We start from the raw sequence: 55,792 nt of genomic DNA on the forward strand, positions 1-55,792 counted from the left end.
TGACGTCGTCGTCATATTCGAAAAGGGCGAACACGTCCTTCTCGGCGAGCTTTGGTGCGGTGAACGGCACGCCGCTTATTGCTGCCTCAAGGCGCATGCGGTTCAGCGCTATGCGGGCGAGCAGGTCGGAGCGGGCCTGTTCCTCGGGCCGATAGCCGCCGCCCACATCGGAATGCACGCCCGGCAATACGATTTCTTCGTAGAATGCCTGCGTGCCGCGCACGGGCGTCACGGGAAAGCAGGCACGCAGCTCGTGGCCGGCGACGAAGTGCACGCACCGCTCCACCTGCTCGGGCACCAGCATGCGCATGTCGGAAAGGTTATGGGCCGGTAGCCCCACCGACTCCACCGTATCGAACACCCCGAGAAAGCGGAAATGCAGCGGTGCGGACTGGCCGTCCACCGCCGTCGGACACGGCCAGTGCGGCACGCCGTCTTTCAGCGTGCACTTCTTCAGCAGCCGGTTCACGAACGCCCGGGCGAGTGTGGCACCGCGCGAAAAACCGAACACCGCAATGTCGATGCGACTAACCTTGTGATTGTTCGCCAAGCTTTCAACAAGTTCTTTCTCGGCCTTCGCCAAACGCACGTCGCCACCCAATCCGATACCACCACCCAGCATTTCGCTGTCGCGGATCTTTTCCCACCAGCTCGGATCACTGGCATCGAGCGGCGTGCCGACACCAGGATAGTATAATCGGTTGATAAGTGGTGCTTCGCTTTCGTCAACATGCCCCGCGAACAAACGGGCAATGTTGGACAGTTTCTGCTTTGGTTCGTCGATCCGGCGATTGTTTTCCGTGCCGTCGAAGAAGAAGCTGAACCACGGCTGCTGCTCGCAGGTGGTGCAGATCATGAATTCTTCCGCATGCAGCTGCGTGGCGGTTTTCATCGACTGCAAAAAGTGCATCGGATTGTCAGTTATCCAGTCCTGCATCGTTATTCTCCTATGTGGCGCATCACGCGCTGCCCCGAAAACAGTTTATCGACGCGTGGACTCGGCAAGCCGCTTTCCCCGCGGTCCGGTATTAACTCAGCTTCTAGCTGATGGTCGTCAAAAAATCGAACCATCAAGATGTTGTAGGAGTCTTTTTTCTTTGGCATCGCGCCAATGACCACGACATCCTTGCTGTACGTCTTCCACTCTGACCTAGCTTCCTGACGCCCACCGATGCGCCACACCACCTTGATCGTCTGCCCGACTCCTGGGATCAGTGAGCAGCATTCACGTCCGCCTTTGCCCCCTCGCGAAAACTCCGAAACCTGAATACCTCCCATTCCAGTGTCTTTCCCTGAAGCCGTTTGAATCCAGAATTCGTGGATGTAGTCCTCGGTATAGTTCGCACTCCATGCCGATGCATCCACGTAGACACTTGGCTGAACGACGGCGCACCCGGTCAGCGTGCTCAACAACACTATGAAGAACCCACATATCACGCGTCTCATTGCTCACCCTTCGTTCGGTTCATCGTCTACCGCCACCACGCCGTCGTAACGCCTTCTCTATTGACTCGCGACAACTTCCAAGGACTACTTTCTCAGCGGCAAGTCAAGATCTCGATTATTTCTCGTGCCATCGAAGAAAAAACTGAACCACGGCTGCTGCTCGCACGTGGTGCAGGTCATGAATTCTTCCGCATGCAGCTGCGTGGCGTTATTCATCGACTGCGAAAAATGCATCGGATTGTCGATTATCCAGTCCTGCATCGTTATTCTCCCATCTGGCGCATCACGCGCCGCCCCGAAAACAGTTTGTCGACGCGAGGACTTGCCGAACCGCCCGGTTCCCCTCGGTCCGGTATTAACTCTGCTTCTACGTCATGGTCGTGAAAGAATCGGACCATCAAGATGTTGTAGGAATCTTTCTTCGTTGGCATCGCGCCAGTGACCACGACGTCCCTGCTATACGTCTCCCACTCTGACCTGGTTTCTTGCCGCCCTCCAATGCGCCACACCACCCTGATCGTTTCCCGACGCCTGGAATTCGCGAACAGCATTCGGAGGATCCCGTTCCCCCCTAGAGAATTCCTTGACCTGAATACCACTCAGCAGCGGATTCTTCCCGGACGTTGTTTCAAGGTGGAACTCAGGAATATAGTCCTCGGTGTAGTTCGCACTCCATGCTGATGCATCGACATATCCGCCTGACTGGCTAAGGGCGCACCCGCCCGCGCCAAATACCATCACCAGGAACGCGCCTACCATCCATCTCATTGTCTGCCTCGCTTTTTTTCGATTGCGGTTACCACGGTAGCAGTTCGCACGAGGTGCAGGTCATGGATTCTTCTGCATAGCAGTTGCGTGGCAGTCTTCATCGACGGCAAAAAGTTCATCGGTTTGGCGGTTATCCAGTCACGCATTTTCATTCTCCCATTTGTCGCATGACTCGACGCCCATAAAACAATTGATCCACTCGGGGACTTGGCTTGCCATCGGGCTCTGCTGATTCAGAAACGAATTCGGCCTCGATATTGTGGCCGGGAAAGAAACGTACAATCAAAAAATTCATCGCGTCAGGCGCGCTCGACGTCGCACCCGCGATTGCTACGTCTTTGCTGTACGTCTTCCACTCTGACCTGGTTTCTTGCCGCCCCCCAATGCGCCACACCACCCTGATCGTTTTCCCGACGCCTGGAATTGGCGAGCAGCATTCGGAAGAGCCCGTTCCCCCCCTAGAGAATTCCTTGACCTGAATACCATTCAGCAGCAGATTCTTTCCGGACGTTGTTTCAAGGTGGAACTCAGGAATATAGTCCTCGGTGTAGTTCGCACTCCATGCCGATGCATCGACATATCCGCCTGACTGGCCAAGGGCGCACCCGCCCGCGCCAAATATCATCACCAGGAACGCGCCTACCATCCATCTCATTGTCTGCCTCGCTTTTTTTTCGATTGCGGTTACCACGGTAGCAGTTCGCACGAGGTGCAGGTCATGGATTCTTCTGCATGCTGCTGCGTGGCAGTCTTCATCGACCGCAAAAAGTGCATCGGGTTATCGGTTATCCAGTCCTGCACTTTCATTCTCCCATTTGTCGCATGACTCGACGCCCATAAAACAATTGATCCACTCGGGGACTTGGCTTGCCATCGGGCTCTGCTGATTCAGAAACGAATTCGGCCTCGATATTGTGGCCAGGAAAGAAACGTACAATCAAAAAATTCATCGCGTCAGGCACGCTCGACGTCGCACCCGCGACTGCCACGTCTTTGCTGTACGTCTTCTACTCTGACCTGGTTTCTTGCCGCCCCCCAACGCGCCACACCACCCTGATCGTCTGACCGACTCCTGGGATCAGTGCGCAGCATTCACGTCCCCCTTTGCCGCCTCGCGAAAACTCCGAAACCTGAATACCCCCCATTCCAGTGTCTTTCCCTGAAGCCGTTTGAATCCAGAAGTCATGGATATAGTCTTCGGTATAGTTCGCTCCCCACGCCGACGCATCGACGTAGCCACTCGGCTGACCGACGGCGCACCCGGTCAGCATGATCAACAACGGTACGAAGAATCCACATATCACGCGTCTCATTGCTCACCTTTCGTTCGGTTCATCGACTACTGCCACCACGCTGTCGTAACGCCTTCTCTATTGACTCGCGACAACTTCCAAGGATTACTTTCTCAGCGGCAAGTCAAGATCTCGATTATTTCCCGCGCCATCGAAGAAAAAACTGAACCACGGCTGCTGCTCGCAGGTCGTGCAGGTCATGAACTCTTCTGCGTGCAGTTCCGTGGCGGTTTTCATTCCCTGAAGGAAATGCTGTGGATCGTCGGTTAGCCAGTCCTGCATAGTTACTCTCCCATCTGACGCATTACGCGCACGCCGTAATACAGCTTGTCGACGCGAGGACTTGCCGATTCACCAGCTTCCCCACGGTCCGATATCAGCTCCACTTCGACCTGGTGATTCGGAAAGAATCTGGTCATCAGAATGTTGAAGGCACCCTTCTTCATTGGCATGCTTCCCTTCACCACCACGTCGCGGCTATATGTCTTCCCCAGCCGCGCCTCTTCATCACGCCTTCCTGCTCGCCATACCACTTTGACCGTCTGTCCTACACCAGGAACTTGCGCACAACATTCACTTCCACCCGTCCCGCCTTGCGAGAATCCCGCGAACCTTGGCGCCCCCTGCTCCCGTATTTTTGCCGGTTGCCGTCTGGATCGAGTAATCGTAGATATAGTCCTCAGTGTAGTTCGCGCTCCACGCCGACACATCGACGTAGCCACTCGGCAGGGCCGCAGCACAAGCGGTTACCACACCAAACACCGCAGCCAAAAATACACGCGCTGCGTATCTTAGGAACCTCTTCACTCGTAGACGGCGAACACATCTAACACCACTCCAAAGAACAGGCGAGCTCATTTTCATTGTCTGGTTCTCCTTTTGTCCTGCATCTGTCGTACGTCCATGATCGGGGCGCGCTACTTCCAACACTCGTAGTCCGGGTTCGAAAGAAGTGCCATTTGGCAGGCGATTACGACACACCCGCTGAGCGGGAGCGTGAAGAGCACGACAAGGATGTATTGAGTGACGAGTTTCAACCTGCCTCTGTTCTTTCCCACTATCAAGATCGCACCTGCAGCTTCAGTTCATCAGCATGCATGCTCACGTAGATTCGCCAGTTGCGCGCAAACCTCACGACCGCCACTCCCTCACCATCGGCGCGGGGCAGGTCCCCAGTCACCACAACCTCATCCGATGACGCCCCCGTTGGCCCGATCCACTTCACAGTGACAGCGGTGCCCGGAACCGGCACCCGCGCGGATGCGATCCCGATCGCCGTAGCCTCAAAACCTCTAGCGTCAACGTCGCCCAGCATCGCGCTGCCCGGATAGCTTTCACCGGATGACAGCAGTTCGATCTTTCGCCTGGGGATATCGGTGTCGTTCAAGATTTGGACGCGCACGAACGTGTAACCGCGTTCCATCAGGCTTGCATGGTATTCCTGCGCAGCGGCTTCCGCGGCTCGCAGGCGGGCCGCCTCGCCCACCTCTCGCCAGACAGTGTCGCCCACCGCCATGTAGGCATCGATCAGCGTCTGCCTGCTTTTCTGCAAGCGCGTGAGGACAGCCTGCAGCGCAGGATGCTCATCGTACCGTCGTCCATACAGCAGGCCCGTTGCGGCATACACGCCCTGATCGACCTTGCCGGTCAGGCCATATCCGAATGCACGCCCGACGAATGGCGTGATCCGCTGCAATTGCTCATTGGCGTCAAGCGTGTTGTCGAGCACATCGGGACGCGCGCGTTGAAGCCATGCCAGCACCTGGGCGGGGGCGCCAACGCGGTAAATTTCTTCTTCCACATTTTCTGGGACGGGAAAAACATCCCACGCCGTGGGGATCGGCAGATTCTCGCCGGGCAGTTCGACCAGCGCGCCATGGAAATCCAGACACCACCATGCGACGCACGGGCCAAACATGTACCGATGGGAGTCTTCAGGCAGCGTCCGATACAGCACCGGCAGGTAAGCCGGCTGATGAAAGAAGAACCACGATTCCTGGCCGTCCGATTCAAGCCGTGCGTGCAGCAGTGTCTGCAAGTGGTCGACGAGTGGTTCAACCTCATGCGTGACCCACAACCACGACACAAGCCGGCTATCGCGCCTGGCCAGCCCCAGAAGCACGCGGATCAGGCGCAACGGTTCAACGCCTTCCGGCTCGGGGCATGGGACCAACACGGGGCCCGTCTCCGCCAGGTTGTCGAGACCGATGTTAGCGTACAGTGATACGCGCGGCATCGTCTCAATGATGTCGGACAAGGCATACTGCCTGTTATCCGGTATCGCGGCGATATCGATCAGCGCATAGAGTTGCAGACGCGGATGAATCGCTTTGTACGCGGCGTACTGGGTTCGAAAACGTTCCAGCACAGGTTCAATTTCTCTAAGTGGCATACCGGATCAAGTCGGTGGCAACAGAATTACATGCGAGCGAAAGGCATACCGGCGCGACTCGCGCGCTGCGCACATTCCGTCTCAGCGGGTACGGGCAACACAGGCAGGTCGGCAGGGAGGCTCGCTGGTCCCTGCCGGCTGAAGGCGGCCGATTTGATCTTCCGGTTACCCTGCGTGCCATCTTCAATGCCTGTGGGCGAAATCCGGACATAGGACCCGCCGCATTTGAGGAGAAGCTCGCTTTTCGCTTCAATTGTGACTCGACCATTGGCACTGGTCATCCACATGTCCTTGTCCGACGTCAGGTGCATCTCATCGCTCTGAGCCTGAACCTCGACCTTGCCGCGCGCGGCATAGAGTTTCAGCCCAAGCTTGCGCGCGAAAATTGACACGAGCTCACCGGCTGCGACCGTAAAGCGCTTCAATACGCCGATATCGGCGTTCCCACCAGCGGTCGCAATCAGATGGTTGTCTGCGGTCAGCTGGAGATCCGTCCCGGAAGCGAGTCCCATCCCGTCAGGTGCGCTCACAAGAACGCCCGCGCTCTTCAGGTCCTTGAGCGTTCCATCGAGCAGCTCGCGCTGACGTTCGTAGTCTGCTGCCACCGCTTGCGCCGCGATCGCAGCCTGACCGAGTGCCTGCATCTGCTGAAGGGCCTGCTCAAGTAATGCCTGAGCGGGTTGCATGTCCAGTTGCGTACCCTGCGCATCAGGTTGAGCGTGCGCCGAGATCAGGACGCCTTTAGCTCCTCGCACTGCGACGTGCTCGTCCGTACGCAACTCCGCACCTTTTCCCCGCTCCTTGTGATTGCCGTCGACCATATGCCCAAGGTTGAGCTCGCTGGTCTGAAACGGCGTCGTCAGGTGAATATGCTCGACGCCTTCCTTGTCCTCCATGCGCATTTCATTCTGGGCAGCCGTGCGGATGAGATTGCGCGTATTGTTCAAGTTGTTGACGAGATCGGGATGCAGGCTGTCATGCATCGCACCGATCATGATGGGGCGGTTTGGATCCGCGGCCGTAAATTCGAGCGCCACCTCGGCGGAATCGATCAACGGGAAGTGGTGACCGTAGTTGTCGCCGCTGTAGGGCTTGGCAAACCGCACCGGCCGGCTTGTGCCACCCGGGCTCCACTCGTCGAGATCGAACGGCAGCTTGATGACGTACCAGCCTTCTTCCGTCAGATAGGCATATTTGTAATTCCCGGGTGACGTAATCCGGGCCGGCAGGACGCCCCTGATTTCCGGTTTCGGGATCGTGTCCATGGATGTTCGCCAGACCCGATCCGAAGGAATCCCCTCGAACGTCACGCGGTACGACTTGTTGCGCCCACCGTGCGAGCGTACCGACGTGATGAAGATCCCGTGTTTCGCTTCGACCTGAACCGGGTCGACCAGCACGACCTCGCCGGCTTCCAGCCAGAACGGATTGCCCGTGCCGATGAACGTCACCTGGCCCGCGAGGTGAGCCTCGTGCCGCAGACGGGCAATACGCCGGCCTCCCTCCGGCGTCTCGTAGTGCTCCCCCCAGTGATAGTCGACAGCGTTAGTGGTCTTGTCCCCGCGTGCCGTGTTCTCCTCGACCAGCAGCGAGACGTCGGCCTGGCGATGGTTGTAGTCATGCAGGCGCACGGATTGCGGCACGCGCCGGGTGCGCCGCCGCAGCGACTTGATCGAGTCGGCACCCACGCTCTCGAGGCCCGAATCACGACGATACGGCACCGTACGCTGCTTGCGCGCGTACGCATCCAGATCGTCGCCGAACACCATCACCGCGTAATCCTTTTTCTGCTCCCAGCGAAACCAGATGCCTTCTTCCGCACAGATGCGCTGGATAAACGCGAACGTCGTCTCGTGATACTGGGTGATGTACTCGTGCCGCCTGTACTGGCCGCCGCGCAGGTTGAACCTGAAGTCGACACCCGCGCGATAACCATAGTGCCGCAGCGTGTCGGTAATGATCTCTTCGACCGACTGCTTCTGGAATAGCCGGCTCGTCCTGCCCCGGTTGAGGTCCGCCATCGCAGGCTCGAGCCTGACGCGGTAACGCGTCTCGTCGGCGGAGGTCTCGAGTTCGTCAAACTTCGTGATGATGCCGTGGACGGTCTGTGCGGGCGGCTTCTTGCTAAATTTTTCAGCGTTCTCGCCAAACATGCGCTGCAGGTGACCCATGTTCGGGTCGACCGGATCGATGATGAACCGGGCCGGACGCCCAAGCACCTGATCCATCGAAATGCCCGCTATCGGGCTTGTGAATTCAATCTCGTACTCGTAGAGCTGGCTGATCCGGTCAAGGCCAGCGAACCTCACGATCGAGAACGGCGCCGGATGCGGCGCCAGCTTCAATTCATAAGCCTGTAACGGCATGAGCCACGACATCGAAAACCTCCCGGATACGCAAAACGCAAAAGCACCGCCGGAGCACCCACGGGTACCCCGGCGGCTCGCACAGAAAACGTCAGATCAGCGCCGAGTTCACCCCTTGGCCTTCGGCATCTGCGACACGAGCGACAGGCCGATTTCCATGCCTTCCACCTGGAAGTGCGGGATGATGAAGAGGTTGATGCGGAAGAAGTGCTTCCGCGATGGTTCGTTTCACAGCATTCATGCGCTCTCTCTAGCTCTCATTGCGAGGAAGTCGTTGGGATGCAAGAGTTACACTGAACGGAGCCGGCCAGCAATGCTCAATCGCCCGATCCTTGCGCGGGCTCGCATGAACAGTCAGATAAATCGTCAAGGATTGCCAGGTACAAGGCGCTGTCATTCCGGTCGGAAAGACCACCGCTGCCGCAGGTCTATTGCCCGGACTGATCTACCCGGAAGCGCCACCTCACACGGCGACAGACGTGGACAGGCGCGCGTCAGGCGCCTCGCAACGGGCTCGTGCCGATCTTCACGAACTGACGCCCGGGCGCTTCGCGATCTTCTCGTGCGTCCGGCCGGCCGCTGCTCTCCGATGGTGCGGAGGGCGCCGTGGGCTTTGTCTCGTGGGCGTCGTTCGGCGCCTTCGTTTTTTTTGCTACGGCTCAGCGATTCGCCACCGCGCCTGCGCCGAAACGTCGCGCCGCTCGCGCCGCGCCGCACTTGGCGGGTTCTGTGCGAACCGTTCGCCGGTTCGCACGTCGTCCGCGCGAGCCGGACGGACGTCTGGTTGCCTGGGAACTTGCAAAGTGCAGGGAGCTTCTCGGCGTCATGACCGCGGCAAAGGAAGGAAGTGCCGCCCCCCACAGGGTCAACGCTGGGCGTACCGACGCGGAACAAGGAAAGGCCAAAAACCAAAAAGCAAAAAGCAAAAAGCAAAAAGCAAAAATCAAAAAGAAAAAGCAAAAAAGAAAAAAACCAAAACTAGCGCCCCACCGCAGGATTAACCAGCGTCCGATCCGACGCAACAGTATCATCCACCTTCACCACGACAGCGGTAATGTTATCCCGCCCCCCGGCCTGCAAGGCCATCTCGACGAGCACATCAGTGGCATGCTGACAATCCCCGGCCTCGAGCGCCCGCACCATCTCGGGCGCTTGCACTTCATTGCTCAGGCCGTCACTGCACAGCAAAAAGAAGTCTCCGTCGCGCACGACGATGCGGCCTTCGTCCAGATCAAGCCAGTCTGCCGCGCCGACGGCTCGTGTTATCAAATGCTGTGATGGATGGTGGCGCGCCGCTTCGGCGCTCAAATGCCCCTGCGCCTGTAGCTCCGCCACGTAACTATGGTCAGTCGTGAGAGCTTCGAGCTGCGCGTCGCGGTACAGATAGATGCGGCTGTCGCCCGCCCATAACCATGCAAACTCGCGCCCCTTCGCCATCAGCACGGCAACGGTGCTACCTATCATGCGAACCCCGCGTCGCGCCGCTTCTTCGCGCAACTGGTGGTTCACCGTCTGCAGCGTGCCGCGCGCCGTAGCCGAGAAACTGCTGAGCGCGTTGGGCACGACAAGCGCCCCGAGCGCGCGCACGATCATGCCGCTGGCCAGATCGCCCGCCGTGTGCCCGCCCATGCCGTCGGCCACTGCCCACAAGCCCCGCTGGGGCTGATCGAGACATGCGTCCTCATTGAGCGCCCGCACACGGCCTACGTCCGTGCGCGATGCCGAGCTCCATAGCAATCCGCCTGTCACGATCGAGCCTCCATAGGCTACGCGACGAGTCCGTTATTCCTGCCGTTCTGGCCCACATTTACCGCAACGTTCGAGTTCGACGCCGAATTGGTCACGTCGAGTGTCTGATTCTGATTGACGACCTGATTTGCGTAAAACGTGTTGTTGGTCTGGTAGAGGTTGATGATCGGTCCGAGCGGCGAAGGCTGCGCGGGCTCGTAAGGCTGTATCCAGCCGAATACCCACGGCGCGCCTGCGCCCCGGATAAACGACATGGCCTTGCGGTCGAGATCGCATTGCAGATGAAGGTCGGTGATGGCGAGCGAGGTCATGACAGGTCTCCGTCAAGATGGTTGGCTGCGGGCGCGCGGCGTTCCGACCATACCGTGCAAGCAGCATGCCATTCTTCGGCGAAACGCGGCGCTCGAGCGCCATCTCGCTGTTACGCATGCCCCATATGACATCGCACTCGCGGAGCGCGTTCCGGGAGGGCCCGCGTCTCGTGCCGCCGCCGCGCAATGGTCGTGCGCTCGCCAACACGTGGGTTGCACGTCGTCATCAGGACTCCGACACATACACCGTCGCGCTTCGTCAACCGTTGTTGTGGCGAACTGGTGGCTCGGCGGCGACACAATCGAAGCACCCGAGTTGGCGCCCTCCCGACACACGGGCGCCTCCAGCGCTTAAGTCCTCCCGCTACGGCTTATTGCACCGTGTCCGGACGCATGGCATAGCTGATGCAGGTAGTTGGCAACCGGCAAACCGTTGAGCAGCAGCGGAAGCCGGCAACCAGCCCGACGGATGCAGCCATGAGCCCCGACCTCCAACCGACGTTGCACGCAGACGAACCGCCGCTCGGCGCGCATCTCGTGTCGCGTCGCGCGGGCTACAGCCATCACGGTATCTACGTCGGCGGTGGGCGCGTCGTCCACTATGCCGGCTTGTGCGTGTCGTTGCATCGCGGTCCGATCGAAGAGGTCGCGCTCGAACGTTTTGCGGCCGGCTACGAAGTCGCCGTCGTCGCGCATCCGTGCGCGGCGTTCGTGGGCCGCGAAGCCGTGGCGCGTGCACGCTCGCGTCTCGGCGAAGACCGCTACCGCCTGCTGAGCAACAACTGCGAACACTTCTGCACCTGGTGCGTGGACGGCAAGGGCCGCAGCGACCAGGTGCGCACCTGCATTGCGCATCCGCTGGCCGGCTTGCGCGTGGTGCGCGCGCTGGTTCACGCGCGCCGCGCGCAGGCCAGCCGCGACGCGTACGCCGCGCACGCGGTGTGAACGCCGTATCGAGACCATTACGACGCGCCTCGCCACTTGCATCGGAGACCATCATGAATTCCGCCGAAACCTCGCTACGCACCCTCGTCGACAAGTGGCTCGCACCGAACGCGCGCGTGCCGGCCCGCGTGGTGCGTTTCAGCCGCACACAGGAGCAGCGGCTGCGCTATGTCTGCGTAGAAGCGGTGCATCCCGCGCGCACGATTGCAATCTTCTTCTTCCGTCACGACGACGGCACGTGGTGCGTATTTCCGCCTGCCAGCACGCGCCCGGCAATGACTGCGCGCGCTGCGTGAATTCAACGCAGCAGCGTCGGGCGGGGCCGCGCCGTAGGGATGGTTCCCGGCCCTCGCTGGGCGGGCGAGCCTTCGATCTCCACGCGTACGCCGATAAATGGCCGCGGCACGAGTAGCGTGCGCTGTGAGGCGACGCGGGCGCCGCCCACGATCGCTGCCATTGCCTCCCTGTCCAGTTCCACGCTTTCTGTAAGGTCCTTGATGACGATAATGCTCATGGTCTGCTCCACGAGAGCGGATTGGGCTTACGGGTTTCGTTTGAGTATAGGCGGTGGCGCGTGGCGCACGTAAGCAAGCAGGCGGCGCCTCGCGGCGCCGTCTGCATGGTCCCTTCGCGGCCGCGGCTAGAAAGTCACGCCGGTGTTCGCGTATTGAGTAGGATTGACCTTGAGATTCAGCGGCCCGAAGCCGGCGCCGATATAACCGATATTGTTGAGCGCAGCGACGTCGACCACCTGAACCTGAGAGATGTTCTGCACGATGTTCGGCGAAACGGTGATATTCGCAATCGGGCCGTAGCCACCGTAGGAGCTGCCGTTGCCGCCGCGTACGGCTGTCATGGTGCGGCGGTCGAGTGCCGTTCCGGGAGCCAGCTCGCGGATAACGAGGGAACTCATGATGAGCCTCCAGTTGCTGATGTATTGGGCGGATGGACCCGGGCGGGCGCGGCACGCGCATGAACGCAGCGTGCGGCCGCGCCGCCGGCGGGACGATCAGAAGTTGATCGTGTTGTGGGCCGTCTGCACCGGGTTGACCGTCGCGTGGATGTTCTGCGCGAAGGCGACGTCGTTGCCCACGTTGTTCTCGATGGTGTTCGTCTGGCCGATCAACTGCTGGGCGGTGAAGTTCGTCGTGTCGTACTTGAACGACGGCGCCGGGTAGTAGCCGGGCCAGAGGCTCAGGCCGCCGCCGCCGCGAACGGCGCTCATTGCTTTGCGGTCGAGTTCTTGCGCGACGCTCAGGTCGGCGATCATCAGCTTGCTCATGACAGTTCTCCAGGAGGGCAGTATGGGGTAGTTGGTGATTGAGCTGCAGTATCTTGCGGCTCGCTCCTCTTGATGCACAGGGTGTGCCAGCGGCATCCCGCGCACGCCACAAACCGCTCGACGCCCCTGCGACGGGGCTTTGCGGCAAGCCGACGGGTGGGTGCGGGACAGCCTGCAGTGCTCGCGCGCAAAAACGCTGATGGGGCGACCCCAACAGCGCGCGGCGCGGCCGTTGGATTCGTGGCAACACGTGCGTGTCATAGGCCAGGCTCAGGCACCGATTGCACTGGGCGTTGCCGCAGATTAATCTCTCATCAGACCTTGTTGTACGGTTGCAAGCGCGTGCGCCGGCTAAGATCCACGGTGCGCGCAGATGCGGCGGCCAGTCTGTATGCTTTAAAGATGACGGGACCGCGTTGCAGCGGACTCGACGGGATCGCGGCAGCAGCCACGCGCGGCGCGATCGTGCGCCGGGAACGTGTGACGCAAAGCGCCTCGGCCATCCTGAAGCTGAGTTGAAGGCATACGAATGATGAGCCTTGCGCAGCTGATCCAGACATTCCAGAGCGGGGCGCTCTCACGCGAGGCGTTCTTCGCCGAGATCGACCACGTGCTCGCGGTCGACGCGGCCAATTGCGCTCGCCTGCGCGAAGCGGTGGACGCGACGCAAACCGTCCATCCGCTGCCCGATGCCGTGTATGCCGAGGTCCTGCGCCGCATCGAATATCGCCAGGACAACGCGGCGACCGTCGACGACTCCACTCGCATCCACGAAGCCCTTGCCGCTGCCCGGAGCGCCGCCACGGGCGACGACGCGGAACACTTGAAGGGGATCGGCGACACGCTCAACGGACGCTTCGTGCTCGAAGAATGTCTGGGTGTGGGCGGGATGGGCACCGTCTACAAGGCGCTCGATTTGCGCAAGCTCGAAGCTTCGGACCGCAAACCTTATATCGCGATCAAGGTGCTTAACGTGCAGTTCCGCGGCCAACCGACTTCGCTGATCGCGCTGCAGCGCGAGGCCCGCAAGGCGCAGACGCTCGCGCACCGCAATATCGTCACGGTGTACGACTTCGACCGCGACGGGCCCCTCGTCTACCTCACGATGGAATATCTTTCGGGCAAGCCGCTCAGCAAGCTGCTGCGCGCGCCCGGTTTTGCGGGCATGTCATTCGAAAAGGCACGGCCCATCATTGCCGGGATGGGGCAGGCGTTGGCCTACGCGCACGAGCGCGGCTTCGTGCATTGCGACTTCAAGCCCGCCAATGTTTTCCTCACCGACGGCGGCGATGTGAAAGTGATTGACTTCGGCATAGCGCGCGTGTTCCAGCGGCCCGAAGAAGATCCCGACGTCACTGTGTTCGATCCCGCGACGCTCGGCGGCATCACGCCGGCCTATGCGAGTCCGGAGATGTTCGAGCATCGGGAGCCGGATCCGCGCGACGATGTCTACGCGCTCGCCTGCGTGACCTACGAACTGCTCACGGGCAAGCATCCGTTCAACCGCAAATCGGCAACGCAGGCACGCAGCGACAAGATGCGCGCCGAGCGGCCGCCTGGGCTCGATCGCGTTCAATGGCGCACCTTGAGCGCAGCGCTTTCGTTTGACCGCGCCTCGCGCACCGCGAGCGTCAATCAGTTTCTCGAGGGCATGGGCGTGCTCACGCATGCCTCTGCGTTCCCGGGCGCGCGGGTCGGCGCCATCGGCGTGGGCGCGGTCGTCGTCGCTGCGGGGTTATGGGTGGGGTATCGCGTGCTTTCCGGACACGGGCAAACTGGCGCCAGGCCCTCCATGGCCGCTATGGCGCCCGCTAGCGCGACGAAGGCCGCCTCGCAGGCGCCGGCCTCGCCGGTGCTTGCCACAGCGCCAGTGGCGGTCGTCGCGAGCGTACCTGCCGCGAGCACAGTTGCAGCGGCTCCGGCATCGAGTGCGCCGCTGGCCGACGCGGCGTCGATCGCCGCGCTGAATGCGACGCTCGCGCGCATTCCGTGCTCGGCGCTTGCGGCGTCGCTGCCCGAGCACGTGCTCCAGGTGCGCGGCTTCGCCAATACGGGCGAGAACATGGCGCACGTTCACGACGCGCTCGCGCAAACGCCCGGCGGGCAGGCCGCGAAGCTCGATGTGACTGCTGTAGAGAACCACAACTGCGAAGTGGTCAGCGCGTTCGCGCCGTATTGGCGCGCCAATCATCTGGCGGCCGGCGGCGCGACGATCCATACCCGGCCGCTCGACGCGCGGCTGACGCAGGGCATGCCGCTCGTCGTCGATATCACCACGCCGCATTTCGATTCATACGTCAACGTGGATTACTTCGCGCTCGACGGCAGTGTCGTGCATCTGGTTCCCAGCAATGTCGAGCGCGACAACCAGGCGCCGGCCGGCTTCTCGGCGACGGTCGGAGGATCGGGATACTGGCTGGTGGACAAGCCGTTCGGCACGGAGATGATCGTTTTGCTGATTACGCCCGCGCCGTTGTTCGATGGTCTGCGCCCGGCTTCGGAGTCTCGCTCCGCTTACCTCGCGGCGGTGGGGCAGCAGTTGAAGCAGATGCAAGCGCATTATGGCGCAGGGCATATCGTTGCCGATTTCGTGCAGATCACGACACATGCTCGCAGCGATACGCAGTAGTGCAATGCGAGGGTCGTCATTTCCCAGTGATCGATCTCATTGCAGCGCGTAGCACTCCGAAATAAGCCAGTACTCACGGCACTGAGGCGATGAACGCGGTGACGTGTGCCACATAATCGAGCACATGAAATCCAGTGGCCTCGGCGTACAACCAGGCCGCAGCAGCGCTGCGATCGAGGTGATGCCGCTCGCGATCGCCATCGACGCCCGCACCCGTCATGTCACCGTATGCAGTACCGAACGGGCGAGCCGCAGAAGATCGTCGAACTGAGTGACCAGCTCGAAACAGAGCAGAAAACCGACCGCCGCGACGGGTCCGGGGTAGCGCATGACATAGCGCATGAAGGGCTTGACAGTGCGCCTTCTCACGGCTCTACGCGTCATGATCCAGGTAATCACGATGCCGATTACGGCGCCGACGAGCAGATCCGTCGGGTAATGATAGCCGAGATAGGCCCGTGGAAAGCAGACGAATGCCGCGACAGAAACGAACGCGAGTATGCCGATCCCTCGCCAGACGAGGAAGATCCCCATCGCCACCGCCGTCCACAGCATGGCGTGATCGCTTGGAAAGGAACTCCAGTGCATGAGCCCGGCGAGCTGCACGGGCGACGAGGCGAAATGCAGATTCAGGCCCGGTGTGAATAGCGGCCGTTCCCGGTACGGCAAAACGCGCGCAAGGAGACGTCCCACCGCGAGTGCAATCAGGGCGCTCGCCAGCGTGGCGAGTACAATCTCGCGGCGCCAGCCGCGTCGCTCGTGGGGCTGGAACCAGATCCACCACAACAGCGGGATCAGCAAATAGCCCTTGAACGTGTAGAAGTCGGCAATTACCCCAATGGCGTAATTGACCTGGGGAGGAAGCTGCAGTTGAGTGAGGGCTCCCAGAATGACGGTATCGAAGCTGTTCATTATTGTGGCCATCCCGCTGATGAATTCGTGAGAAGGGCGGTCTCGAACACAATCCTCAACCGCCTCCGTGCCACATACGCAAGCGTTCTTATGTTTTTTCAGGCCAGCGCACACGGTGAAAGCAGTTCGCAGCGGTGAACTGCTGCGATGCAAGCTCGATCGTGCGCATATACCGTGCCTTCGATTACACTGCAGCGCGTCAAGGACTTATTGGCGGCTTTCGCATTCGAGGTACATCGTAGAGCGCACCTTCACGTCAACGCATTTCCGGACCCGAGGACGTCAACGGCCGGGGGGAGGCACGCGCTCGCCATTTCCGTTACGTCGTCTCGGGCCGGTTCCACGATTCCTCTGTTGTGCCTGATGTCTGCTTCGATCGCGCCTGGCTTGCGCAGGCAGTCACGCAAGAAAAGCTGGCAGCGTCCGGCGGAGATCCGGTGTGGAAGAATTTGTCTCGTAATTGCTTCGATATCCTTCCTATTTGCTGCGAAGGCTGCTAATAGCCCGGCGCGACCAGCACGCGCACGAAAATAGTCTTCAAGGGCCTCCGGAGATATCTCGCACATGACCGGGTTGCCGTCGACGACGGCGCGAAACCGGACGGTGCCGCTCGCATGGTAGAAGGCATCTTCGTCTGGAAATTGTATGAGCACGATGGCTTACCTCTGTAACTGCCGGACCTGCCTTAAAGCAACTGATGTTCCCCACTCGTCTAACGAAGCCCGGCAGAACGCCCATCGTGATCTCGTCGATTGAATCGAAATCAATTCTCAAATCGTTCTCAGCATAAAAACATCGGACAGTGCTAGTTGCCCTGATCGGACGACGCGCTGCTGTTGTGGGGCAACGATAGTGGCCCGTAGCGAAGGTGCTGCGCCACCGACATGGGTACTTTGGGCGAGAACATGCCGACGATCGTGAGCGCATAGACGACTGCCGCGACGCTGGCCACGACACGAACGGGACGCGCGATCATCGAATTGACGACGACGATGTTGAGGTAGAACCAGATGCCGAGCAAAGCGAGCAACAGCAGGCGCGGCATGGGCTTCCAGCCGTCGCACCTTACTTCGGAGATCGACCAGACGAGGGCGGCGACGAGCGTGAAAAAGATGCTCCACACGCCTGCCGAGCGGCTTCGCACCATGAGGGTACCCGAGCCGATCAGCGCCAGCCCGGTGACGACGTAGTAGGGCGTGGAACCCATAGCGACGAGCCAGCCGCCAAGCACAGCGAAGGCGGCGCCCACCAGTACCAGAACCTCCCCCGTCTCGGCAGGAGAGGCCTCGTGTCGGTTCGACATAGAAGAGCCCCCGCTCATACAAATGTCCGGCATCGCGTTGCGCAATTCCAAAAGCCGTCTGGATCTCTAAGGGTCATCTGGCAATCGGCGTTCACGGCAACGCGCCTCGGTCGTGGTGCAATCGTCGTTCCCTCTGCTGCGCCAGAAAAATCTGCAAGGGTCTGCGTAAATGCGAGGGCGTTATTCGTTTGATCCATAGCGCCACGTTTTCATCTCACGCTGCGACCTGAGCCAGGATCAACCCCCGCGCTGGCGGCGCGTGGGGGGGGCCGCGTAGTGGCGAGAAAATGAAGGTAAGAGAGATTTGGATTTCAAATCAACCATATGAATTATCAAGAGGCGGAAAACCGGGGAGACAAGGAGCAGATACGCGTTGACATATCTACAAGAAGCCAGTGTAGAAATGGCGCGCACTCCATCGTTTACCCTCGCATTGATTCGAAATCAAAACTGGAAAGGTGAGAGCTCTCGAATTCCGCGCTGCCTGGCGCCAGACCTTCGCGGGCTGGTCGACTGGCAGCCCCGTCGGCGGGTCGAGAAACAGCTTGCGCTGTGCGAGTTCGTCGCCACGGCGGCCGAAATCGAACATGCCCATGATGCTGCCGGCCTTGCTGTCGAACGATCCGCCGCCGATACGTTCGCCGTCGAGCCAGTTGTCCTCGATGAAGCGAACGACCGATGACTGGTCAATTAATGTATGGTCGACGTAATTCTCCTTGGCCCAGGGCGAAATGACGAGAAACGGAATGCGTGCGCCCGGGCCGCAGCGGCCGTTCACAGGTTTGCCGTTCACGCCATTCTGCGCAGAGCCGGTACCGCATTTTCCCTGGCCGTTCAGGTGATCGGCGACCGAATCGTATGACGCGCTCGTTGGCAACGCGTATGCGTGGTCGTACCAGCCATCCGAGTCGTCCCACGTCACGACGATGGCTGTGCTGGTCCAGTCCGGCTGGCGCTGCAGGAAGTTGACGACCTTCGCGATGAACGCCTGTTCGTCGAGTGGATCCGAATAGCGGGCGTGACCGTCCTGGAACGAGGGGGCCTTGAGGAAGCTCACGGCCGGAAAGTTTCCGGCGCTTACAGCGCCGAAGAAGTCGTCGGAATCGTACTGATGATTGGCGGGGTCCGCGGTCCGGCCGTCTTTTTCCAGGGTATGCCCGATCGCCTCAATAGAACTCGGACGCAAATGCTTCGGATTCGACGTCGACGCGTAGTACTGGAACCAGTTGTGATGCGGCACGTAGTCCACAGTGGCTGCGCCGACGACTTCCGATAGCGTGCTGCGCCTGCACGCGGTCGTGCCATTGCTGTTCACGGTCTCGAGGTTGAAGCCGCCCATGAAGCCGCCCCACGAAATATTGCGCGCGTTTAAAAGGTCGCCGATATTCCTGCCCGTCATCATGATCGTGTCGCGCTCGCTCGAGCATTTGTCGAAGGCGGGATCGACGTCGTCGATCAGCGTGAAGCCGCCCTGTCCGTCGTTCACGTAATAGGAGCCCGGTACGGAAGGCTTTTTCGTCGTCAGCACGGGTCTCACGCCGTTGGTTTGACCGGAGACCACCTCCAGCGCGCCCGGCGTCGACGGGCCATAGGTCGACGACCAGGCGTTGTCGCTCATCGCGAAGCGCTGCGCGTAATTCCACAGCGCAGTGACCGTGTTGCCGTCGTAATAGCCCATCACCTCCCGATTGCTTCCAGACTCACTCGCGCTGTCGCTCGTCCCTTTACCCGTGTACTTCGGGAACAGGTCGACCGCGCCGTTGTCGTAGGCTTGCTGTTCTGCCGCATAGGTGTGATCCTGGTCGGCGGTGGCCGCCTGCTTACGGTCGATGCGGAAGGGGTTCGCTGCGCCCGCGCCGTTGGCCGGATTCGTGGCATTCGGATTTCTGGTGAGGAGCGGCCCTGAGAGACCATTGATCTTGGGCGTACCGGGCAGTGCGTTGAACGGCGGTTCGTCTGAGGGATTCGCCGCATGTGGATAGGTCGCAAAGTAGTGATCGAACGAGACGTTCTCGCCATAGATCACGACCAGGTGCTTGATCGGGGTGGCAGTATGAAAGTCGTTCGGCCGATTCAGGTGTTGGTCTTCATTCGCACCCCACGCAAGGGGTAATGAGTATGCCGCGGCTATGAGCGAACCAAGCGCTAAATGACGCCAGTGCATGTCGGGCTCCTGTAAGTTGCGTTTCCTCGTAGCGCAACGGGAGTTCCCGGCTGGCGTCGCCGTGGCGAGCGCAAGCGAAGGCCAGCGCGTGCTGCCCCTCGCCGAACTACAATATACGCACGCCACAGTCTCCAACCAGCATCATGGCTTGATCGAAGCGCAGTATCGTGCCCTTGAGATGCTGCAACACATCTGAGAGTCTAAAACCGCTTAGGTCTACAGAGCGTAGGTCTATCGTTTCCGACGTTTCAGGCACAACGTCATTGGCTATCTGCCTCGCCTGCCCATGCGCGTATCTGATCGATGGTGGCCGTAGCGCCGCCGCATACGACAACCAAAACCTTCTTGTATCTGGCCAATGCCGGATGCCTCTCGTAGGCGACAGACAGCGCTGCGCCACAAGCCGGCTCAACCAGAATGCGGTGATCCGCAAGAAAGCGCTCGCAGGCGGCGAGTGCGCTGGAATCCGACACGACGAGGCTGTCTATAGGGTGCTCGCGTATGCAGCGCAGTGCCTGCTCGCACACCCGCTTGGCGCCGAGCGAAGTGGCGACGCTGGAGATACAGGGCAACGCCACCGTATGACCCGCCTCGACGGCGGCATGGAGCGAAGCCGCGCCTTCGGTTTCGACGGCCAACACCGCCACGTCGTGCCAATGATTGCGCTGCAGGCCTTCGACTACGCCAGCAAGCAGACCACCCCCGCCGACGGAAAGCACGACGGCGTCGGGCTTGAAGCGGGCCTGGGCAACTTCATCGATCATCGAAGCATGGCCGCGCCACAGCAGCGGATCGTCGAAGGGATGCAGAAACGCGTCCGTCGCGCCCAGCAAAGTCTGCGCGAACTGGTTTGCCTCTTGCCAGGCACCGCCGTGCACGACGACCTCAGCACCTTCGAGGCGCAGCAACTCTTTGGCGCGCTCCGTCGTCGTTTCCGGCACCACGACAAGCACCGGAATGCCCAGGCGCCGGCCCGCATAAGCCACGGCAAGACCCGCATTCCCCCCGGACGAGGAAACGAAACGCTGCGCGCCACGGCTTTGGTGGACAGCGCAAGCATGGCCGATGCCCCGGATCTTGAACGACCCACATGGCTGCAAGGCATCGAGCTTGAGCCACACGGATTGTTCACCAGGGACGCTCAAGGCGCGCGACTCCACCAGAGGGGTTTCAAAGTGCAGATTCATTGCGATGGGCTTCCAGGTTTTCGATCGGACCAACCGTTGCCGAACTTCTGCTGATCCTAAAGACGAAGAGGGTGGCTGGCTTGTAAAAAATTGACACGCGAGGCGATCGAAGGCCCATCGGTTCAGTAGACGGACGGGGCCACCCCGAACGCGTGACGGAACGCCCGGTTGAAATGGCTTTGATCGTAGAACCCGACGCCCTGGGCGACTTCGGCGATGGTTGGCTTGCCGCGCGCCAACAAGGCGCACGCTTGTTCCAGGCGCAGACGCAGCAGCCAGGCATGAGGCGTCATGCCGACCGTCTGCTTGAATCGACGCAAAAAATGAAAGCGCCCCGGACCGCACGTCGATGAGCCGTCGGTACTCCACGCCATCGCTCATTTCAAATCACGAAGTCACTATTGCGGCAGACTTGAGGGGCGCACAGACTCCAGGCGTCGAGGCTTGCGAGGTTTATTCCGATGCGGCAGGACGAGTATATGTCGGCAGCGAGGCTGTCGGCCTTGCTTGTGAAATAATAATGAAAGCAATTTGTCTGTTACTTTCAAAAATGGATGCGTGAGTGCCGCCGCAAGATGGGCGCAGTTGTTGCCTCGCAGCCTGCATGGCACGATATCGCGTCCGTCGTGTGCAGGTTTTCGCGACTGAGTTGTCTGGCCATTGTTCACTTGATTGATTCCACCATGCTTCGATTTGAAAACCTCGGCAAACGCTTTGGCGAGCGCGTGATCTTCCATGGATTGCAGTACGCCAGCGACGCTGGATGCATTGCCCTCTGCGACGAGAACGGCAGTGGCAAGTCTACGTTGCTTGGCATCCTGGCCGGCGCGATCGACGCCGACGAAGGAGAGGTCTGGCTCGACGGTCATTCGCTGCGTACCGACGCGCTCAAGGCGAAATCCGCGCTGGCCTATGTGCCCGACGACTGCATGGCGTATCCGTTCCAGACGGGCCGGGCGTTTCTCGAACTCGTGGCATCGACGAAGAAAACCACCCTTGACGACCGCACGCTCGATCTCGCGCACCGCTTCGGCCTCGCACCGCACCTCGAAAAGCGCTTCGAGCAGATGTCGCTCGGCACCCGCAAGAAAATATTCCTGACGGCGACGATGCTGGGCGAGCCCGCCGTCGTGATCGCGGACGAACCGGGCAACGGGCTCGACGCCGCCGCGCGTGCGGTTCTCATCGATCTGTTCAAGAACCTGGCCAAAGACAGCGCGGTCTTTTTTTCGAGTCACGATTTGCGGCTTGCGCAGGCTTGCGAGGCGAAAGTCACGAGTTTTGCGGATCTTGGTATGGCCGGCTGAGGCCCAGTCCGTCTGCACACACCCGTGACTCGCCTCGCTATGGCTACGTCGACCGGTCGCGATTGCGCGCGCGCGTGGCGCCCGTGATCACCGCGACGCCGAGTAGTATCACCGCCACGATCTCGACGATGTGCAGCGCGACATGCAGCGCCATCAATGCCCATGCCACGCCGCCGATAAAAATGATCCATCCGATCAGATAAATGAGCAGGGTCATCGTTCTTCTCCTTGGGCTTTGGGCCTGGGCACAGTGCAAATGAAGCGATGGGAGAAAGCGCGACCAACCGCCTTTCACCCGGCGCAACAGGTCGAAGCACATTGCGCGCCTGACGTCGCCATGGCGCGCGCAGCCGCAGCGCAACCACATGCGCGTTAAGGATATCGAACGAATTGGAATGTGCAGAGCCCGCACGCGGTAGGTGAGTGCGCGCGGGCAGGACGACGCGCGGGCTAGTTAGTGCCCATGCGCCTCGCGCAATCCGGCGTCCTTTTCGAGTCGGCGACCGTGGGTGCCGACGTGGAATCCCGCCGAGATCACAAACAGGACTCCGGCGAATGGCCAGATATAGATTGCCAGCGAGAAGCAAATCCAAATCGCTTCTTGTGGCGGATACGCCTGGAGTGCCCAGACAAGGCAGGCAACTGGCAACAGCATCAGACACAGCGCCGACCGGGTGAGAAAGGTGGCGGCTCTTGCTTTCTTTAGCGTCTCTGCTTGCATGCCTGGCTCCATAGGGAATGGCATGGGAGATAGAGTCGCATGGCGACCATTTATCGCATACTTAGTAATATCCCTGACAGGTGCCATTTTTGCGCACTGCAATCTGGGAAAAGGATGCGCGATGCTGCATAGCCTTTCCGAATCGATCGTAGTTCTGATCGACTTCCAAACGAGACTGATGCCCTCGATTCACGACGGGGCATCGCTTACCGCACAAGCCCTCAGGCTCGGGCGGATTGCTCGGAGTCTCGACGTTCCGGTCATCGGGACAGAACAGAATCCGGGCGCGCTCGGCGAAAACGCACAGGAAATACGCGATCTCTGCTCAATGACTGTTGCAAAGCACCATTTCGACGCTACCGTCGATGGGCTGTTTGAAGCGCTGCCTGAAGGGCGAACCCGAGTCATCGTCGCGGGATGCGAGGCGCATGTCTGCGTCTTGCAGACGGCAGTCGGTTTGCTGCAGCGCGGCCTGTCGGTCACTCTCGTTATCGATGCGATCGGTTCGCGCAAAGCCGTCGACAAAGAGGCGGCCATTGCGCGGATGCACAAGGCGGGCATCGAAGTGGCGTCGGTCGAGATGGTCGCATTCGAATGGCTGCGCTCGAGCCAGCACCCTCGCTTCCGCGACATACTGCAGTTGATCAAGTAAGCTGGCCCCCGCGGCACGATCATCGGCAAAACGCCGCGCCAGTGAGCAAGGCAAGCATCGTCGAAGGCGCGAGATATTCGACGAAGGTCCAGACAATAAGCGCTCCGAATGAAACGGCCAGCGTGAGCTGCATGATGCGCACGGCCAACGCCTCGCTCACGAAGGCTGGCCCGCGATCATGGCGCGCTGCACGACCCGCTCGTCGTCGATCGGCAAGTGCATCAATCCCGCGATGACGCCGAGTGCAATCGAGCCCTGCCAGAGCAGCCCGTAGCTGTGCGTCGCGTCGAACACCACGCCGCCCAGCCAGACGCCGAAGAAACTGCCGATCTGATGCCCGAGAAACACGAAGCCGAAGAGCGTCGAGATATAGCGCACGCCGAACATCTGCGAAACGATCCCGCTCGTCAGCGGCACCGTGCCGAGCCACATGAATCCCATCGCGAACGCGAACACATAAAGCGTGAGCGGCGAGAGCGGCAAGACAACGAACAGCGCCATCACGCCCGCCCGTGCGAAGTAGATTGCCGAAAGCAGATACTTGCGGCGCAGAAATCCCCCCGCGTAACCGCATAGAAACGTGCCTGCCGTGTTGGCCAGCGCGATCAGCGCGAGCGCGAGGCTCGCTTCGCGCGCGCTCATGCCCTTGTCGAGCAAATACGCCGGCAGGTGCGCGCCGATGAACGCAAGCTGGAAGCCGCACGACAAAAAGCCGAGGTTGAGCAGCCAAAACCCGCGATGCGCGAACGCCTTGCCGATCGCGCGGCGCAGGGTGTCGTGCGTATCGATCGCGCCGTCGCGCGCCAGCGGACGATCGCGCAGCCATGCCGCGAGCGGCGCGCTGGCGAGCATCATGGCGGCGAGCACGATAATGGCGGTGACCCAGCCGAATCTGCTGATCATCCCTTGCGTGAGCGGCACGACGCAGAACTGGCCCAGGCCGCCGAACATGCCCGCCACGCTCAGCGCCCAGCTGCGCTGATCGGCTGAAAAGAGCCGGGAGAGCGCGCCGTAGACCGCGCCGAACGCCGTTCCGGACAATGCCACGCCGAGCACCACGCCCACGCCAAACGTGTATATGCCGGGCGTCGCGCTCAGTGCCATCATCGCGAGTCCCAGTGCGTAGAGCAGGGCGCCCGCGAAGATCACGCGCGCGGAGCCGAAGCGGTCGGAGATCATGCCCGTTAGCGGCTGTGCGACGCCCCACAGCAGGTTTTGCAGCGCGAGCGCGAGGCCGAACGTCTCACGCGACCAGCCGCGATCGAGTGTGACCGGCAACAGAAACAGCCCTTGCACGTTGCGCACGCCTAGCGCCGCGCCCATCACCACGCCACCTGCGATCACGAGCAGCCAGCGGCGGCGCCATGCATCGTCCATACCCGTCATCGTTCGCCTCCTGGCGCTGGGCGCTTCGCAGTTGCGCAGTGTTGGGCCTAGTAGAGCGCGGGAAGTGAGTTGGATCAAGCGAGTTTTTGGCACGCTTCGCATGCATGACGCTCATGCGAGTCGGGTTTGGCGGGCTTGATCGACGATCCAGTCGATGACGGCGCGCACGTCGTCGCGCGGCGCTTCGTCGGCCTGATGCAGCCAGTAGGCGTAGCCGGTCGGGCCATCGGCGCGTGCATTGCCGACGGCGGTGAGCCTGCCGTCGGCAAGCAGCGGCTGAACGAGTGCGAGGCGCCCGAGCGCGATACCGCGGCCGGCGACGGCGGCCTGGATGACCTGGTCGTACTGGTTGAAGCGCAGCACGCCGCGAAGCGGCGCGCCGTCGAGACCGCGCGCGCCAAGATGATCTGCCCAGCGCAGCATCGGGCGGCGCGCGCCTTCGAATTCCAGCAGGACGTGGCGCGCGAGCGTGGCCGCGTCGAGCTTCTTGACGTTCAACGAAGGATGGGCGACCGGCAACACGTATTCATCGTACAGATGCACCGCGCGATTTGCTGCCTCCGGCGCGATGCGGGCTGGCGCGTAGCGCAGGGCGAGATCGATGCCCTCGGCGCGCAGATCGAGCACCTTCTCGGAGGTCGCAAGGCGCAGGTCGATATCGGGGAGCTGGCGCTGCAACTCGCCGATGCGCGGCAGCAGCCACAATCCGGCAATGCCGATGCTGGCGGTGATCGTCACCGGCTGGCGCGTTTGGGGCGCCGCCAGCGCGCCGACGATTTCCTGCATCTGCTGCACCGCGCTGTCCGCAACGCGCAGCAGGCGCTCGCCCTCGGGCGTGAGCGAGATCGAACGATAGCCGCGGTTGAAGAGGCGCACGCCTAGCGCCTCTTCGAGCGCGGCGATCTGGCGGCTCACGGCGGATTGGGTCACGCACAGGTCGTCGGCGGCGAGCGTAATGCTCATACGCCGGCCCACCGCAACGAAACCGCGGATGAGGTCGAGAGGAGGAAGTTTCACGAGCGTCACTGACATGCATTTTCCTCATGCGAAAGCTGCGCAAAGATTGATTGAACGGGTGGCCAGGGTCAAGTGAAATCGACACTCCGGGTTCTTCATGGAGCACGTTCATGCATTCAGCCGATCCGGGCGAGGCGCATCCTTTCGCCGTCGCCATCACCGCCGCAGATGGCTTTACGCTGCGCGCTTATGTGTGGCGTTGTCATGCGCGGCTGAACGCGGACGCATCGCGTCCGGTGGTCATCGTCAATTCCGCCACGTCGGTGCGCTGCCACTACTATTTCCGCTTTGGCGCATGGCTGCACCAACAGGGTTTCGACGTGCTGGTCTACGACTACCGTGGCATCGGCGGCTCGCAGCCGGTTGCGCTCGCAACGCTCGACGCGAGCTGGCTGGAATGGGGCGAGCGCGATTTCGAAGCGGTGCTGCGCTACGCGCGTAGCCTGTTCCCGGGGCAGCCTGTCGACGTCGTGGGGCATAGCATCGGCGGCTTCCTGATCGGGCTCGCGCCGTCGAATCATCTCATTCGCCGCGTCTTCACGGTCGGCACGCAGTACGCGTATTGGCGCGATTATGCGCCGCGCAGCATGCCGCTCATGCTCTGGAAATGGCATGTCGTGATGCCGGTGTTGACCGGCCTGATGGGGTATTTCCCCGCATCGTGGTTCGGATGGATGGAGGACACGCCGCGCGGCGTCGCGAAGATCTGGAGTCGGGGACGCGCCCGCTTTGAAGACACGCTCGGCAAGAAGCCGCTTGCGCGCACGCCCGAGCAGCGCGCGGGCATCGTTGCTCGTTTTGGCAACATGCATGCGCCGATTCTCGCTGTCAGCTTCCCCGATGATCCGTTCGGCACGATCCGCGCGATCGAACGCTCGCTGCGCTATTTCACACAGAGCCAGTCGACACACGTACGCATCGCGCCGGCCTCAATTGGCGAGCGCAGCATCGGACACTTCGCGTTCTTTCACTCGCGATTCGAGCGCAGCCTGTGGCCCTTCGCGCGCCATTGGTTGGCCGATGGCAGTGTCATTGCGACGACGCCGGCAACGACGCACCCGAGTCCCAGCCACGCCGAAGTAGAGAGCGATTCACCGAGCGACGCAATGCCGATCGCCACGCCGATCGGCTCGCGCGATGAGCGCTGTCATCGATTGCAACCAGGGATGAAGCGTCCACGGGCGGTCGACGACCAGGCCCGCGGCGACGCCGAGCAGCTTGCGCGCGGTGACCCGTCCTGAAATTTGGATTGTCGATCAACAGAATCAGGAAGCGACGCGCAATGCGTCTTCCCGCTGCGAGGCGAAGCGGTTCGCGGGACGAGGCAAGCCAAGATGCTCGCGCAGCGTGCGGCCCGTATATTCCGTACGAAAGAGTCCGCGTCGCTGCAATTCGGGCACGACTTCCCGTACGAATTCATCGAGGCCGCCAGGCAGCCACGGCGACATGATATTGAAGCCGTCGGCGCCTTCTTCTTCGTACCATTGCTGAAGCTGGTCGGCAATGCTCTGCGGCGTGCCGATCACCTGTTGATGCCCGCGCGCTCCCGCAATGCGCAGATAAAGATCGCGTATCGTGAGGTTGTCGCGTCGCGCGAGATCGAGCAGCAAGCGTTGCCGGCTCTTGCCGCCGTTGGTTTCCGGCAGGTCGGGCACGGGCCCATCAACGGGATACTGCGAGAGGTCGAGGCCGCCCGACATGTTTGCGAGCAGCTGCAGTCCCACGCTCGGATGGATCAGCCCCTGCAAGGCGTCGAACTTCTCCTGCGCTTCTTCCTGCGTGCGGCCAATCACAGGGAAAATGCCCGGCATGATCTTGAGATGCTCGGGACGGCGGCCGTAACGCGCGAGCCGTCCCTTCACGTCGCGATAGAACTGCCTGGCTTCATCGAGCGTCTGATGCGCGACGAAAATCACTTCGGCGGTTTGTGCCGCGAGTTCCCTGCCGGCTTCCGAGGCGCCGGCCTGCACCACGACGGGCCAGCCTTGCGGCGAACGCGCGACGTTGAGCGGACCGCGCACCTTGAAGTACTTGCCGCGATAGCCCAGTGTGTGCAGCTTCTCGGGGTCGAAGTAGATGCCGCTCGCCTTGTCGCGAATGAAGGCGTCGTCTTCCCAGCTGTCCCAAAGCCCGGAGACCACGTCGTAGAACTCTTTCGCGCGTTCGTAGCGCAAGGCGTGATCGAAATGCTTGTCGAGGCTGAAGTTGTGCGCTTCGGTTTCGGTGCTCGATGTCACGAGATTCCAGCCCGAGCGGCCGCCGCTCAGATGGTCGAGCGAAGCGAATTTGCGGGCCACGTTATAGGGCTCGTTGAACGAGGTCGATACCGTGGCGATGAGCCCGATGTGCTTCGTGACCACCGATAGCGCTGAGAGCAGCGTGATCGGCTCGAAATGATCGGCGCGCGCGGTGCGCGAGAGCGAAGGCACATGGGTGTCGCGCACGCTCACGCTATCGGCGAAAAATATGGCGTCGAATTTGGCGCGCTCGGCCGTTTGCGCCAGTTCGGCGTAGTGCGCGAAATCGAGGCCGCCGGCTGCGTGGGCATCGGGGTGACGCCACGCGGCGATGTGATGGCCCGTCTCCATCAGGAAGGCGCCGAGACTCAATTGTCCCTGGCGTCGCGATGCTGCGCTCATGTGTGCTCCTCGAAGATGGTGGGCGTGCGCTGCGCAATGGAAGGCAGGGATTCAATGCGCGAGCGGCTTGTGCGCCGTGGCAATGATCATGCGCCGCGTGAGCGCATAGCCACGTGCGTTGCGATGCGGTTCGAGGGCGCCCGCGAGCCGGGCACCCACACGCGCGATGTCCCCGGGCGTGAGCGACGAGAGAAAATTGCCGAACGAACTGGACCGGCTGAAGGCGAGCACATCGTCGATGTTGTCGAAGGTGTCGCCGAAGGTGCGAATCTCGTTGTGCGTCACGTCGAAGCCGGCGTCCTTGAGCAGGGCTGCCGAGCTCTCGCGTGTGAGCTTGTTCGGCGCGCCGATTCGAGCGCGCTGCCATTCGGGCTCGCCAGCAAATAGCGCGTGCAGCACGACATGCAGGTCGTGTGGCGCTTCTTCGGGCATGGTCGTGAAGCCGATCCGGCCGCCTGGCTTGAGCACGCGCCACGCTTCGCGCAGCGCTTGCGCCTGATCCGGGATCCAGTGAATCACGCTGTTGAAATACACCACGTCGTAGTGCGCATCGGGCACCGCTTCCAGCGCTTCGGCGCGGCCGACGCGCGCGGCGAAGCGGCCCTGCGCACGTTCTCGCGCGCGTTGCACGCGCAGCGGCAACGGATCGAGCCCGAGCACTTCACCGAGTGCGCCTACGCGCTGCGCCGCGGATTCGGTGAGGCGGCCCGTGCCGCAACCCACGTCGAGCACGCGTTCGCCTTCACGCAAGCCGAGCACGTCGAGCAGTTGCAGACCGTGATGAAACTGGCGAATGCCAAGCCGGTCGTATTCTTCGACGAGCGTGGCGGAATCGAGCTCAAGGCTGGGCGCGTTCGACATATCGTGGTCCTGACCAAGGTTTGGCAGGGCCATTTTTGCCGATGGGTTATCTCACCACAAACAAGCAATTGAGCTATTCATAGAAGCACGATTGCGTTCGCGGCGATTCCGCCGTTGAGGCGGATTTTCAGGCTGACGAGGCAGCCTCTTAATCCGCAATCGAACGGGTGACGCGCGCCCGATTGTGTCTCAGAGGTTGATCTGTCCACCCATCTCGACCACCCGGTTCGCTGGCAGGCTGTAGTACTCGGCCGCCTGCGCCGCGTTGCGCGCCATGAACGCGAACAGCTTCTCGCGCCATAGCGACATGCCTTTGCTCTGTGCCGTTGCGAGGATCGTGTCGCGGGCCAGGAAGAACGACGTGGCGGCGGGCTCGTACTGCCACGTAGGTATCTGCTTCTGCACGAGCAGGAGGAGTGCCGGCACGTTGGGCATTTCCATGAAGCCGTGACGCGCCGCGACCGCGTAGCAACCATGCCCAAGATCGCTAACGGAGACTTTCTCGCTTTCGGGTACATGCGGAACGTTCTCGGTCGTACCGGCCAGAAAGATATTGGTCTCGTGCATCACGCCGTTATGCTTGAGATTATGCATGAACGCGCTCGGCGTCATGCCGGGCACGCCGCCCGGAAACACCGCCGTGCCGCCCACGCGGGGAGGCGGGTGCGATCCATCGCACAAGGAGTGAATGAATGCAGGAAGCGGCAGGTTGTCGTTTTTCACGCGCTCGACGACCATTTCCCGTCCGCGATGCCATGTCGTCATGATGGCGAACAGCACGCCGCCCGCCAGCAGCGGGAACCATCCGCCATCGAGGACCTTGCTCGCATTGCTCGCGACGAATATCGCGTCCACGACGGCCAGCGGCCCGATCACTACCAGCGTTGCGACCGGTTTCCAGTTCCACAGGCAGTGGGTGATGAAGTACATGAGCAGCGTCGTGAGCTGCATCGTCGAGGCGACGGCGATGCCATAAGCGGCCGCGAGGTTATCGGAAGACCGGAAGAACACGACGAGGAACACCACCGCTGCATAGAGCGAGATGTTGATGAACGGTACGTAGACCTGACCGACTTCGTGCGTCGAAGTGTGAATGACGGGGATGCGGGGCAGCAAGCCAAGCTGGACAGCCTGCTTCGTCATGGAAAACGCGCCGGATATGACGGCCTGCGAAGCGATGATCGTCGCGGCCGTTGCCAGCAGCACCAACGGAAGCAGTGCCCAACCCGGCGCCTGGGAGAAGAATGGCTGCGTGAGCGCCGAGGGCGTCGACAGCACGAGCGCGGCCTGGCCAAAGTAGTTGAGAACGAGGCTTGGCAACACGAGCAGCAGCCACGCGAGCCGGATCGGCGTCTTGCCGAAGTGCCCCATGTCGGCATAGAGCGCTTCGCCGCCCGTCAAGGCAAGGAACACGGAACCGAGGACGACGAATGCCGTACCGGGTGCGTGCGCCACGAAGCTCAATGCGTAAGACGGCAATGCGCCGCGCAATATGCCGGGGTTGTGCGCGATATGAGCGATGCCAAGTACGGCGAGCGTCAGGAACCAGACGATCATGACCGGTCCAAAGACTTTTCCGACCGTGGACGTGCCGTGTTTTTGAAGCTTGAACAGGCCGGTCAGGATAACGAGTGAGATCGGCACGACCCAGGTGGCCAGATGAGGATCGACGAGTTCGACGCCTTCCACTGCCGAGATGACCGAAATCGCCGGCGTGATCATCGAGTCGCCATAAAACATCGCGGCGCCGAACACGCCGAGCGTCAGAAGCACGGTGCGCAGACGCGCGGGCGCCACGCGCGCGGCCAGCGCCGTGAGCGCCAGAATGCCGCCTTCGCCGTCGTTGTCCGCACGCATGACGAAGCTCACATATTTGAGCGTCACGACAATGATGATCGACCAGAGAATCAGCGAGACGATCCCGAATACATTGGTCTGGCTAATTCCGCCGGCGGCTTTCAGGCATTCACGCAAGGTGTAGAGCGGGCTGGTTCCGATGTCGCCGAAAACCACGCCTATTGCGCCCAGAATCAGGGCGGGCGGGACGTCGGTAGTTTGACGGGATGAACGCGCGGGTATGGAGGCCATGGGTAAGGAAAATGAAATCAACGTCCCTCGGGACGGGCTGCGGAGCAAACGCGGCCTCATGAAGGCCGCGTCCCGACTCGCACGCTACAATCGCGCCACCGATACTACAGGCGCATCCTTTCAGAACGCATGACCCGTCTCCCGACGCTCAAGCAAACCGTTTCGCGAGGGCTGCGCCGGCTCGCCCTGTGGGGCCCGGGGCTGCTCGTGATGCTGGCCGACTGCGACGCCGGCAACGTCGTGACGGCCGCGCAGGCCGGCGCGCAAACGGGGCTGCGGCTCTTGCCCGTGCTGCTTGCGCTGGTCCCGCTGCTCTACATGATTCAGGAGTTGACCGTTCGCCTCGGCATATTCACCGGGCGCGGTTATGGCGAACTCATCCGCTTGCGTTTTGGACCGGTTTGGGCGGCGCTGGCCGCGGCGGGGCTGGTTGTGGCCGTGCTAGGGTCGCTCGTGACGGAGTTCACGGGCGTTGCCGGCGTGGGGGAAATGTATGGCGTATCGCGTGCCGTCACGCTGCCGCTCGCCGTCATCCTGTTGACCGGCATCGTGCTCACGGGCTCGCACAAGCGCGTAGACCGGATCGCCATCGCCATCGGCGCATTCGACCTGGCATTCTTCGCCGTCGCATGGAGTGCGCGCCACAAACTCCAGGTAATGGTCCCGCAGATGACCCACCTCGCGGCGGGCGGCCGCGACACCGGCTACCTGGCTGCGGCGCTCATTGGCGCAACGTTCAATCCCTGGATGGTGTTTTATCAGCAGGCAGCAGTCGCGGACAGCCTCACGGCGAAGGACTTCACGTCGGCCAGAGTCGAGACCGCGGTTGGCGCCGTCCTAACGCAATTGCTGACGGCAGCGGTGCTCGTCGCTGCGGCGGCAACGTTGTCGGCGCATGGCGAGCCGCGCTCTCTCGACAGCATCGGCCAAATCAGCGATGCGCTCGTTGCGGTAACGGGCCCGTTCGCAGGCCGCCTGCTGTTCGGCGCGGGCGTGCTCGGTGCGGCGTTGGTGGCAGCCATCGTGAGTTCCCTCGCGCTGGCTTGGGGGCTCGGCGATGTGTTCGGGTACCGAGCCTCGCTCGAGGTCCGTCCCGGCCGCGCGCCCTGGTTCTACGGCGCGTATGTGCTGGCCGTTGCAGGCAGTGCCTGGGCTGTCTGGCTCGCGCCCGACCTCGTTTCCTTGAACGTTGCCGCGCAAGTGCTCAACACGTTGACGTTGCCGCTCGTGCTGGGGTTGCTCGTCGCGCTTGGCGTCACCGCGCTGCCACAACGGTATCGGCCCCGCGGGGGCTATTTGTGGCTCGTGGTTTTCATGGGTGCGGTCGTGTGTGCCGCGGGTGCCTGGGGTGCGCTGCAGGGTTTGCGTTCTCCACTCGCGATCGCTGGCTTACAGATTCTTTAATAATGCATAGTAGACAGCGGCGAACACGACGACGATGCCGATGTTCACGGCCAGTCGTAGCCAGAATAGATGCTTGAGGAAAATAATATCCACGCCGACGACAACGACTATCAACAACAAGATGTAAATCGCGACGTACACCTGTCTCATCATTTCGATCGCCAGTCAAACTACCCTGGTTGCCAGCTGCCAGAAGTCAGGATACGCCGGGACGGCGGGCCTCACACCTCACCTACGTTTGTAATCGTCTGAACCCTGGTGCAGCGCATCAGCCAGCGTCGCGCGATATTGGCGGATGCGCGTTTCCGGCTTTCTTGTCTTTTGTTGCTATCTTGCTGAAATCGATGTTGCGAAAGGCTTTTGTGGCTATAGTTAAAGTGCTTTCTCACACACTTGATGCGGCGCGGTAAGAATTGCGCTTTGCATCAAGAGCGTTCGGTTCGTGCAGGGTGTTTTCGCGGATTGCGGCGAAAAGACTGCAAAACTAACCGATCTCTGGGAGGACCGGATGAGACGCACGAAGACGCAGTCACTGCGTTACCAGGTCGAAAAATGGCTCGCCCCGACCGCGCCGGTGCACGTCACCGCGTTTGGTCATACCCCTTCTGGCAGGGCGCGTTATGTGTGCGTGGAGACGCGCCAGACAACGGGATTTCATGCGCTGTTCTTCTTCCAGCACGACGACGGCTACTGGAATGTATTTCCTCCCGTGGGTGAACAGGCGCAGTGATGTAGAAATATAATTAGGTATCCAATAGAACGAAAGCAGTTTCACTGCATCGCCGCTTCCTCGATGCAGGAGAGACTTCATGCTAAATGCTGTTCTGCAGTCCATGCTGGCTGCCGGTCTGGGCGTGGATGGCGGTGGCCATCGGCAATGGGGGAGGGCCTCATGCGGCTCGGCCCGAAGCACCGGTTGCCGCCCTTGCCCGGCGCTGTTCGCGCTGCTGCCGCCGCATCCCGGCGAAGGGGACACGGTGACACAGGCGAGAGAAGTGCTGGCGCGGCAGCTGCCGGTGTAATGCGAGCGCCGCGCCGGCGTGCGCTTCGCGCCTCAATGCGGCACGTTCACGACTCCGTCGTTGGCGCGAATCGCATTGCTGCCCGGATTCTCCACGATGGCCGGCAGGTTCGTGAGACCCAGCGGCGGCGCGGCGCCCGGGCTGCCGCCGCGCGGGATCGTGCGGATGACCTGGGAAGGCGGCAGCGGCGCGCCATTCTTCAGGTGATTCCACATCAGATTGAGCGCCGCGATGTTGTAGTAATGCACCGGCACGAACCGCGTGTCGAAGCCCGGCACGGCGAGGAACGCATCAAAGTGCTGCCCGTTCATCACCTCGTACAGCGACAGGTGGCTGCGCGAACCTTCGCGATCGCTGTTTGCCGCGAGATACGCGCGCGAAGCATGATTGATCGGCACGAGCGCATCGCTGCGGCCTTGCACGATGATCGCGGGCTTGCCGTGCAGGTTCGCATTCACGCTGATCGCCTGCACGCTCTGGCGCATGCGCGGATCGCCCTTCGTCCACAGCGCGCGCAGGCATGCCGCGCCCGTGAAGCTGGCGTCGGGCGTGGCGAACCGATGGTCGGCGCCGCCTGGCGGCGTGACGTTGTAGACGAGATTGACGCCATTGGTCGGCGGTACGCCGTTGCCCACGCCAAAGATGGTCAGCATCGGCGAGACGGCGGGCGCAACGCCGGCGGCGCCCGTCGAAGCGTTCGTCGTGCCGAAGCTGAATCCGCACAGGTTGTCGAGCACGCTCGACCGCGTGTAGGCATCGGCGTAGGTCACCGCGACAGCCGGCACGGCCTGCGAATCCCACATCGGCGCCTGCAGCAGATCGGAGTCCGCTTCATAGCCGGCTTCATGCAGGCGTTGAAGCGCGTCGTTCGCCTGCGCCTGCGTGTCGCCGCCGTGGATGTAGCCTGCCGCCGCGAGCGACGTGCAGCGCGCCTGGCGTATGGCGGTCGTCGTCGCCACGGGTAGCGCCGTGAGATAGGGCGCCCCTGCGGCGGCGTCCGCGAGTGCGGCGCAGGGTTGCAGCAGGTTCGCGAGCGTCATGTAGTCCGCCAGCGGTTTGCCGGCCGCGGCGATGCGCTGCCCGCCTTCCCGGACTTGCGCCTCACCGGGCATGCGCACATTGATCTGCGGTTCGCCGACCACGACCGCCGTGATCCACTTGTCCGTGTCCTCTTCGGCTGCGGCGAGCGATGCGCCGCCGCCGTTGCTCACGGAAGCGGCGATCGTCGTGATGTCGCCGGGCGCGTAGCGCACGCCGCGATTCGATGCGTCGACGCGCGGCGCGAACTGCTGGTTGAGCACCCAGTACGCAAACTGGACCGCTTCGAGCGTGTCCTTGCCCCAGTCCGCTTCGGGGTTCAATTGCGAATGCGCGTGCTTGAAAGCGTACCGGTTCGGAAACTTCTGGTTGTAGGCGGCCAGCGCGGCCGCCGGCACGTTCGCGGTGAAAATGCTCCCGCGTCCAGCCGTTGCGGCGTTGGCCGTGACGCCATCGATCAACGTCACGAGGCCGCTCATCAATTCTTCTGCGCCGTTGCCTGTGCCCTTGTCCGTATAGGCGACCGCGCAGCCGCGCTTGAGTCCCCACTCGCCGGCCGCCGAGATGGCGCCGTACACGCCGCGCGAGCCCGACGACGTGGCGGTCACGATGCACGGGTTCGCCGGATCGAAGCTGGTCGGCACTTGCACGAGCAGGCTGACGTTCCGGCGGCCGCTGCCGTCGTCGGCAAACGCGAGATATTCGGTGCCGGCAATTTTGCCTTCACCCAGCGTGTCATTGCCGTAAAGATCGACGTTGGGCCCCCAGAAGCGGCCATAACCGCCGTTCGCGCTGATATCGACGAGCGCGCGGTAGTTCGACCAGATCGCGAGCCGGCGCAGTTCCGCGGCCGTCGGGGCCGCGGGATTCGCGATGGCGGGCTGCGCCCCGGCGAGGCCGGTTTTGCCGAGCCCGGCGGTCAACAGATCGTCGCTGACGCCATCGTAGCTGGTGGTTTGCAGGCTGCTCGCCACCACGAACGACGGCAGCCGGTTGAAGGCCGGGTGATGGGCGTTGTTTTCCGCAGCGTGTGCGCCGGGAACGAGCGCCGCGCCTGCGATGGCGATCGCGGCACGCAGGCGTGCCGTTTTACGCCGGACTGTGAACGGGGTATCTCTCATGGGTGTCTCCTTGTTTGTTGTTAGGCTAGGACGCACTGCATCGGGAAGACCGTTTCGACGTGCCGGCATCACGGCACCCCTGGACATTAGGACATCCTGAAGGCAGTTACCAGGAGAGAATGAATGCGGGCAAAAGGCGATCGCCTTCCACGCCGTACTGGCGTTGGAAGGGCCCACTTGCCTCGCGTTCGCGCGTCGGCGGCCGCGTTCGGCGCGCGGATTCCTCGGGGGATTACTTGCAGAGCAGGAGCAGGCGTTCCTGATCCGAACATGGCCGCCCGTCGACTTTTTGTGCGGCGGGACCGCCTTGCGCCGCGGTTGAACCCGTGGCGGCCTGCATCGCCGCGCGATGCGCGAAACACGCCTTCAGACGTCGCTCAACCGGCGGATAGTATTGCCAGCCTTTGCCGAGGCCCGGTAGTTCGAGCTTCACCTGCTTCCACTTCGGATGGCCGTGCTCCTGCAGGTTGTCGAAGTTCGCGCAGAGCGAATCGGCAAAGCGCTTCAGGTTGCCGACCGTATCGCGCAGGTTGTAGTCATAGGTGACGAGAAAGGCCTTGACGGTCCACGTCGGCACGTCTTCCTTGAGCCAGTTCGGGTAGCTCGATACGTGAATCGTCGCGGGATAGTAGGTTTGCTTTGCGCGCGCCGTCTCCGGCGCGTTCGCATCGACGCGCAGGAAGCGGATCTGCTGCAGCAGCTCGGGGTTCATGTCGGTGAAGAGCTTGGCGGGCTGTCCGGCGACGATGATCGCCACATCGATCTTCTTGACGATGAGCGCGGCGAGCGCGTCTTCGTTGCTCAGGTGCTGCGCGTTCTGCTCGGGAATCGGCTGGCCGAACATGAGGCGGTACAGAGTCGTCGCCGACTGCGCGGTGCCGCTGCCAATCAGGCCGACGCTGATTACCTTGTCCTTGATCTCGTTGATCGTCTTCATCGGCGAGTCGTTACGTACGACGAAATAAATCTCTTCGTCATAGAGCGGCATGATGAGCCGCAGCGGCCGTATCAGCGTGCCGGCCTCTTCGTTGCCGGAATTGGCCATGTCGACATAGGCCTGGTAGACGTCGGACTGCACGAGCGCGAGCTTCACGCCGGACTCGAACCTCATGCGCTGGACGTTTTCCGCCGAGCCTTTCGATGGGATCACTTCGAGGTCGATGCCCGCGGGTGGCGCGACCCATTTCGCCAGGTCCTGGCCGATCTGTATGTAGGTGCCGCGCTCCGGGCCGGTCACGATGCGGTAGTGCGCATCGACCTCGGCGGCGCCGGCAAGCAATGAGAAAAGCAGGGCGATCAGCGCCGCCCCTCCGGCTAGAGTCGTTTTCAGCATGGTCTCTCTCCCGCCTTGTTTGCGATGTACTGCAGACTTCGATATGTTGTGGAATCCTCTTCAATGCGTGGCGCCTGACGGCGCGGCTCGCTTCCAGCCGTTTTGCACGATCGCGCGCTCCTGGACGTCTACGCTGTTGTCGCCGCCGGAGGGACTGGCGGCCGTCGCGACATTCGCCGCGTTCGCTGTGTTTATCGCACCGGGCAGCGGGGGCGGCGATGCGCTCGTATTCCAGTCCTGAGAGGATGGCAGCCGCACGGTGTTCGCGCCGCGCGGCAACGCAGCTGCCGCGTTCGTTTGCGGGGCGGCACTGGGTGGGCTGAGCGGCTTCCAGGCCGTAGATACGATGGCGCGCTCCATCAACGATTGCGCAGCTTGACTGCTCGAATCGATCGCAAGCGCTTCCGAAGCCTGTTGCTGTACGCAGGCCCAGGCATGCTGCGCGACGCAGCGATCCGCGTTTTGCAACGCGCTATCGCGCCGTTGCATGCGCGCGGCGATATCGTTTTGTAGCGCACGCGCCTCTTCGTTGTCACCGTCGCGCGCCAGCACGGCATTGGCCGCGGCGTTCGCGTCGAACAAGTTGTTTTCCGCGAGGCTGGTCCGCGCTACACGCAGGGCTTCGGCCACGTCCGCGAATTGCGGCACGGGGTGCGCATTGCGCGGGGTGGATTGCGGCTGTTCGCTGGTCTGCCTGCCGGCGGCGGGGGGCGTCTCACCGGCCTGTTGCGTGGACGCATTGGTCGAAACCGAACCGCCCGAAAAGTGCAGCGTCTCGTCGCGAGGGTTGGCCTCGCGTTGGCGGTTCGCACCGAGCAGCAAATACGTGCCGTACGCGAACGCAACAATCAGTGCGAACACGAACAGGCCTCTGGGAAAGATCCATTGCCCCATCTGCGAAACGCGCAGCCCGTGTAGAAGCGCAACGGTGTGCTGCGCGGCGTGCGGGTAGCCCGCGTCCAGCGACGGCCCGTCGGTCGCGGGCACACCCGCCTGCACGAACTTCGCGGCTGCGGGCGCGGGGGGCGTCGCCGCCGTCGCGCCGAGAGGTGTCAACGTGGCTTTCGGATGGGTGCCCAGCGCGACTTTGTCGAGTGGACAATCCGTGCCGCAGTAAGGGCAGAATTCGAAGTTCTCGTACAGCAGTCCGCCGCAACGCTTGCACGCTGCGGGTAAATTCTGGTCGCGACCAATCTGAGCGGACATGATGTCGTCCCACCGTTATGGCAAAGCCATTTCGGCATGCTCAGAATCGTCGTTGAAGCGATGGGCAAGGCCTCGCGGAACTCACGATCTGCATGCGCAGGAAAGCGACGGGGCCCGACCGAGCGCAGCCGTCTAGGGAAAATATGGTTGATTTCGCACAGCGCGTCAATCCGCTGTTGCCCAGCACGCATACGCATGAGGGCGGAGATCTGGCAAGAGACGGCGTTGCGGAACTTTTTACCGTGCAGGCTTTTATTTATATGAGTAGCTAAGTGAGCGTGCGGGCTTCCGAGGTGTTACACAGCGGGCGAGAAGTATGACCCCAATTGGTGCGTCGGCGGGCGCGAGTAAGCCAAATTCAGACAAGGCGCGGGGCATGCTCGAGCATCCCTTCTTCCTTCGCGCGCGGTCGCGTTGCAACGAGATCCCGCATCGCCGACCCGCATGCACGCGGCCGTTTCATGCTCGACGCAATTGCTGCGTGCGCAACGAATCAGCGCGCATAGGTTCAGAAACTATCCCTTGACAAAGTACTGCGGCGCCTCCTATTTTTCCTCTGGCCATCTTTAATTACCAAATATTTCCCGCGCAATCCCGTTGGCGAAAATCAATGCTTTCGCCCGATGCTCAATGAATTATTTAGGTTTCCAAAGTAAATAAATAACAGTTAATCTGAATCGACTTTGTCAGGAATGGAAAGATAAATGTCAGCCGCTTCGTGCAGGTAATCGCATTTGATTTTCGGCGCCTTTTCAAGGCGTTATTACCGGGCGGGACGCGGCCCCCGCGTAGTGTGACGTCATCATTCGAAGGGGTATAACAATGCATCCGGACAGTAAACCCAGCGTGCGCTCGAGCCGCAGCCGTTGCCAGCTGCGCCATGCAGGCGCAATGGCGATTGGCGTGTTGATGCTTGCAGGCTGCGGCGGTGGCGATAGCCCGTCATCGTCTGCCGCGAGCGCGATGAACCAGGTGTCGGCGAGCGCAAAAACTGCCGCGCAAACGCCGAACTCGCCAAACGCCAACCAGCCCTATACGGACCCGATCGCCTACTCGCCGAATGCCAACGATGGGCTCGCCGCGTCCCAGGTCGCCGAAAAAGCCGCGGTCATGCATTACCAGTGGACCTCAGGCAGAACGACGATCAACTACACGACGACAACGGGCCATCTGACCGCTTCGGACGCAAACGGCAATCCGGAGGCGACGATGTCGTATGTCGCCTATACGGCGCCGGGCACGAACGGCTCGCCGCGGCCAGTGACGTTCATCTATAACGGCGGGCCCGGTTCGTCGTCGATCTGGCTGCGCCTGGGCTCGTTTGCGCCGACGCGTGTCGCAACCCCCGATCCGCTGCTCACTAACTGGCCGAACTTTCCGCTCGTGAGCAATGCCGAGAGCCTCATCGATACGACGGACATGGTGTTCATCGACCCGCCCGGCACGGGGCTTTCGGAGGCCATTCTGCCGAACACGAACCAGAAGTTTTGGGGCTGCGATCCCGATGTGAACGTGATGCGCGATTTCATCAAGCGCTATCTGGCCGTGAACAACCGCAGTAGTTCGCCGATCTATCTCTATGGCGAATCGTATGGCACGCCGCGCACCGACATGCTTGCGCTCGCGCTCGAAGCGGCGGGCGTGCAGTTGACCGGCATCGTGCTTCAGTCCTCCATCCTGAACTACTTTGCCGATGCGATCGAGGCGACGGCCATCACAGATTCGACGGCCGGCCTGGTGCTCGATACGGACACACTCGCGGGCTACTATCCCGGCTATGCCGAGGTTGCCGCCTACTTCAATCTGGTTTCGCCGCCATTGATCGATCAAGGCCTCTTCGCGTTGCAGTCGGAGATCTTCGCGACGGGCCAGTACAAGCATTTCCGCAAGTACGCGCAATCGTGGGTGCTGAGTCAACTCGGCATTCCCGACGCGCTGGGCACGCCGGTCTTTCCGCCCGAGAAGACGCTGGATTCGTGGCGCTGGCCCTCGAGCCTCACATTGCAGGCGCTCAATGGCTACTTCAACGTGAATCCGTTCAATAACGAATTGATCCCGGGGACGACGATCGGTCGTTACGACGGTCGGGTGTCGCTGCCAAATTCGGATCCGCGTTTGCAGAGCGACGGCGACCCGTCGGACATCCTCATCTCGCAGCCATTCACGACCGCACTCGCCACGCAGATGCCGGACTATCTCGGCTACACGGCGCCGAATGCGACGTATATGCCGCTGAACGACAACATCATCGGGGTTTGGGACTTCTCGCACGACGGCCAGCCACTGCCCGATACGCTGCCCGACCTGCTTGGCGCGATCCAGCTCAATCCGCAACTGAAGGTGCTCGCGGAAAACGGCTATCACGATCTCGCCACGCCGTTCTTCAATACGGAGAAGCAGCTCGCGCGTCTTCAAACGGTGGCCGGTGTGAGCCCGAACCTGCAGGTCAACTTCTTCCAGGGTGGACACATGATTTATCTGGACGACGTGGCGCGCCCGAAGATGAAGGCCGATCTCGCAAGCTACTATGGTGGTCAACCCATACCATTGGCGCTTTCGCTTTGGACGCTTCCGCAGCCGTGGCCCGACGAGAGCCCCGCGGGTACGCCGACTTCCACGGCAGTCGCGGCAGCGGGTGAATAACGTCACAGGCCGGGGCTTCGTCGAGCGTCGATTATCGACAGCCGATTGAGGCCCGCTCCTTACTCATTGAAGGCGAGCGATCATGTCTACAATCAAAAAGCTGTGGTGCGTTGCTCCGCTCATGCTTTGCGCGGTGGCTGCGGCCACGACAGGCCATGCCCAGGCGGCAACGCAAGCGGTGGCGCCCGTTCAGCTTCCGAAGGGCGGCCACGGTGTCGATGGCCCATTCTTCCCGTCGAGCCGGCCGGCGCCGCTCACACCCTCCACCGGTGCACAATTGCAGCAACAGGCGCAACAGCGGGTGGAGGCACGCCTCGGCGCGAATTCCGCATTGAGCAACGGCGCTTCGATCACGAAGGCGCAGGCGCAAAGCAACGGGCTCGGGTTTATCGCGCAGCATTTCGATCAGATCGACACGGCGCATACGGGCAAGGTGTCGATGAGCGACGTGCGGCAGTATCTGCAGAAACAGGGCCAATGAGGCTGCGATTCTGTCGCGCTGCAATGGTCGGCGTCATGGGGCATGCTGGCGGCGGGGTCGGGCTGTCTGCACACGAAATCTCCAACGGGCTTGGTCTGTCCATCAAATGATGGACGCGCAAGCGTGCGCGGTTCCATAGGCTTAGGCAGCGGAGCGCACCGGCACGAGCCGGGGCCTCCGTCGAAGACTGCTTCCACAAAGGCCACGTTGCACGTATTCATTTCGTGCAACGTGGCCTTTCCATCGTGGCGAATCTTCGCTTCGTTTCCCTTCGATATCGTCGGCGCTTAGCGCAGTGAGTAGCCCCGGCCCTGCATGCAAGCCTCCCACGCCTGACGATAGCTGGCGAGCGCCTGCTGCTGCGCCGATTCCGCCTGTGCGTTCTGCGCCGCTGCGGCACGCCCCTGGCGCCGGTGTGCTACGCCGCCGGCAACGGTTCCGGCGACGGCGCCGATGGCCGCACCGTGGCCGGCGTCGCCCCCGATCGCACCAGCGGCGGCGCCAATGGCCGCGCCTCCGGCGGCGCCCCGGACGCGTTGGCCGTTCGGCGCTTGAGCTTGCGGCGCAGCGTTGGCCACGACCGTTGGGTCAATGCCTGTTTTCTGCTTTGCCCACGCATAGCAAGCCCCTTCATCGGAACTTTGCTGCTGGGCGCTTTGACCTTTCGACGGGTACACGACGGTTTGCTGAGCAAGTACCGGAAGTGCCGTTCCCGCGATCGCTATTGCGGCGGGAATAAGGACGATGCAATTAATTCTCATGAAGGACTCTTCCATAGTGGCCTGGATAAGTCGGCAGAGAATATCTCGTGCTCATTCGATCGCGTAGCAAGATGGGTCAATAAGCATTGTTCCCGTTGATACGTGTCAATGGAGGTCAAAACGAAGCAGGGAGATGGCATGCGACATATATTCTGGTTCTTAACGAACTCAATCCGGCTGTTGATTGGCCGTCACGCAAGCAAGGTACGTGCACAGCTCCGTGCGATTGCGGCGGTGCCAATGGTACGCTTGGGCTTCTCGAGATCACGTGGCTGGAGATTGCCGATCATGAAGGGCTTTTGCTGCGCAGCGTTCCTCGCCTTGCTCGTTGCCGGCTGTGCTTCGCCGTCGCCGCCGCCCGCTGCGGAAACCGATAGCTACATGCTGCACAGCCCCGATGGCGCGCACTCCGGTGCACCCACTTCGAAGCCGCCGAGGCTCACCGTGGGCGTTAGCGATCCCGACACGCAACTGATCCTCCCGTGGTTCCTCAACGACATCATCAACTTCGTGAACTATCGCTAGTCCTCGCACACTCTCTCTCCCGGCGACCGGCAACCTCCCTTGAAGCCTGAAAATCCATTTCCTGCGCTATGAAATGTTTAAGTTCGGGCGGTAACCTCAGGCGCAACACCTCGGGGACAGACCGGCATGGACGACGGCAAGAAAAGTGCCAGTAGGCTCAAGGACGTAGCGAATGCGGCGGGGTCTACGGGCGCGGCGGCCGGATCAAACGGATCAGACATCTCATTGCGCGGCGCTATCGACAAATAGAGAACGGCGCGCGGACCATACAGGCCGTCCGCGCGCCGCGATGCATTCGATCTCGTTGACCTCAGCGTCCACGCGCAAGCCAACTGTCCACCGATTGCACGCCCTCGACCGATGCCGCGCTGCGCTCGGCCAGCGCGACCTGTTCGTGCGCGTCTACCCATCCGAGCAGCGTGACGGTGCCTCCTCGAGCAAAGACAAATATATGAGAAGTGTTGACGCCATTGCGGGCAAAAGCGACCCGGACGTTGTGCGCGAGTTGCGGGTTGCTTGCGCCTGAGTCGGTTTGAGCCTGAACGGCCGGCACCATGGCGCTGGAAATCAGCAATGCGAGCGTGGAAGTGATGATGGCTTTCACGATACCTCCTTGCAGTGTGGCAAAAATGCCGGTCACATCCGGCAGCAAGTCTTCCGGTCCTTCTTCAAGGCAGGGCCGCGGAAGTCAGAGGGCGAACCGGCCCGCGCAGTGCGCGGTGCAAATGGTCACCGCAAGGACGCGTCAGTGGTTCAGCCAGCCGGGCATGGGACGGCAGCGCCGTCGCCCGGCGAAAGTTGCGCTGGTGCGTGCTGGTGCATTGCGTTCGGACGGGACGTCGCGCGCGCGACGTGGCGGGGAACAGCGGGAGTCGAGGCGCGGGGTTTTGCGTGGCGCGATGGTCTGAAGCCGGAAAGCCCGCGAGACCGATTCAAGGTCCCGCGCTGAATGTGCTTACCGAAGAATCTCAACTCGTTGCCCGGCAGGGTATACCTTGATCATAGTCGCTATTGCTGAGGCTTGCGCCGGTGACAGCGCTGTCAGCAGATCTGCAACGCTGCGGACACAACGGACACGAAATTCTCGTGCCGACGTTGCAACTTCACAACGTCAGAGCGCCGCCTTTGAAAGCGCTGTCAAGCGGAGTTTGGCCGAAGTAGCGCGGGTGTTCGGTACATTTCCCTCGCTGCGCATATTGGCCCCCACGACCGCAAACGGAGTTGCGAGCTTTGTGACCATAACGGAATGGTCACAAAGCAGGGGCCTACCGCGGGGCCGCGCGGCGCGCAACTGTTATCGGTAACAGAGTTTTCCCTGGACTGCCGGTTCGATACACCGGGCCGGGGCGTCCCTATAATCGCCTCGAAATGTGATTCGGAACATTTCAGTGAGGCAGCCTGGTAGGGAACGTGTAGAGCGCACGCGACCTGCGCGGTTTGGAGACGCCAAAATATATATAGGATATCTAATGAAAAAGAAGCTTATTGCATTGTCGGTTATGGCAGCTGCGACGACGATGGCGCACGCGCAAAGCAGCGTCACACTGTATGGCCGTATCGACAACGGCGTGCAGTACGAAACCGGCTTGCCGGGCGGCAGCAAGTTCTCGGCACAGAGCGGCGACTGGGGTTGCTCCTGGTTCGGCCTGCTGGGTTCGGAAGACCTCGGCGGCGGCACGAAGGCGGTGTTCCAGCTGGAAGGCCAGCTCAATACGATGACGGGCGCTTCGGCGGGCAACCTGTTCGGCCGTCACGCCACGGTGGGCTTCAGCAACGACCGTTTCGGTCTGTTCAAGATGGGTAATCTCGGCGCCGGCGAACTTTCGCAGGACAGCTGGGGTGCGGACCCGCAGTTGATGCAGCGTTACGCGATCTCGACGCTGGTGCGCGGCCGTAACTGGGCGAGCACGAGCAACGGCGCGGAATATGATTCGCCCACGCTGTTCGGCGGTCTCGTGTTCAAGGGCCAGTATTCGCTGACCAACAACACGAGCTGGAACTCGGCGCCGGTCAACGCACAAGGCGTGCCGACGGGACAGGGTCGTACGAACGCGATTGAAGGCATCTATACGTGGGGCAGCGGCGATTTCCGTGTGATCTATGACGAAGTCCGCGGCGCGGACGGGTCGTTCAACAACGTGTATTCGGCTTCGCGCTCGATTCTCGCTGGCGGCACGTACGTGATCGGTCCGGTGAAGATTTACGCGGGCTACCAGCACTTGAGCGCACCGAGCGCCACCAACGAAAGCGTGGGCGTGACCGACGCGTCGCAGCCGGCTGGCGTGCGCGCACCGACGGCGGTGGACCACGAGTGGATCGGCGCTGGCTGGCAGGTGAACGACGCTTCGGCGATTACGGCTGCCGTGTTCCATGCGAACGCGAACAATGGCAACGGCAATGCCACGCTGTTCACGCTCGGCACGACGTACAACCTGTCGAAGCGTACGTTCCTCTACGCGGAAGCCGGTTACGTGCACAACAGCTCGACGTCGAACATCAACCTCGGCAACGGTTCGTACGGCAACAACAACTTCGACGCGGCGACGGGCACGTCGTCGAACGACAACCCGAACTACGGTCACAGCCAGACCGGCGTGTTCGCGGGCATCATGCACATGTTCTGATTTGACTTCGTTTGTCCTGTAGTTGTTGTGATCTCTTTGTGTTAGGTACTGCTTAATTCTCTTTCATAGAGAGGCCGGTGCGATCTCTCCTCCACCCTGGTCGCACCGGCTGCTTTTTCTCCAGTTTTTCTAGCCACTTCGAATTCGTATCTGGAAGTGCTTTTTTCGGTGTGTGAAAGCGCTTTCATGAAAATGTTCAGGCGGAACCCATGACCGATGACACCAACGAAGCACCCGGCGCGCCCAGTGTCCAGAGCGGACCCATTCCGGGTCCCAACGTGACGCTGGAAGAAATTGCACGCGCCGCCGGCGTGTCTCCGAGCACGGTGTCCCGCATCCTGAACGGCACCGCGCGCGTTCTCCCCGAAAAGCAGCGTGCGGTGGAGGAGGCGATCGCGCGGTTCAACTATCGTCCGAACGTGCTGGCGCGCAGCCTTGCAAGCGGCCGGACCGAAACCATCGGCGTGCTGACGCAGGCCGTGTCGAGCCCGTTTTACGCCGAGTGGCTGCGCGGTATCGAAGAGGCGCTTTCCGAACCGGGCTTCACGCCGATTTTCGTGAGCAGCCGCTGGAATGTCGTCGACGAAAAGGCGCGCCTCGAAGAATTCATCGCACGCCGCGTGGACGGCATCATTCTGTTGCATGCGCAGCTCGACGAACCGACGCTCACCGAATACTCGCGCTACGCGCCCATGCTGGTGCTGGGACGTTCGGTGCAAAACGGTACGGCGCTGGCGGGCCTGCCGATCGACAACCTGCAGGGCGCGCGCGACGCGACCCGTCATCTCATCGAGCAGGGCCACCGCGAGATCGCGTTCATTGCCGGACCGAGCAGTCACGAGGACGCGATCGAGCGTCTCGACGGTTACCGCATCGCGCTGGAAGAGGCGGGCATCGGCTTCGACGCCGATCTGGTCGAGCAGGGCGATTACCTCGAAACGGGCGGACTCGCGGCCATGGAGCGGCTGCTGGCGCGCCGGCCTTCGTTGAGCGCGGTGTTCTGCGCGAACGACCAGACCGCGTACGGCGCTCGTCTCGCGATGTTCCGCCACGGCGTGCGCGTACCCGAGGATGTGTCGCTGGTCGGCTTCGACGATCTGCCGACTTCTTCGTACATGACGCCGCCTCTGACGACGGTGCGCCAGCCGACCTATGAAATCGGCCGTCTCGCCGCGCAAGGCATCGTGCAGATGATCCGCAAGCAGCCTATCGCGCTGAGCCCCATTCCGCTCACGCTGGTGACGCGCGAAACGACGCGTCGCATCGGGCCGTCGTTGAGCCCGGGAGACACGGGTGCATAAGGTTCGAATCCAGATCGGGCCGTTTTTTTAATTTTGTGGTGAAAGCGCTTTCAAACAGATGAGCGCGGCAAGCAGGGCGTCAAGCACTGCAAATGAATACAACAGGGGAAGTAGTTCGTAGCAGCAGGGGAGCAATTGAACGTCACTCACAAACGTTTCAACAGGAGACATGTAATGAATTTCCGTTTTTCAGGCACTGCAGCTGCAGTTTTGCTCAGCCTCGCTACCGTGGCTGCGCATGCCAACACCACGCTGACTGTGGCGGTGTTTCCGAAGCTCGATCAGGAAATCAAGGACGCGATGCCCGCGTGGAAGAAACTGCATCCGGACGTCGACATCAAGGTGTCGTCACTTGCGATCGCCGATCACCACAATGCCATGACGACCGCGCTCGCAACGAGCTCGGACCTGCCGGACGTGATGGCCGTCGAAGTCGGCTTCATTGGCCGTTTCGCAGCGGGCGGCGGTCTCGAGAACCTGGCAAAGCCGCCCTATAACGCCGGTCAGTACAAGAGCCAGTTCATCAACTACACGTTCGCGCAGGCTACGACGCAGGACGGCCAGATCGTCGGCATGCCGGGCGATATCGGCCCGGGCACGCTGTTCTACCGCAAGGACATTCTTGACAAGGCAGGCGTGACCGAAGCCGACCTGACGAAGTCGTGGGACTCGTATCTCGCGGCCGGCCAGAAGATCAAGAAGGCGACGGGCGCGTACCTGATGGCGTCGTCGCGCGATATCGAAGACATCTATATTCGCGCCGACCTGAAAGAAGGCGACGGCGTGTACTTCGACAAGGCCGGCAATCCGGTCGTGACCTCGCCGCGCTTCGTGAAGGCATTCGAGCTGGCGAAGAAAGCGCGCGATCTCGGACTCGACGCGAAGATCACGCCGTGGTCGAACGAGTGGGCCGAAAGCTTCAAGCGCGGCACGGTCGCCACGCAAATGATGGGCGCATGGCTCGGCGGTCACCTCTCGTCGTGGATCGCTCCGGATACGAAGGGCCTGTGGCGCGCAACGAATCTGCCCGACGGCGCATATGCATCGTTCGGCGGCACGTTCTGGTCGATTCCGGTGAAGGCCACGCAAAAGCAGCTGTCGTGGGAGTTCATCAAGTTCCTGACGACGCGCCCGGATGAGCAGCTCGCTTCGTTCCGCTCGATCGACGCCTTCCCGGCGCTGCTTTCCGCGCAGCACGACGACTTTTTCGCCCAGCCCGTGGCGTTCCTCGGCAACGAGAAGGCTCGCCTGATCTGGCGCGATGCCGCCTCGCATATCCCGGCGATCCAGCGCAGCAAGTATGACCAGGTTGCCGAAGAGGCGGTCCATTCGGCGCTCGACAAAGTGGTCGACAGCAACGAGGACATTCACGAGGCGCTGCAGGAAGCCCAGGCTGAGATCACGCATCGTGTCCGCCGTTAAGCGGTTCTGACGAAACGGCGCGGCACGCATCGGCCGCGCTTTGAAGCCCGCTGCAACAGCGTGGCCGGTCGCCCCGGCCGGCCACGCCCGAATGGACGGAACTATCGATGAACTCTCCTCTGCCCGCCACTGAACAGGTCTCCCGGGAAGGGCTCGCGCGCGATACGCTCGCGCCGCTCGCCCACTCCCGTGGAAAACCGCGGTTTAATCCGGTCAAGATCGCGCCGTACCTGTTTCTCGCCCCGTTTTTCCTGTTGTTCGCGGTGTTTCTGGCCTTTCCGCTGCTTTTTTCGCTGTATCTCTCGTTCCAGAGCTGGGACGCGACGGCGGGACTGGCGAGCATGAAGTGGGTGGGCCTGTCCAACTTCACGTTCACGCTGACTGACCCGTGGTACTGGAAATCGCTCTACAACACGGCTTCGATGGCGCTCCTGTCCGGCGCGCCGCAGCATCTCATTGCGTTGCCGCTGGCGTTCTTTCTGCAAACCGCATTTCGCCGCTGGCGCAATTTCGTGGTTGGGCTCTATTTCCTGCCCTTCATCACGTCGAGCGTGGCGATCGCGCTGATCTTCTCGTCGCTGTATTCGACCGACTTCGGCATGATCAATCTCGCCATTGCCGAGATCGGCAAGATGCCGGGGCTGCACTGGATCGTGCCTTCGAAACCGATCGAGTGGCTGTATAACCCGGCGAATGTAAAGCCGGCGGTTTCCGTCGTCGTCTTCTGGCGCTACGTGGGCTGGAATACGGTGCTTTATTTGTCCGCGCTGCAAACCATTCCGAAGGATCTTTACGAAGCGGCGCGCATCGACGGCGCCAATGGCTGGCAACAGTTCACGCGCATCACGATTCCGCTTCTCAAGCCGATGATCTTCTTCGCGGTCACGCTTTCGATTATCGGTGGGCTGCAACTGTTCGAAGAGCCCTTCATCCTGCTCCCGAACGAAGGCATGGGCACGAGCCAGTCCGGCCTGACCACGGCGGTCTACATGTATCGCACGGCATTCCACGACGGCGACTTCGGCACGGCCAGTTCAATTGCGTGGCTGCTCTTTATCACGATTTCCGCGTTGATGTGGCTCAACACGCGCATTTTCCACCGCAGCGGCATGAAAGAAGAGGCACAGCGATGAAACTGTCGAAAAACAAGGCGCGTTATACGGGTTACGCCGTCGTGCTGGCGGGCGCGGTGCTGATGTTCTCGCCGTTCTGGTTCATGTTCGTCTTCGCCACACATACGAGTTCCGAGATCTTCTCGATGCCGCCGCCGCTGTGGTTCGGCAACGCGTTTCTCGACAACATGGCGTCGCTCATGCGTCACATTCCGTTCTGGCGCAATCTGGGCTGGAGTTTCTACACGGCCACGATCCAGACCGTGCTGACGCTGCTTGTTACCTCGATGGCCGGTTACGCATTTGCGATGTATGAGTTCCGCTTCAAGAAAACGCTCTTTGCCGTTGCGCTCACGGCCATGCTGGTGCCGCCGTTCCTCAGCATGATTCCGACCTTCATGACGATGAACCTGCTCGGCTGGATCAATCAGCCGCGCGCCCTCTACGTACCTGGCGCGGCTGCCGCGCTCGGCGTGTTCCTCATGCGCCAGTACATCGCGTCGGCCATTCCGTCCGACCTGATCGAGGCGGCGCGCATCGACGGCTGCGGCGAGTTCCGCATCTACTGGAGCATCGTGTTGCCGCTGCTCGGGCCGGCACTGGGAACGCTGGGCCTCATCAGCTTCATTCAGGCCTGGAATAACTTTCTCTCGGCGCTCGTGGTGCTGCGCTCGCCTTCGATGTACACGCTGCCCCTCGCGCTGCGCATTCTGCAAAGCCCGACCAATTCGGACTGGGGCGCGGTGATGGCGGGCTCCGCGGTCGCCGTGGTGCCATTGCTGGTGCTGTTCGCTTTCACCTCGCGGCGCTTGATCGACGGTTTGACCACCGGCGCCGTCAAGGCCTGAGTTTTGCTTCGTTCATTTCATGCCCGCTCTTGCAAAAGCGGACACGACTAATCAGGATACCTATTGTTATGCCGACGTTTCAATTCAAGGAAAACTTCGTCTGGGGCGTGGCCACCAGCTCGTATCAGATCGAAGGCGCAGCCCGTGAGGACGGCCGTGGCGAGTCGATCTGGGACACGTTCTGCCGCGTGCCCGGCAAGGTCGTGAAAGGCGAAAGCGGCGACGTGGCCTGCGATCACTACCATCGCCTCGAGGAAGATCTCGATCTGATGGCGCAAATGGGCGTCAATGCCTATCGCTTTTCGATTGCATGGCCGCGCGTGCAGCCGGATGGCCGCGGCGCGTACAACGAAAAGGGCCTCGCGTTCTACGAGCGTCTGGTCGACGGCTTGCTCGAGCGCGGCATCCAGCCGTTCGCGACGCTGTATCACTGGGACTTGCCGCAAGCATTGCAGACTCAGCAAAACGGCTGGGAAAGCCGCGATACGGCTTATCGTTTCGCCGACTACGCCCGCAAGATCGGCAGCGTGCTGGGCGATCGCGTGGCGTCGATCGCCACGCACAACGAGCCCTGGTGTACCGCATGGCTCGGCAACGCGACGGGCTACTTTGCGCCGGGCAACGCTGACCTGAAGAAGGCGGCGCACGTGGCGCATCATCTGCTGCTTTCGCACGGCCTTGCCGTTCAGGCCATGCGCGCCGATGGCGTGAAGGCGCCGCTCGGCATCGTGCTCAACCAGTCGCCGGCACACGGGGCGACCGAGGCGCCCGAGGATATCGCAGCCGCATCGCTCGAATACGCGAAGTTCGTGCGCTGGTACATGGACCCGATCTTCAAGGGCGAATATCCAGCCGAAGCGCTGCAATGGTATGGCGCGAACGGCCCGCAAGAGGTGATTCGCGAAGGCGACTTCGGCATCATCGGCACGCCGCTCGACTTTCTCGGCATCAACTACTACACGCGTATCTTCGCGAGCGCTTCGGGCAACCAGCGTCCGCCGGGCGTGCACGGCTTCACGGACATGGACTGGGAAGTCTATCCGGAAGGCCTGACCGAACTGCTCACGAATCTCAATGCCGAGTACAGGCTGCCGCCGATTTTCATCACCGAGAACGGCTGCGCTTCGAAAGACGTGCTCGAAAACGGCCGCGTGCAGGACACCGACCGCATCCGCTTCCTCGATCTGCACCTCGCCGCACTGTCCGAAGCCGCGCGACAGGGCGTGGACGTGGCTGGCTACTTCGCCTGGAGCATGCTGGACAACTTTGAATGGGCGTGCGGCTACGACAAGCGCTTCGGCATGGTGTACGTCGACTACGAGACCCAGAAGCGCACGCTCAAGGATAGCGCGCACTGGTATAGCGAGGTCATCGCTGAGCATGCCGCGGAAGAGGCCGCACGCTAACGCGGACACACGGACAGCACCGTAACCCGCGCGCAGGAGGAACACAAGCCACCTCACGCGGGACGACAAGCACTAGCACTAAGGAGGACGTAACAATGGGCGAACTCGTGTTGCGCAACGTCGTGAAGACGTATGGCGAAGGTCCGCAGATCATTCAGGGCATCGATCTTCATATTCCCGATGGACAGTTCACGGTATTCGTCGGGCCGTCGGGTTGCGGCAAGTCGACCATGCTGCGCATGATCGCCGGGCTCGAGCAAGTGAGCGGCGGCGACATTCTGATCGACGGCATACGCGTGAACGATCTGCAGCCAGTGGATCGCGGCGTGTCGATGGTATTCCAGAGCTACGCGCTCTACCCGCATATGACGGTTGCGGAGAACATGGGCTTTTCGCTGAAGCTCTCGGGCAAATCGAAGCGCGAGGTGCGCGAGGTCGTGGGTCGGACTGCCGAAATCCTGCAGATCACGCACCTGCTCGAGCGCAAGCCCAAGGCGCTCTCGGGCGGCCAGCGGCAGCGCGTCGCGATAGGCCGTGCGATCGTGCGCAAGCCGCGCGTGTTTCTGTTCGACGAGCCGCTCTCGAATCTCGATGCGGCGCTGCGCGTGCAGATGCGCATCGAACTCGCGAAGCTCCATCGCGAACTCGGCACGACGATGATTTACGTCACCCACGATCAGGTCGAAGCGATGACCCTCGGCGAGCAGATCGTAGTATTCAACAAGGGAAACATCGAGCAGACGGGCGCGCCGCTCGATCTGTACGACCGGCCCGCGAACCGTTTTGTCGGCGGCTTCATCGGCTCGCCCCAAATGAACATGTTGAGCGCCACGGTCGTGTCGCAAAACGGCGTGCAAACCGTCCTCGCGCTTGCGGGTGCGAGCCACCGTATCGCTTTGTCGGGCCGCCCGGATCGCGCACTCAACGGCGAATTGACCCTGGGCGTACGCGCCGAACACCTGAGCATCGGCTGCGCGGACGAAGGCATCGCCGCTCGCGTGGAGCTGGTCGAACATCTGGGCGACGTGTCGATCCTGCACGCGCGCCTCGACGGCATGGCGCACGCCGTCTCGCTAAAGCTCGACAAAAAGGACGCGCAATACGAGCCGGGCGCGCGCGTGGGCATCAAGGTGGCCTCGTCCGCGGTCACGCTATTCGATGCGAAGGGCGACGCGGTGGCGTTCGAGCGCCCGCAGGTGGGAGAGAACGTTCAAGCCGTCGTTTGACGTGCCGGTTTGAGTAGGGGAAAGAGTGCCATGGCGAACAAGGGGTCTTCGGACGATTTCGCGTGCGCTGCGAGTGCGCGCAGCGGGCAGGCCGCGACGTCAGCTCGAACGCGCGACGTGACGGTCAGGGAACGCGAGCCGCAACGTGACCGCAAGGAGAAACGGCGCGAGCCGCTGCATGCGTTCATTGTCCATTTCGACGCGGAGCCTTCGTCGAAGCCGCCGCCGGATGATCCGGACTAGCGGGCGTGGCGACATAGGGGCAGGGAGGATTAAGAGTGTCGCGATTGGACTTTACGTCTTTTCTTACCGCACGTTTAACGTTAGCCGGAACGGTACTTTTTTGCAGTACCCTGTGACCAGCTTGCCAGGCGATTTTTCCCTGCCGGGCCGGGATTCGGCGGGGTTTACGCGGACTCTGCGTCAATTCGCCAAGCCCAGGTAAACCCCGCATGGCGGCGTCCGACAGAGGCATTTAACATGAATTAACGTTAAGGGTAACGTTATTATGTTTCTGCTTAATCGACGGTCTGCAACAAGGGCAATCATTTCCCCCAACGCGCCGCTTGCCTGCGGCAGCGTCCGCATCGGCAAGCGAAGCGTACACCGCTACTCGCGTATATCCGCCGGCAAGCAACACACCCTGTTGTCGTGCCTCGCGGGTCGCTCGATCACAACTCGGGCTGCTTGACAGGCATTCACCTGACAGATCGATTATATGAGAGCGCCAGGGCCCCGTGGCGGATTTGAGCGAAACATGTTACCGGTAAAAACCCGCAGTCCGTTCGCGCGGAGTGCGGGATACACGGTGCCGGAGCGTAGTGCAGGTAGCAGACCGTTGGGCAACGCCGATAAGAACCATTGGGGCGCGATGCGCAATTTCGTTGTGTGCGCAACGACCCGATGCAATAAAAATCCGATAGAATTTTGATGGGTGGAGAGCGTCATGGAAAAGCGAGTATCCAAAGCCATTTTCAAGTCCCGGGCCTGCGAGCTGTTCCGCCAGGTAGAAACGCTGGGCGAAACCGTCGTCGTGACGGACCGGGGACAACCCACCATTGAAATCCGGCCGTATCGCAGCAAGACGGAGAATCCGCTCGAGCTGCTGCGCGCGTCGATCACGCATTTCAACCTCAAGCACGCGCTTGCACAGGTTCCCGCCGAGCAGGAAGAGTAATGATCACGCTCGACACGCTTGCGCTCGTGTGCTGGCTTGGCAGGCAGAAAGCGCTGAGTCAGGCCGCGCACGATGCGATCGACCGTGAACTCGACGGCGGCGAGATCCTCATTTCGGCGATCAGCGCGCTCGAAATCGCGGAGTTCGTGAAGGCGGGCAGCCTCGGGCTTTCCATGGACGCCCGTAGCTGGCTCTCCACGTTTCTGAAGCTGGATGGCGTGCGTCTGATTCCCGTCGATTCGGAAATTGCGTTCCGGGCAGCGACGCTGCCGCCCGCGCTCACCTCGCATCAGAGGCTGATCGTCGCGACCGCCCGCACGCACGGCGGTGCGCTCGTGACCTCCGATGCGAAGGTGCGCGCTTCGACTTACGTCGAAACGATCTGGTGACGCGCGCGGCGGTGCCGCGCTCGCACCGGTCCGGTCGAGTCGCGCACCACCAGCTCGGCCGGCAGCGTGATGCGCTGCGAAGCGGCGTCGATGCCGGCGATCTGCGCGAGCAGCGTATTGACTGCCGAGCGTGCCATTTGCTGGAACGGCTGGCGAATCGTCGTGAGGGCAGGATGAAACTGCTCGGACATCGGAATGTCGTCGAACCCGATCACGGAAATGTCGTCGGGTACGCGCAGGCCCGCTTCCCTGACCGCGGCGATCACGCCAAACGCGCTCTGGTCGTTGGCCGTGAAGATCGCGGTGGGGGGATCGGGCAGATTGAGCAGGTCGAACGTGACGTCGAACGCCATCATTTGGGAGAGATCGCCGGCGGCGACCAGCGCGTCTTCGCGCGGCAGGCCCAGCTTGGCGAGCGTGTCGCGATAGCCGCGCTGGCGGTCGCGCACGCCTTCGATGGTTTCGTCGCCGGCGAGAAACGCGATGCGCTTGTGCCCGAGTTCCGCGAGATGCTCGACTGCCAGACAGGCGCCGCCGTAATTGTCGACCGACACTGAAGGAAAACCCGTGAGCGTGCCGCGCTGATCGACCACCACTACGGGCACTTTGGCCGTGGCAAGTGCTTCGAGGCAGAGCGATTCGCGCGGCAGGATGGCGAGAATGCCGTCGGAAAATTGCTGGATCAACCCGAGCAGGTCGTGATGCGTATGGCGGTCTTCGTCGAACACGGTGTACACGAGCATTTCCATGCCCGCGCCTCGTGCCGCGCGGCCCGCGCCGAGCACCAGTTCGCTCGAGAACTGCGTGTCGAGCGTGGGCGTGATGATGCCGATGATGCCGTTGCGGCCGCCCGAGAGTTTCTGGGCGGTGCGGTTCACGACATAGCCGATGTCCGATGCGATTCTCAACACTTCGTCGCGTGTTTCGCGCGACACGCCCGGGCGTCCATTGAGCGCGCGCGACGCGGTCATCTGCGACACCCCGGCCAGCTTGGCGACGTGCTCAAGCGTGGGAGTTTGCCTTGCCATGCGTGGTGTGGGCTTACGAGAGGTCATGTCTGCGAAGACTCGCTCGTGACTCGCTGGATACTCCGCGGATGGGTCGCTTGTCACGTTAGCGATACCGTTTATGTGCCGGCTATTCTATCAGATGCGCGCTCGCTCGACCGTTGCCACGCGCACCAACCTTGCGCAGGGCGCAAGCCCCGGCGGGGGTTCACCAGGAAAATCCCGTATAGCCGCAGTTCACGTCTCGGCTTAACATCCATTAACGTTAAGGCTAACGTTAAACTCGCAGATAACTCAGGTAGCTCTTAAAATTCCTAAAGAGGGGACAC

General features: G+C 61.7%; 54 protein-coding genes and 3 pseudogenes. 23 read left to right on the top strand and 34 right to left on the bottom strand.

The window, feature by feature from the left end:
* The 5 genes from M3I53_RS23385 to M3I53_RS23405 all read right to left on the bottom strand — a co-directional run.
* Positions 1 to 937 (bottom strand): DUF2235 domain-containing protein (locus M3I53_RS23385; RefSeq protein WP_254318214.1); only part of this gene is annotated, 937 nt, incomplete at its 3' end.
* 2 nt (positions 938 to 939) lie between these two features.
* Complete coding sequence (locus tag M3I53_RS23390) at positions 940 to 1,416, bottom strand: DUF3304 domain-containing protein (protein WP_254318341.1); 477 nt, start codon at positions 1,414 to 1,416, stop codon at positions 940 to 942.
* A 114-nt stretch (positions 1,417 to 1,530) separates the two neighbouring features.
* Entirely contained in the window at positions 1,531 to 1,707 is a 177-nt protein-coding gene (locus tag M3I53_RS23395) for a hypothetical protein (RefSeq protein WP_254318215.1), read from the bottom strand.
* A 655-nt stretch (positions 1,708 to 2,362) separates the two neighbouring features.
* Positions 2,363 to 2,869, bottom strand: coding sequence for a hypothetical protein (locus M3I53_RS23400; RefSeq protein ID WP_254318216.1), 507 nt, complete (start codon positions 2,867 to 2,869; stop codon positions 2,363 to 2,365).
* Positions 2,870 to 3,221: 352 nt separating this feature from the next.
* Positions 3,222 to 3,485 carry a DUF3304 domain-containing protein gene (locus M3I53_RS23405; RefSeq protein WP_254318342.1) on the bottom strand — a complete coding sequence of 88 codons (264 nt, stop codon included), beginning with the start codon at positions 3,483 to 3,485 and terminating at the stop codon, positions 3,222 to 3,224.
* Here M3I53_RS23405 and M3I53_RS23410 point away from each other — a divergent pair.
* Positions 3,399 to 3,776: a hypothetical protein gene (locus M3I53_RS23410; RefSeq protein WP_254318347.1), complete on the top strand. Its 378-nt coding sequence runs from the start codon at positions 3,399 to 3,401 to the stop codon at positions 3,774 to 3,776. The genes M3I53_RS23405 and M3I53_RS23410 overlap by 87 nt on opposite strands.
* Before the next feature lie 14 nt (positions 3,777 to 3,790).
* Here the strand turns inward: M3I53_RS23410 and M3I53_RS23415 are convergent, their stop codons facing one another.
* From M3I53_RS23415 to M3I53_RS23435, 5 genes are all read right to left on the bottom strand, one after another.
* Positions 3,791 to 3,952 (bottom strand): hypothetical protein, encoded by a 162-nt coding sequence (locus M3I53_RS23415; RefSeq protein ID WP_254318217.1) that lies wholly within the window; start codon positions 3,950 to 3,952, stop codon positions 3,791 to 3,793.
* A gap of 614 nt (positions 3,953 to 4,566) precedes the next feature.
* Positions 4,567 to 5,874: a DUF4123 domain-containing protein gene (locus M3I53_RS23420; RefSeq protein ID WP_254318218.1), complete on the bottom strand. Its 1,308-nt coding sequence runs from the start codon at positions 5,872 to 5,874 to the stop codon at positions 4,567 to 4,569.
* A gap of 50 nt (positions 5,875 to 5,924) precedes the next feature.
* On the bottom strand, positions 5,925 to 8,276 hold the full coding sequence (locus tag M3I53_RS23425; protein ID WP_254318219.1) for a type VI secretion system Vgr family protein: 2,352 nt from the start codon (positions 8,274 to 8,276) through the stop codon (positions 5,925 to 5,927).
* 966 nt (positions 8,277 to 9,242) lie between these two features.
* Positions 9,243 to 10,016, bottom strand: a complete 774-nt coding sequence (locus M3I53_RS23430) for a PP2C family protein-serine/threonine phosphatase (protein ID WP_375542572.1) — start codon at positions 10,014 to 10,016, stop codon at positions 9,243 to 9,245.
* A gap of 14 nt (positions 10,017 to 10,030) precedes the next feature.
* Entirely contained in the window at positions 10,031 to 10,324 is a 294-nt protein-coding gene (locus tag M3I53_RS23435) for a hypothetical protein (protein WP_254318221.1), read from the bottom strand.
* 477 nt (positions 10,325 to 10,801) lie between these two features.
* Between M3I53_RS23435 and M3I53_RS23440 the strand changes: the two genes are divergently transcribed.
* Both M3I53_RS23440 and M3I53_RS23445 read left to right on the top strand, forming a co-directional pair.
* A complete protein-coding gene (locus M3I53_RS23440; protein WP_254318223.1) occupies positions 10,802 to 11,269 on the top strand; it encodes a lecithin retinol acyltransferase family protein in 468 nt (155 codons plus the stop codon).
* Positions 11,270 to 11,322: 53 nt separating this feature from the next.
* Positions 11,323 to 11,565: a hypothetical protein gene (locus M3I53_RS23445; RefSeq protein WP_028204751.1), complete on the top strand. Its 243-nt coding sequence runs from the start codon at positions 11,323 to 11,325 to the stop codon at positions 11,563 to 11,565.
* Between the two features lie 2 nt (positions 11,566 to 11,567).
* Here the strand turns inward: M3I53_RS23445 and M3I53_RS23450 are convergent, their stop codons facing one another.
* The 3 genes from M3I53_RS23450 to M3I53_RS23460 form a co-directional block, all read right to left on the bottom strand.
* The gene (locus M3I53_RS23450; protein WP_254318225.1) at positions 11,568 to 11,783 is read right to left on the bottom strand and encodes a hypothetical protein; all 216 of its coding nucleotides are present in this window, start codon (positions 11,781 to 11,783) and stop codon (positions 11,568 to 11,570) included.
* Between the two features lie 126 nt (positions 11,784 to 11,909).
* Entirely contained in the window at positions 11,910 to 12,182 is a 273-nt protein-coding gene (locus M3I53_RS23455; RefSeq protein WP_254318226.1) for a hypothetical protein, read from the bottom strand.
* A gap of 96 nt (positions 12,183 to 12,278) precedes the next feature.
* A complete protein-coding gene (locus M3I53_RS23460) occupies positions 12,279 to 12,551 on the bottom strand; it encodes a hypothetical protein (protein WP_069262244.1) in 273 nt (90 codons plus the stop codon).
* Positions 12,552 to 13,080: 529 nt separating this feature from the next.
* Here M3I53_RS23460 and M3I53_RS23465 point away from each other — a divergent pair.
* Complete coding sequence (locus M3I53_RS23465; RefSeq protein ID WP_254318227.1) at positions 13,081 to 15,180, top strand: serine/threonine protein kinase; 2,100 nt, start codon at positions 13,081 to 13,083, stop codon at positions 15,178 to 15,180.
* Positions 15,181 to 15,253: 73 nt separating this feature from the next.
* Here the strand turns inward: M3I53_RS23465 and M3I53_RS23470 are convergent, their stop codons facing one another.
* From M3I53_RS23470 to M3I53_RS23490, 5 genes and pseudogenes are all read right to left on the bottom strand, one after another.
* Positions 15,254 to 15,400, bottom strand: coding sequence for a hypothetical protein (locus tag M3I53_RS23470; protein ID WP_254318228.1), 147 nt, complete (start codon positions 15,398 to 15,400; stop codon positions 15,254 to 15,256).
* Entirely contained in the window at positions 15,397 to 16,092 is a 696-nt protein-coding gene (locus M3I53_RS23475) for a phosphatase PAP2 family protein (protein WP_254318229.1), read from the bottom strand. The genes M3I53_RS23470 and M3I53_RS23475 overlap by 4 nt, the downstream gene beginning before the upstream one ends.
* Positions 16,093 to 16,343: 251 nt before the next feature.
* Positions 16,344 to 16,745, bottom strand: a complete 402-nt coding sequence (locus M3I53_RS23480) for a DUF1488 domain-containing protein (RefSeq protein ID WP_254318230.1) — start codon at positions 16,743 to 16,745, stop codon at positions 16,344 to 16,346.
* Positions 16,746 to 16,897: 152 nt separating this feature from the next.
* Positions 16,898 to 17,395 carry a hypothetical protein gene (locus M3I53_RS23485; protein ID WP_254318231.1) on the bottom strand — a complete coding sequence of 166 codons (498 nt, stop codon included), beginning with the start codon at positions 17,393 to 17,395 and terminating at the stop codon, positions 16,898 to 16,900.
* A gap of 520 nt (positions 17,396 to 17,915) precedes the next feature.
* Positions 17,916 to 19,559, bottom strand: a pseudogene (locus M3I53_RS23490) (phospholipase C); the annotation flags it as partial.
* On the opposite strand from M3I53_RS23490, the gene M3I53_RS23495 reads away from it, so the two are divergent.
* The gene (locus M3I53_RS23495) at positions 19,558 to 19,755 is read left to right on the top strand and encodes a hypothetical protein (RefSeq protein ID WP_254318232.1); all 198 of its coding nucleotides are present in this window, start codon (positions 19,558 to 19,560) and stop codon (positions 19,753 to 19,755) included. The pseudogene M3I53_RS23490 and the gene M3I53_RS23495 overlap by 2 nt on opposite strands.
* A 64-nt stretch (positions 19,756 to 19,819) precedes the next feature.
* On the opposite strand, the gene M3I53_RS23500 is transcribed toward M3I53_RS23495, so the two are convergent.
* Together M3I53_RS23500 and M3I53_RS23505 are read right to left on the bottom strand one after the other, a co-directional pair.
* Entirely contained in the window at positions 19,820 to 20,746 is a 927-nt protein-coding gene (locus M3I53_RS23500) for a pyridoxal-phosphate dependent enzyme (protein ID WP_254318233.1), read from the bottom strand.
* Positions 20,747 to 20,868: 122 nt separating this feature from the next.
* Positions 20,869 to 21,090, bottom strand: a pseudogene (locus M3I53_RS23505) (helix-turn-helix transcriptional regulator); the annotation flags it as partial.
* A gap of 339 nt (positions 21,091 to 21,429) precedes the next feature.
* Here M3I53_RS23505 and M3I53_RS23510 point away from each other — a divergent pair.
* Positions 21,430 to 22,053, top strand: coding sequence for an ABC transporter ATP-binding protein (locus M3I53_RS23510; protein ID WP_254318234.1), 624 nt, complete (start codon positions 21,430 to 21,432; stop codon positions 22,051 to 22,053).
* A 43-nt stretch (positions 22,054 to 22,096) separates the two neighbouring features.
* Here M3I53_RS23510 and M3I53_RS23515 read toward each other — a convergent pair whose 3' ends face one another.
* Both M3I53_RS23515 and M3I53_RS23520 read right to left on the bottom strand, forming a co-directional pair.
* Positions 22,097 to 22,270 (bottom strand): hypothetical protein, encoded by a 174-nt coding sequence (locus M3I53_RS23515; protein ID WP_254318235.1) that lies wholly within the window; start codon positions 22,268 to 22,270, stop codon positions 22,097 to 22,099.
* A gap of 237 nt (positions 22,271 to 22,507) precedes the next feature.
* A complete protein-coding gene (locus tag M3I53_RS23520; protein WP_254318236.1) occupies positions 22,508 to 22,774 on the bottom strand; it encodes a hypothetical protein in 267 nt (88 codons plus the stop codon).
* Positions 22,775 to 22,895: 121 nt separating this feature from the next.
* Between M3I53_RS23520 and M3I53_RS23525 the strand changes: the two genes are divergently transcribed.
* On the top strand, positions 22,896 to 23,426 hold the full coding sequence (locus M3I53_RS23525; protein ID WP_254318237.1) for an isochorismatase family protein: 531 nt from the start codon (positions 22,896 to 22,898) through the stop codon (positions 23,424 to 23,426).
* A 19-nt stretch (positions 23,427 to 23,445) separates the two neighbouring features.
* Here M3I53_RS23525 and M3I53_RS23530 read toward each other — a convergent pair whose 3' ends face one another.
* The 3 genes from M3I53_RS23530 to M3I53_RS23540 form a co-directional block, all read right to left on the bottom strand.
* Complete coding sequence (locus tag M3I53_RS23530) at positions 23,446 to 23,586, bottom strand: hypothetical protein (protein WP_254318238.1); 141 nt, start codon at positions 23,584 to 23,586, stop codon at positions 23,446 to 23,448.
* The gene (locus tag M3I53_RS23535; protein ID WP_254318239.1) at positions 23,583 to 24,812 is read right to left on the bottom strand and encodes an MFS transporter; all 1,230 of its coding nucleotides are present in this window, start codon (positions 24,810 to 24,812) and stop codon (positions 23,583 to 23,585) included. Before M3I53_RS23535 ends, M3I53_RS23530 begins: the two co-directional genes overlap by 4 nt.
* Before the next feature lie 111 nt (positions 24,813 to 24,923).
* Complete coding sequence (locus M3I53_RS23540; protein WP_254318240.1) at positions 24,924 to 25,844, bottom strand: LysR substrate-binding domain-containing protein; 921 nt, start codon at positions 25,842 to 25,844, stop codon at positions 24,924 to 24,926.
* Positions 25,845 to 25,939: 95 nt separating this feature from the next.
* Here M3I53_RS23540 and M3I53_RS23545 point away from each other — a divergent pair, with 95 nt between their 5' ends.
* Entirely contained in the window at positions 25,940 to 27,070 is a 1,131-nt protein-coding gene (locus M3I53_RS23545; protein WP_254318241.1) for an alpha/beta fold hydrolase, read from the top strand.
* Between the two features lie 24 nt (positions 27,071 to 27,094).
* Here M3I53_RS23545 and M3I53_RS23550 read toward each other — a convergent pair whose 3' ends face one another.
* From M3I53_RS23550 to M3I53_RS23560, 3 genes are all read right to left on the bottom strand, one after another.
* Entirely contained in the window at positions 27,095 to 28,468 is a 1,374-nt protein-coding gene (locus tag M3I53_RS23550) for an LLM class flavin-dependent oxidoreductase (protein WP_254318242.1), read from the bottom strand.
* A 51-nt stretch (positions 28,469 to 28,519) separates the two neighbouring features.
* Positions 28,520 to 29,329, bottom strand: a complete 810-nt coding sequence (locus M3I53_RS23555; RefSeq protein ID WP_254318243.1) for a class I SAM-dependent methyltransferase — start codon at positions 29,327 to 29,329, stop codon at positions 28,520 to 28,522.
* A 189-nt stretch (positions 29,330 to 29,518) separates the two neighbouring features.
* Entirely contained in the window at positions 29,519 to 31,417 is a 1,899-nt protein-coding gene (locus M3I53_RS23560) for a potassium transporter Kup (RefSeq protein WP_254318343.1), read from the bottom strand.
* A 129-nt stretch (positions 31,418 to 31,546) separates the two neighbouring features.
* Between M3I53_RS23560 and M3I53_RS23565 the strand changes: the two genes are divergently transcribed.
* The 3 genes and pseudogenes from M3I53_RS23565 to M3I53_RS23575 all read left to right on the top strand — a co-directional run.
* Complete coding sequence (locus M3I53_RS23565; RefSeq protein ID WP_254318244.1) at positions 31,547 to 32,821, top strand: NRAMP family divalent metal transporter; 1,275 nt, start codon at positions 31,547 to 31,549, stop codon at positions 32,819 to 32,821.
* Positions 32,822 to 33,329: 508 nt separating this feature from the next.
* Entirely contained in the window at positions 33,330 to 33,551 is a 222-nt protein-coding gene (locus tag M3I53_RS23570) for a hypothetical protein (protein WP_254318245.1), read from the top strand.
* 88 nt (positions 33,552 to 33,639) lie between these two features.
* Positions 33,640 to 33,843, top strand: a pseudogene (locus M3I53_RS23575) (LysR family transcriptional regulator); the annotation flags it as partial.
* A gap of 32 nt (positions 33,844 to 33,875) precedes the next feature.
* Here the strand turns inward: M3I53_RS23575 and M3I53_RS23580 are convergent.
* The 3 genes from M3I53_RS23580 to M3I53_RS23590 form a co-directional block, all read right to left on the bottom strand.
* Complete coding sequence (locus M3I53_RS23580; RefSeq protein WP_254318248.1) at positions 33,876 to 36,002, bottom strand: D-(-)-3-hydroxybutyrate oligomer hydrolase; 2,127 nt, start codon at positions 36,000 to 36,002, stop codon at positions 33,876 to 33,878.
* Between the two features lie 232 nt (positions 36,003 to 36,234).
* Positions 36,235 to 37,335, bottom strand: coding sequence for a TAXI family TRAP transporter solute-binding subunit (locus M3I53_RS23585; protein WP_254318250.1), 1,101 nt, complete (start codon positions 37,333 to 37,335; stop codon positions 36,235 to 36,237).
* A 60-nt stretch (positions 37,336 to 37,395) separates the two neighbouring features.
* The gene (locus M3I53_RS23590) at positions 37,396 to 38,541 is read right to left on the bottom strand and encodes a zinc ribbon domain-containing protein (protein WP_254318251.1); all 1,146 of its coding nucleotides are present in this window, start codon (positions 38,539 to 38,541) and stop codon (positions 37,396 to 37,398) included.
* An 891-nt stretch (positions 38,542 to 39,432) separates the two neighbouring features.
* Here M3I53_RS23590 and M3I53_RS23595 point away from each other — a divergent pair.
* Both M3I53_RS23595 and M3I53_RS23600 read left to right on the top strand, forming a co-directional pair.
* Positions 39,433 to 41,184 (top strand): peptidase S10, encoded by a 1,752-nt coding sequence (locus M3I53_RS23595; RefSeq protein WP_375542568.1) that lies wholly within the window; start codon positions 39,433 to 39,435, stop codon positions 41,182 to 41,184.
* Between the two features lie 82 nt (positions 41,185 to 41,266).
* Positions 41,267 to 41,665 (top strand): 2-oxoglutarate dehydrogenase, encoded by a 399-nt coding sequence (locus tag M3I53_RS23600; protein ID WP_254318253.1) that lies wholly within the window; start codon positions 41,267 to 41,269, stop codon positions 41,663 to 41,665.
* Positions 41,666 to 41,952: 287 nt separating this feature from the next.
* Here the strand turns inward: M3I53_RS23600 and M3I53_RS23605 are convergent, their stop codons facing one another.
* On the bottom strand, positions 41,953 to 42,441 hold the full coding sequence (locus M3I53_RS23605) for a YMGG-like glycine zipper-containing protein (protein WP_254318255.1): 489 nt from the start codon (positions 42,439 to 42,441) through the stop codon (positions 41,953 to 41,955).
* 273 nt (positions 42,442 to 42,714) lie between these two features.
* Between M3I53_RS23605 and M3I53_RS23610 the strand changes: the two genes are divergently transcribed.
* Positions 42,715 to 42,951: a hypothetical protein gene (locus tag M3I53_RS23610; protein ID WP_254318257.1), complete on the top strand. Its 237-nt coding sequence runs from the start codon at positions 42,715 to 42,717 to the stop codon at positions 42,949 to 42,951.
* A gap of 310 nt (positions 42,952 to 43,261) precedes the next feature.
* Here M3I53_RS23610 and M3I53_RS23615 read toward each other — a convergent pair whose 3' ends face one another.
* Entirely contained in the window at positions 43,262 to 43,555 is a 294-nt protein-coding gene (locus M3I53_RS23615; protein ID WP_254318259.1) for a BON domain-containing protein, read from the bottom strand.
* 865 nt (positions 43,556 to 44,420) lie between these two features.
* On the opposite strand from M3I53_RS23615, the gene M3I53_RS23620 reads away from it, so the two are divergent.
* From M3I53_RS23620 to M3I53_RS23660, 9 genes are all read left to right on the top strand, one after another.
* The gene (locus M3I53_RS23620) at positions 44,421 to 45,575 is read left to right on the top strand and encodes a porin (RefSeq protein WP_254318260.1); all 1,155 of its coding nucleotides are present in this window, start codon (positions 44,421 to 44,423) and stop codon (positions 45,573 to 45,575) included.
* 209 nt (positions 45,576 to 45,784) lie between these two features.
* A complete protein-coding gene (locus M3I53_RS23625) occupies positions 45,785 to 46,876 on the top strand; it encodes a LacI family DNA-binding transcriptional regulator (RefSeq protein ID WP_254318261.1) in 1,092 nt (363 codons plus the stop codon).
* A gap of 174 nt (positions 46,877 to 47,050) precedes the next feature.
* Positions 47,051 to 48,298 (top strand): ABC transporter substrate-binding protein, encoded by a 1,248-nt coding sequence (locus M3I53_RS23630; RefSeq protein ID WP_254318262.1) that lies wholly within the window; start codon positions 47,051 to 47,053, stop codon positions 48,296 to 48,298.
* 107 nt (positions 48,299 to 48,405) lie between these two features.
* Positions 48,406 to 49,431 carry a carbohydrate ABC transporter permease gene (locus M3I53_RS23635; protein ID WP_254318263.1) on the top strand — a complete coding sequence of 342 codons (1,026 nt, stop codon included), beginning with the start codon at positions 48,406 to 48,408 and terminating at the stop codon, positions 49,429 to 49,431.
* Positions 49,428 to 50,258: a carbohydrate ABC transporter permease gene (locus M3I53_RS23640; RefSeq protein WP_028204698.1), complete on the top strand. Its 831-nt coding sequence runs from the start codon at positions 49,428 to 49,430 to the stop codon at positions 50,256 to 50,258. Before M3I53_RS23635 ends, M3I53_RS23640 begins: the two co-directional genes overlap by 4 nt.
* A gap of 68 nt (positions 50,259 to 50,326) precedes the next feature.
* The gene (locus M3I53_RS23645) at positions 50,327 to 51,664 is read left to right on the top strand and encodes a GH1 family beta-glucosidase (protein ID WP_254318265.1); all 1,338 of its coding nucleotides are present in this window, start codon (positions 50,327 to 50,329) and stop codon (positions 51,662 to 51,664) included.
* Positions 51,665 to 51,759: 95 nt separating this feature from the next.
* Complete coding sequence (locus M3I53_RS23650) at positions 51,760 to 52,890, top strand: ABC transporter ATP-binding protein (protein ID WP_254318266.1); 1,131 nt, start codon at positions 51,760 to 51,762, stop codon at positions 52,888 to 52,890.
* Between the two features lie 946 nt (positions 52,891 to 53,836).
* A complete protein-coding gene (locus M3I53_RS23655) occupies positions 53,837 to 54,067 on the top strand; it encodes a type II toxin-antitoxin system Phd/YefM family antitoxin (protein ID WP_254318267.1) in 231 nt (76 codons plus the stop codon).
* Positions 54,067 to 54,456, top strand: coding sequence for a type II toxin-antitoxin system VapC family toxin (locus tag M3I53_RS23660; protein WP_201695153.1), 390 nt, complete (start codon positions 54,067 to 54,069; stop codon positions 54,454 to 54,456). The genes M3I53_RS23655 and M3I53_RS23660 overlap by 1 nt, the downstream gene beginning before the upstream one ends.
* Here the strand turns inward: M3I53_RS23660 and M3I53_RS23665 are convergent.
* Positions 54,435 to 55,484, bottom strand: a complete 1,050-nt coding sequence (locus tag M3I53_RS23665; protein ID WP_254318268.1) for a LacI family DNA-binding transcriptional regulator — start codon at positions 55,482 to 55,484, stop codon at positions 54,435 to 54,437. The genes M3I53_RS23660 and M3I53_RS23665 overlap by 22 nt on opposite strands.
* Positions 55,485 to 55,792 lie beyond the last annotated feature (308 nt).

The sequence above is a fragment of the Paraburkholderia sp. CNPSo 3272 genome, from assembly GCF_024206495.1.
Taxonomy (GTDB): domain Bacteria; phylum Pseudomonadota; class Gammaproteobacteria; order Burkholderiales; family Burkholderiaceae; genus Paraburkholderia.

Excerpts from the sequence above, each read along its gene's own strand:
- M3I53_RS23445 (WP_028204751.1), top strand. The coding sequence starts at position 11,323 with ATGAATTCCGCCGAAACCTCGCTACGCACCCTCGTCGACAAGTGGCTC.
- M3I53_RS23500 (WP_254318233.1), bottom strand. The coding sequence starts at position 20,746 with ATGAATCTGCACTTTGAAACCCCTCTGGTGGAGTCGCGCGCCTTGAGC.
- M3I53_RS23555 (WP_254318243.1), bottom strand. The coding sequence starts at position 29,329 with ATGTCGAACGCGCCCAGCCTTGAGCTCGATTCCGCCACGCTCGTCGAA.
- M3I53_RS23450 (WP_254318225.1), bottom strand. The coding sequence starts at position 11,783 with ATGAGCATTATCGTCATCAAGGACCTTACAGAAAGCGTGGAACTGGAC.
- M3I53_RS23650 (WP_254318266.1), top strand. The coding sequence starts at position 51,760 with ATGGGCGAACTCGTGTTGCGCAACGTCGTGAAGACGTATGGCGAAGGT.
- M3I53_RS23470 (WP_254318228.1), bottom strand. The coding sequence starts at position 15,400 with ATGACGGGTGCGGGCGTCGATGGCGATCGCGAGCGGCATCACCTCGAT.
- M3I53_RS23465 (WP_254318227.1), top strand. The coding sequence starts at position 13,081 with ATGATGAGCCTTGCGCAGCTGATCCAGACATTCCAGAGCGGGGCGCTC.
- M3I53_RS23625 (WP_254318261.1), top strand. The coding sequence starts at position 45,785 with ATGACCGATGACACCAACGAAGCACCCGGCGCGCCCAGTGTCCAGAGC.
- M3I53_RS23570 (WP_254318245.1), top strand. The coding sequence starts at position 33,330 with ATGAGACGCACGAAGACGCAGTCACTGCGTTACCAGGTCGAAAAATGG.
- M3I53_RS23535 (WP_254318239.1), bottom strand. The coding sequence starts at position 24,812 with ATGACGGGTATGGACGATGCATGGCGCCGCCGCTGGCTGCTCGTGATC.
- M3I53_RS23600 (WP_254318253.1), top strand. The coding sequence starts at position 41,267 with ATGTCTACAATCAAAAAGCTGTGGTGCGTTGCTCCGCTCATGCTTTGC.
- M3I53_RS23610 (WP_254318257.1), top strand. The coding sequence starts at position 42,715 with ATGAAGGGCTTTTGCTGCGCAGCGTTCCTCGCCTTGCTCGTTGCCGGC.
- M3I53_RS23580 (WP_254318248.1), bottom strand. The coding sequence starts at position 36,002 with ATGAGAGATACCCCGTTCACAGTCCGGCGTAAAACGGCACGCCTGCGT.
- M3I53_RS23435 (WP_254318221.1), bottom strand. The coding sequence starts at position 10,324 with ATGACCTCGCTCGCCATCACCGACCTTCATCTGCAATGCGATCTCGAC.
- M3I53_RS23410 (WP_254318347.1), top strand. The coding sequence starts at position 3,399 with ATGGATATAGTCTTCGGTATAGTTCGCTCCCCACGCCGACGCATCGAC.
- M3I53_RS23460 (WP_069262244.1), bottom strand. The coding sequence starts at position 12,551 with ATGAGCAAGCTGATGATCGCCGACCTGAGCGTCGCGCAAGAACTCGAC.
- M3I53_RS23400 (WP_254318216.1), bottom strand. The coding sequence starts at position 2,869 with ATGAGATGGATGGTAGGCGCGTTCCTGGTGATGATATTTGGCGCGGGC.
- M3I53_RS23455 (WP_254318226.1), bottom strand. The coding sequence starts at position 12,182 with ATGAGTTCCCTCGTTATCCGCGAGCTGGCTCCCGGAACGGCACTCGAC.
- M3I53_RS23415 (WP_254318217.1), bottom strand. The coding sequence starts at position 3,952 with ATGAAGAAGGGTGCCTTCAACATTCTGATGACCAGATTCTTTCCGAAT.
- M3I53_RS23485 (WP_254318231.1), bottom strand. The coding sequence starts at position 17,395 with ATGTCGAACCGACACGAGGCCTCTCCTGCCGAGACGGGGGAGGTTCTG.
- M3I53_RS23645 (WP_254318265.1), top strand. The coding sequence starts at position 50,327 with ATGCCGACGTTTCAATTCAAGGAAAACTTCGTCTGGGGCGTGGCCACC.
- M3I53_RS23590 (WP_254318251.1), bottom strand. The coding sequence starts at position 38,541 with ATGTCCGCTCAGATTGGTCGCGACCAGAATTTACCCGCAGCGTGCAAG.
- M3I53_RS23655 (WP_254318267.1), top strand. The coding sequence starts at position 53,837 with ATGGAAAAGCGAGTATCCAAAGCCATTTTCAAGTCCCGGGCCTGCGAG.
- M3I53_RS23425 (WP_254318219.1), bottom strand. The coding sequence starts at position 8,276 with ATGTCGTGGCTCATGCCGTTACAGGCTTATGAATTGAAGCTGGCGCCG.
- M3I53_RS23405 (WP_254318342.1), bottom strand. The coding sequence starts at position 3,485 with ATGCTGACCGGGTGCGCCGTCGGTCAGCCGAGTGGCTACGTCGATGCG.
- M3I53_RS23545 (WP_254318241.1), top strand. The coding sequence starts at position 25,940 with ATGCATTCAGCCGATCCGGGCGAGGCGCATCCTTTCGCCGTCGCCATC.
- M3I53_RS23550 (WP_254318242.1), bottom strand. The coding sequence starts at position 28,468 with ATGAGCGCAGCATCGCGACGCCAGGGACAATTGAGTCTCGGCGCCTTC.
- M3I53_RS23665 (WP_254318268.1), bottom strand. The coding sequence starts at position 55,484 with ATGGCAAGGCAAACTCCCACGCTTGAGCACGTCGCCAAGCTGGCCGGG.
- M3I53_RS23515 (WP_254318235.1), bottom strand. The coding sequence starts at position 22,270 with ATGACCCTGCTCATTTATCTGATCGGATGGATCATTTTTATCGGCGGC.
- M3I53_RS23395 (WP_254318215.1), bottom strand. The coding sequence starts at position 1,707 with ATGCAGGACTGGATAATCGACAATCCGATGCATTTTTCGCAGTCGATG.
- M3I53_RS23495 (WP_254318232.1), top strand. The coding sequence starts at position 19,558 with ATGTCGGGCTCCTGTAAGTTGCGTTTCCTCGTAGCGCAACGGGAGTTC.
- M3I53_RS23660 (WP_201695153.1), top strand. The coding sequence starts at position 54,067 with ATGATCACGCTCGACACGCTTGCGCTCGTGTGCTGGCTTGGCAGGCAG.
- M3I53_RS23540 (WP_254318240.1), bottom strand. The coding sequence starts at position 25,844 with ATGTCAGTGACGCTCGTGAAACTTCCTCCTCTCGACCTCATCCGCGGT.
- M3I53_RS23595 (WP_375542568.1), top strand. The coding sequence starts at position 39,433 with ATGGCGATTGGCGTGTTGATGCTTGCAGGCTGCGGCGGTGGCGATAGC.
- M3I53_RS23605 (WP_254318255.1), bottom strand. The coding sequence starts at position 42,441 with ATGGAAGAGTCCTTCATGAGAATTAATTGCATCGTCCTTATTCCCGCC.
- M3I53_RS23520 (WP_254318236.1), bottom strand. The coding sequence starts at position 22,774 with ATGCAAGCAGAGACGCTAAAGAAAGCAAGAGCCGCCACCTTTCTCACC.
- M3I53_RS23510 (WP_254318234.1), top strand. The coding sequence starts at position 21,430 with ATGCTTCGATTTGAAAACCTCGGCAAACGCTTTGGCGAGCGCGTGATC.
- M3I53_RS23565 (WP_254318244.1), top strand. The coding sequence starts at position 31,547 with ATGACCCGTCTCCCGACGCTCAAGCAAACCGTTTCGCGAGGGCTGCGC.
- M3I53_RS23635 (WP_254318263.1), top strand. The coding sequence starts at position 48,406 with ATGAACTCTCCTCTGCCCGCCACTGAACAGGTCTCCCGGGAAGGGCTC.
- M3I53_RS23475 (WP_254318229.1), bottom strand. The coding sequence starts at position 16,092 with ATGAACAGCTTCGATACCGTCATTCTGGGAGCCCTCACTCAACTGCAG.
- M3I53_RS23620 (WP_254318260.1), top strand. The coding sequence starts at position 44,421 with ATGAAAAAGAAGCTTATTGCATTGTCGGTTATGGCAGCTGCGACGACG.
- M3I53_RS23640 (WP_028204698.1), top strand. The coding sequence starts at position 49,428 with ATGAAACTGTCGAAAAACAAGGCGCGTTATACGGGTTACGCCGTCGTG.
- M3I53_RS23525 (WP_254318237.1), top strand. The coding sequence starts at position 22,896 with ATGCTGCATAGCCTTTCCGAATCGATCGTAGTTCTGATCGACTTCCAA.
- M3I53_RS23630 (WP_254318262.1), top strand. The coding sequence starts at position 47,051 with ATGAATTTCCGTTTTTCAGGCACTGCAGCTGCAGTTTTGCTCAGCCTC.
- M3I53_RS23585 (WP_254318250.1), bottom strand. The coding sequence starts at position 37,335 with ATGCTGAAAACGACTCTAGCCGGAGGGGCGGCGCTGATCGCCCTGCTT.
- M3I53_RS23440 (WP_254318223.1), top strand. The coding sequence starts at position 10,802 with ATGAGCCCCGACCTCCAACCGACGTTGCACGCAGACGAACCGCCGCTC.
- M3I53_RS23560 (WP_254318343.1), bottom strand. The coding sequence starts at position 31,417 with ATGGCCTCCATACCCGCGCGTTCATCCCGTCAAACTACCGACGTCCCG.